The 56572-nt window shown below is 72.5% G+C and carries 49 protein-coding genes (1 of these 49 only partly in view); 24 read left to right on the forward strand and 25 right to left on the reverse strand.

The annotated features are described in order from the left end of the window. Window positions 1-749: 749 nt before the first annotated feature. The gene (locus ABZS51_RS09005; protein ID WP_355437944.1) at window positions 750-2033 is read right to left on the reverse strand and encodes a Glu/Leu/Phe/Val dehydrogenase; all 1284 of its coding nucleotides are present in this window, start codon (window positions 2031-2033) and stop codon (window positions 750-752) included. A gap of 264 nt (window positions 2034-2297) precedes the next feature. Here ABZS51_RS09005 and ABZS51_RS09010 point away from each other — a divergent pair, with 264 nt between their 5' ends. Further along, window positions 2298-3851, forward strand: coding sequence for an alkaline phosphatase D family protein (locus ABZS51_RS09010; RefSeq protein ID WP_355437946.1), 1554 nt, complete (start codon window positions 2298-2300; stop codon window positions 3849-3851). On the opposite strand, the gene ABZS51_RS09015 is transcribed toward ABZS51_RS09010, so the two are convergent. The 5 genes from ABZS51_RS09015 to ABZS51_RS09035 all read right to left on the reverse strand — a co-directional run bounded on the left by ABZS51_RS09015 (window position 3852) and on the right by ABZS51_RS09035 (window position 7947). Next, window positions 3852-4673, reverse strand: a complete 822-nt coding sequence (locus tag ABZS51_RS09015) for a hypothetical protein (RefSeq protein WP_355437948.1) — start codon at window positions 4671-4673, stop codon at window positions 3852-3854. Between the two features lie 26 nt (window positions 4674-4699). Further along, window positions 4700-5068, reverse strand: coding sequence for a hypothetical protein (locus tag ABZS51_RS09020; protein WP_355437949.1), 369 nt, complete (start codon window positions 5066-5068; stop codon window positions 4700-4702). 202 nt (window positions 5069-5270) lie between these two features. Next, a complete protein-coding gene (gene rocD / locus ABZS51_RS09025; RefSeq protein ID WP_355437950.1) occupies window positions 5271-6479 on the reverse strand; it encodes an ornithine--oxo-acid transaminase in 1209 nt (402 codons plus the stop codon). Between the two features lies 1 nt (window position 6480). Then, a complete protein-coding gene (ddaH, locus tag ABZS51_RS09030) occupies window positions 6481-7278 on the reverse strand; it encodes a dimethylargininase (protein WP_355437952.1) in 798 nt (265 codons plus the stop codon). A 159-nt stretch (window positions 7279-7437) separates the two neighbouring features. Beyond that, a complete protein-coding gene (locus ABZS51_RS09035; RefSeq protein ID WP_310710356.1) occupies window positions 7438-7947 on the reverse strand; it encodes an Lrp/AsnC family transcriptional regulator in 510 nt (169 codons plus the stop codon). Window positions 7948-8089: 142 nt separating this feature from the next. On the opposite strand from ABZS51_RS09035, the gene ABZS51_RS09040 reads away from it, so the two are divergent. After that, window positions 8090-10444, forward strand: coding sequence for a GH1 family beta-glucosidase (locus ABZS51_RS09040; protein WP_355437954.1), 2355 nt, complete (start codon window positions 8090-8092; stop codon window positions 10442-10444). Between the two features lie 21 nt (window positions 10445-10465). On the opposite strand, the gene ABZS51_RS09045 is transcribed toward ABZS51_RS09040, so the two are convergent. The 3 genes from ABZS51_RS09045 to ABZS51_RS09055 all read right to left on the reverse strand — a co-directional run bounded on the left by ABZS51_RS09045 (window position 10466) and on the right by ABZS51_RS09055 (window position 14307). Then, complete coding sequence (locus ABZS51_RS09045; RefSeq protein WP_355437956.1) at window positions 10466-11875, reverse strand: glycoside hydrolase family 16 protein; 1410 nt, start codon at window positions 11873-11875, stop codon at window positions 10466-10468. A 207-nt stretch (window positions 11876-12082) separates the two neighbouring features. Next, window positions 12083-12802 (reverse strand): DUF5941 domain-containing protein, encoded by a 720-nt coding sequence (locus ABZS51_RS09050; protein ID WP_310710350.1) that lies wholly within the window; start codon window positions 12800-12802, stop codon window positions 12083-12085. Continuing rightward, window positions 12799-14307, reverse strand: a complete 1509-nt coding sequence (locus ABZS51_RS09055; RefSeq protein ID WP_355437959.1) for a CDP-alcohol phosphatidyltransferase family protein — start codon at window positions 14305-14307, stop codon at window positions 12799-12801. The genes ABZS51_RS09050 and ABZS51_RS09055 overlap by 4 nt, the downstream gene beginning before the upstream one ends. 142 nt (window positions 14308-14449) lie before the next feature. Here ABZS51_RS09055 and recO point away from each other — a divergent pair, with 142 nt between their 5' ends. The 3 genes from recO to tsaA all read left to right on the forward strand — a co-directional run bounded on the left by recO (window position 14450) and on the right by tsaA (window position 16433). Then, window positions 14450-15184, forward strand: a complete 735-nt coding sequence (recO, locus tag ABZS51_RS09060) for a DNA repair protein RecO (protein WP_355437961.1) — start codon at window positions 14450-14452, stop codon at window positions 15182-15184. Beyond that, window positions 15181-15954 carry an isoprenyl transferase gene (locus ABZS51_RS09065; RefSeq protein WP_310710344.1) on the forward strand — a complete coding sequence of 258 codons (774 nt, stop codon included), beginning with the start codon at window positions 15181-15183 and terminating at the stop codon, window positions 15952-15954. Before recO ends, ABZS51_RS09065 begins: the two co-directional genes overlap by 4 nt. A gap of 62 nt (window positions 15955-16016) precedes the next feature. Beyond that, on the forward strand, window positions 16017-16433 hold the full coding sequence (gene tsaA / locus ABZS51_RS09070) for a tRNA (N6-threonylcarbamoyladenosine(37)-N6)-methyltransferase TrmO (RefSeq protein ID WP_355437963.1): 417 nt from the start codon (window positions 16017-16019) through the stop codon (window positions 16431-16433). Window positions 16434-16495: 62 nt separating this feature from the next. Here the strand turns inward: tsaA and ABZS51_RS09075 are convergent, their stop codons facing one another. Further along, a complete protein-coding gene (locus ABZS51_RS09075; protein ID WP_355437965.1) occupies window positions 16496-17044 on the reverse strand; it encodes a CGNR zinc finger domain-containing protein in 549 nt (182 codons plus the stop codon). A 72-nt stretch (window positions 17045-17116) separates the two neighbouring features. Between ABZS51_RS09075 and ABZS51_RS09080 the strand changes: the two genes are divergently transcribed. Further along, a complete protein-coding gene (locus ABZS51_RS09080) occupies window positions 17117-18034 on the forward strand; it encodes a DMT family transporter (RefSeq protein WP_355437967.1) in 918 nt (305 codons plus the stop codon). On the opposite strand, the gene ABZS51_RS09085 is transcribed toward ABZS51_RS09080, so the two are convergent. The 9 genes from ABZS51_RS09085 to ABZS51_RS09125 form a co-directional block, all read right to left on the reverse strand. Then, complete coding sequence (locus ABZS51_RS09085; protein ID WP_310710335.1) at window positions 17974-18363, reverse strand: transcriptional repressor; 390 nt, start codon at window positions 18361-18363, stop codon at window positions 17974-17976. The genes ABZS51_RS09080 and ABZS51_RS09085 overlap by 61 nt on opposite strands. After that, window positions 18360-19229, reverse strand: a complete 870-nt coding sequence (locus tag ABZS51_RS09090; protein ID WP_355437969.1) for a metal ABC transporter permease — start codon at window positions 19227-19229, stop codon at window positions 18360-18362. The genes ABZS51_RS09085 and ABZS51_RS09090 overlap by 4 nt, the downstream gene beginning before the upstream one ends. Next, window positions 19226-20014: a metal ABC transporter ATP-binding protein gene (locus ABZS51_RS09095; protein ID WP_355438032.1), complete on the reverse strand. Its 789-nt coding sequence runs from the start codon at window positions 20012-20014 to the stop codon at window positions 19226-19228. The genes ABZS51_RS09090 and ABZS51_RS09095 overlap by 4 nt, the downstream gene beginning before the upstream one ends. A gap of 62 nt (window positions 20015-20076) precedes the next feature. After that, a complete protein-coding gene (locus tag ABZS51_RS09100; protein ID WP_355437971.1) occupies window positions 20077-21006 on the reverse strand; it encodes a metal ABC transporter substrate-binding protein in 930 nt (309 codons plus the stop codon). Window positions 21007-21292: 286 nt separating this feature from the next. Then, window positions 21293-22111, reverse strand: a complete 819-nt coding sequence (fdhD, locus tag ABZS51_RS09105) for a formate dehydrogenase accessory sulfurtransferase FdhD (protein WP_355437973.1) — start codon at window positions 22109-22111, stop codon at window positions 21293-21295. Beyond that, complete coding sequence (locus ABZS51_RS09110; protein WP_355437976.1) at window positions 22104-22946, reverse strand: 2Fe-2S iron-sulfur cluster-binding protein; 843 nt, start codon at window positions 22944-22946, stop codon at window positions 22104-22106. Before ABZS51_RS09110 ends, fdhD begins: the two co-directional genes overlap by 8 nt. After that, a complete protein-coding gene (locus tag ABZS51_RS09115) occupies window positions 22943-24733 on the reverse strand; it encodes an NAD(P)H-dependent oxidoreductase subunit E (RefSeq protein WP_355437978.1) in 1791 nt (596 codons plus the stop codon). The genes ABZS51_RS09110 and ABZS51_RS09115 overlap by 4 nt, the downstream gene beginning before the upstream one ends. A gap of 4 nt (window positions 24734-24737) precedes the next feature. Further along, window positions 24738-26639, reverse strand: a complete 1902-nt coding sequence (locus ABZS51_RS09120) for a molybdopterin-dependent oxidoreductase (RefSeq protein ID WP_355437980.1) — start codon at window positions 26637-26639, stop codon at window positions 24738-24740. A 38-nt stretch (window positions 26640-26677) separates the two neighbouring features. Beyond that, complete coding sequence (locus ABZS51_RS09125; protein WP_355437982.1) at window positions 26678-27655, reverse strand: 2-dehydropantoate 2-reductase; 978 nt, start codon at window positions 27653-27655, stop codon at window positions 26678-26680. Window positions 27656-27735: 80 nt separating this feature from the next. Here ABZS51_RS09125 and ABZS51_RS09130 point away from each other — a divergent pair, with 80 nt between their 5' ends. The 7 genes from ABZS51_RS09130 to ABZS51_RS09160 all read left to right on the forward strand — a co-directional run bounded on the left by ABZS51_RS09130 (window position 27736) and on the right by ABZS51_RS09160 (window position 37182). Continuing rightward, window positions 27736-28911: a molybdopterin molybdotransferase MoeA gene (locus tag ABZS51_RS09130; RefSeq protein WP_355438034.1), complete on the forward strand. Its 1176-nt coding sequence runs from the start codon at window positions 27736-27738 to the stop codon at window positions 28909-28911. A 102-nt stretch (window positions 28912-29013) separates the two neighbouring features. Beyond that, window positions 29014-30684, forward strand: a complete 1671-nt coding sequence (locus ABZS51_RS09135; protein ID WP_355437984.1) for a thiamine pyrophosphate-binding protein — start codon at window positions 29014-29016, stop codon at window positions 30682-30684. 11 nt (window positions 30685-30695) lie between these two features. Beyond that, window positions 30696-31919 carry a formyl-CoA transferase gene (gene frc / locus ABZS51_RS09140; protein ID WP_355437986.1) on the forward strand — a complete coding sequence of 408 codons (1224 nt, stop codon included), beginning with the start codon at window positions 30696-30698 and terminating at the stop codon, window positions 31917-31919. 86 nt (window positions 31920-32005) lie between these two features. Next, window positions 32006-34105, forward strand: coding sequence for an acetate--CoA ligase family protein (locus ABZS51_RS09145; protein WP_355437988.1), 2100 nt, complete (start codon window positions 32006-32008; stop codon window positions 34103-34105). A gap of 76 nt (window positions 34106-34181) precedes the next feature. After that, a complete protein-coding gene (locus tag ABZS51_RS09150) occupies window positions 34182-35672 on the forward strand; it encodes an Nramp family divalent metal transporter (RefSeq protein ID WP_355437990.1) in 1491 nt (496 codons plus the stop codon). Continuing rightward, window positions 35672-36160, forward strand: a complete 489-nt coding sequence (locus tag ABZS51_RS09155; protein WP_355437992.1) for a hypothetical protein — start codon at window positions 35672-35674, stop codon at window positions 36158-36160. Before ABZS51_RS09150 ends, ABZS51_RS09155 begins: the two co-directional genes overlap by 1 nt. Next, window positions 36157-37182 (forward strand): TerC family protein, encoded by a 1026-nt coding sequence (locus tag ABZS51_RS09160; RefSeq protein ID WP_355437994.1) that lies wholly within the window; start codon window positions 36157-36159, stop codon window positions 37180-37182. Before ABZS51_RS09155 ends, ABZS51_RS09160 begins: the two co-directional genes overlap by 4 nt. A gap of 55 nt (window positions 37183-37237) precedes the next feature. Here ABZS51_RS09160 and ABZS51_RS09165 read toward each other — a convergent pair whose 3' ends face one another. From ABZS51_RS09165 to ABZS51_RS09175, 3 genes are all read right to left on the reverse strand, one after another. Further along, window positions 37238-37417 carry a hypothetical protein gene (locus ABZS51_RS09165; RefSeq protein ID WP_355437996.1) on the reverse strand — a complete coding sequence of 60 codons (180 nt, stop codon included), beginning with the start codon at window positions 37415-37417 and terminating at the stop codon, window positions 37238-37240. A gap of 78 nt (window positions 37418-37495) precedes the next feature. Beyond that, window positions 37496-38227 carry a GntR family transcriptional regulator gene (locus ABZS51_RS09170; RefSeq protein ID WP_355438036.1) on the reverse strand — a complete coding sequence of 244 codons (732 nt, stop codon included), beginning with the start codon at window positions 38225-38227 and terminating at the stop codon, window positions 37496-37498. A 78-nt stretch (window positions 38228-38305) separates the two neighbouring features. Continuing rightward, the gene (locus tag ABZS51_RS09175; RefSeq protein WP_355437998.1) at window positions 38306-39553 is read right to left on the reverse strand and encodes an MFS transporter; all 1248 of its coding nucleotides are present in this window, start codon (window positions 39551-39553) and stop codon (window positions 38306-38308) included. Window positions 39554-39642: 89 nt separating this feature from the next. Here ABZS51_RS09175 and sucC point away from each other — a divergent pair, with 89 nt between their 5' ends. From sucC to ABZS51_RS09205, 6 genes are read left to right on the forward strand one after another with little or no spacing between them, the layout of a single operon-like run. Next, on the forward strand, window positions 39643-40773 hold the full coding sequence (sucC, locus tag ABZS51_RS09180) for an ADP-forming succinate--CoA ligase subunit beta (protein ID WP_355438000.1): 1131 nt from the start codon (window positions 39643-39645) through the stop codon (window positions 40771-40773). Beyond that, window positions 40773-41648, forward strand: coding sequence for a succinate--CoA ligase subunit alpha (sucD, locus tag ABZS51_RS09185; protein WP_355438002.1), 876 nt, complete (start codon window positions 40773-40775; stop codon window positions 41646-41648). The genes sucC and sucD overlap by 1 nt, the downstream gene beginning before the upstream one ends. Then, window positions 41645-42409, forward strand: coding sequence for a TIM barrel protein (locus tag ABZS51_RS09190; RefSeq protein WP_355438004.1), 765 nt, complete (start codon window positions 41645-41647; stop codon window positions 42407-42409). The genes sucD and ABZS51_RS09190 overlap by 4 nt, the downstream gene beginning before the upstream one ends. Next, the gene (locus ABZS51_RS09195; RefSeq protein WP_355438006.1) at window positions 42406-43266 is read left to right on the forward strand and encodes an NAD(P)-binding domain-containing protein; all 861 of its coding nucleotides are present in this window, start codon (window positions 42406-42408) and stop codon (window positions 43264-43266) included. Before ABZS51_RS09190 ends, ABZS51_RS09195 begins: the two co-directional genes overlap by 4 nt. Then, a complete protein-coding gene (gene gcl, locus ABZS51_RS09200; protein WP_355438008.1) occupies window positions 43263-44984 on the forward strand; it encodes a glyoxylate carboligase in 1722 nt (573 codons plus the stop codon). The genes ABZS51_RS09195 and gcl overlap by 4 nt, the downstream gene beginning before the upstream one ends. A gap of 11 nt (window positions 44985-44995) precedes the next feature. Then, window positions 44996-46525 (forward strand): aldehyde dehydrogenase family protein, encoded by a 1530-nt coding sequence (locus ABZS51_RS09205; RefSeq protein ID WP_355438010.1) that lies wholly within the window; start codon window positions 44996-44998, stop codon window positions 46523-46525. Window positions 46526-46571: 46 nt separating this feature from the next. Here ABZS51_RS09205 and ABZS51_RS09210 read toward each other — a convergent pair whose 3' ends face one another. Beyond that, window positions 46572-46988, reverse strand: coding sequence for a DUF6703 family protein (locus tag ABZS51_RS09210; RefSeq protein ID WP_355438012.1), 417 nt, complete (start codon window positions 46986-46988; stop codon window positions 46572-46574). 62 nt (window positions 46989-47050) lie between these two features. Here ABZS51_RS09210 and ABZS51_RS09215 point away from each other — a divergent pair, with 62 nt between their 5' ends. The 3 genes from ABZS51_RS09215 (at window position 47051) to ppdK (ending at window position 52014) form a co-directional block, all read left to right on the forward strand. Continuing rightward, window positions 47051-47338 (forward strand): antibiotic biosynthesis monooxygenase, encoded by a 288-nt coding sequence (locus ABZS51_RS09215; RefSeq protein WP_355438014.1) that lies wholly within the window; start codon window positions 47051-47053, stop codon window positions 47336-47338. 93 nt (window positions 47339-47431) lie between these two features. Further along, window positions 47432-48817, forward strand: coding sequence for a glycine--tRNA ligase (locus tag ABZS51_RS09220; RefSeq protein WP_355438016.1), 1386 nt, complete (start codon window positions 47432-47434; stop codon window positions 48815-48817). Window positions 48818-49356: 539 nt separating this feature from the next. After that, on the forward strand, window positions 49357-52014 hold the full coding sequence (gene ppdK / locus ABZS51_RS09225) for a pyruvate, phosphate dikinase (RefSeq protein WP_355438018.1): 2658 nt from the start codon (window positions 49357-49359) through the stop codon (window positions 52012-52014). Window positions 52015-52050: 36 nt separating this feature from the next. Here the strand turns inward: ppdK and ABZS51_RS09230 are convergent, their stop codons facing one another. Next, window positions 52051-53565 carry a M48 family metallopeptidase gene (locus tag ABZS51_RS09230; protein ID WP_355438020.1) on the reverse strand — a complete coding sequence of 505 codons (1515 nt, stop codon included), beginning with the start codon at window positions 53563-53565 and terminating at the stop codon, window positions 52051-52053. Window positions 53566-53646: 81 nt separating this feature from the next. Here ABZS51_RS09230 and ABZS51_RS09235 point away from each other — a divergent pair, with 81 nt between their 5' ends. Then, window positions 53647-54867, forward strand: a complete 1221-nt coding sequence (locus ABZS51_RS09235) for a deoxyguanosinetriphosphate triphosphohydrolase (protein WP_355438022.1) — start codon at window positions 53647-53649, stop codon at window positions 54865-54867. 47 nt (window positions 54868-54914) lie between these two features. Further along, window positions 54915-56084 carry an FAD-dependent oxidoreductase gene (locus ABZS51_RS09240; RefSeq protein WP_355438024.1) on the forward strand — a complete coding sequence of 390 codons (1170 nt, stop codon included), beginning with the start codon at window positions 54915-54917 and terminating at the stop codon, window positions 56082-56084. A 55-nt stretch (window positions 56085-56139) separates the two neighbouring features. Here the strand turns inward: ABZS51_RS09240 and ABZS51_RS09245 are convergent, their stop codons facing one another. Further along, a protein-coding gene (locus ABZS51_RS09245; RefSeq protein WP_355438038.1) for a peptidoglycan DD-metalloendopeptidase family protein crosses the window boundary here: on the reverse strand, window positions 56140-56572 show its 3' portion. Its footprint extends 431 nt past the window's final position; only the last 433 of its 864 coding nucleotides appear in the window; the start codon falls outside the window, past its right edge; the stop codon is at window positions 56140-56142.

A 56572-nucleotide genomic window follows, 5' to 3' on the forward strand; every position in this document is an offset into this window, starting at 1 on the left:
CCGGGGCGTGGCAGTTGCGGGTGACCAGCACCCCCGGCCCCCGGGCGATGCCCTCGGAGGCGTCGCCCAGGCAGTGGTACAGCTCCATGCCCGGGTACCTCCTGCCCGCCGGGTAGCCGAGCAGCTCCAGGCCGCGCAGCGAGGTGCCGGGTCGCGTGCGCAGCGTCCTCAGCCCCGGCCCCGTGACGTCCTCCAGGGAGCGTCCGTGCCGGGCGACCCCGACCAGGCCCACGTCGTACGGGAGCTGGGCCTCGGTGTCCGGCCCGTCGCGCCACCGGTCCGGCACCCACGTCCGCACGGCCCGCCACACCCCGAGCGGCGGCCGGCCGTCCGCGAATCCCGGCAGGAACGACACCTCCCGCATCCTCCTGCCCCGGTCGTACAGGCAGTGGGCGGCCGTGAGCACCAGGCTCCGGCTGCGCGACCTGATCACCGCGCCCCCGCACAGCACGGTCCGGCCCGTGACCGGGTCACGGGCCAGCACCACGCCGGCCAGCCTCCGCTCCCCGGTGAAGGGCGCGGGGACGGGCGCGTACCCCAGCCGGTCGCCGCCCGGTGTCATGACGTCGTGGTGCGGCACGGACCGCGACGCCGACATCTGGGGCGCCGACGGATGGAGGAGGGCGAGGGGCAGGGTGAGGGACAGCACCGACCTGAGCACGTACCCCACCCTAGATCCCCGATGATCAGTGCCCTGACCTGCGACACCACGGTTTACCCAACCTAGGGGCGGCCCCGGGCGCGGTCGCTCAGGGGTACAGGCCGCGCATCCGGTGCGCCTCGGCGACCCGGCCGACGCCGATGACGTGCGCCGCCTGCCTGAGGGTCAGGCCGCGCTCGCCGGCCAGCGACCGGACCTCGCCGAACGCGCTCTCCATGAGGTCGCGCAGCTTCACGTCGACCTCCCCGGCGCTCCAGGAGTACGCCTGCATGTTCTGCACCCACTCCAGGTACGACACGATCACCCCGCCCGCGTTGGCCAGGATGTCGGGGACGACCGTGGTGCCGCCGGCGGCGAGGATCTCGTCGGCCTCGGGCGTGGTGGGGCCGTTGGCGCCCTCCACGACCAGGCGGGCGCGGATCCGGGGCGCGTTGGCGGCGGTGATGACGTTCTCCAGCGCGGCGGGCACGAGCACGTCGACGTCCAGCTCCAGCAGGTCGTCATGGCCGAGCGCGTCGGCGTGGGGGTAGCCGAGCACCCCGCCCGCCTCGGCGGCGTGGGCGCGCAGCGCGGCCACGTCGAGCCCGCCGGGCGCGTGGACGGCGCCCGAGGCGTCGGACACGGCGACGACCACGCAGCCCGCGTCGGCCAGGTACTGCGCCGCCAGGGCGCCCACCTTGCCGAAGCCCTGCACGGCGACGGTGACGCCTTCGGGCGAGCGGCCGAGCGCGGCCAGGGCCGCGATCTGCACGCCGCGCGAGGTGGCGCCGGCCCGGCCGAGCGAGCCGCCCAGCGTCGTCGGCTTGCCGGTGACGACCCCCGGCACCGAGTAGCCGGTGTTGACGCTGTAGGTGTCCATGATCCAGGCCATGGTCTGCTCGTCGGTGCCGACGTCGGGGGCCGGGATGTCCTTCTCCGGGCCGATCATCGGCAGGATCTCGTTGACGTAGCGGCGGGTCAGCCGCTCCAGCTCGCGCGGCGTGAGGGCCTTGGGGTCCACGGAGACGCCGCCCTTGGCGCCGCCGTACGGGATGCCCACGAGGGCGCACTTCCACGTCATCCACATCGCCAGGGCGGTCACCTCGTGGATGTCGGTGGCCGGGTGGAAGCGGATGCCGCCCTTGGCGGGGCCGCGCGAGATGTTGTGCTGCACCCGGAAGCCCTGGACGACGTCCATGCGGCCGTCCTCACGCCGCAGGGGGACGGAGACGGTCAGGGAGCGGCGGGGCGTGGCGAGCATCGTGCGCAGGCCGTGGTCGAGCCCGAGGTGCTCGGCCGCCTGGTGCAGCTGCTGGAGAGCGGAGTCGAGGGCCTGGCGGCCCGGGGTGGTGAGGTCGGCGCTGAGGGCCGGGTTCGTGAGCGCCGGCGTCATTGACGGCACCATGACGGTCATGGAAGGAGTGCCTCCTGGTGAGTACCCCCGAGTCTGAGGTAAGCGCCGTTGCCTGCCTCTTTGGGGGTAGGTGTCGCGATCATCCTAAGGCTGCGCGTTTCGTCACGACTGGGTTTTTTTGATAGTCGTGGAGAAACGGTGCTGCTTTCATCGATCCAACCCGTTGATCAACACGCCGGCCAGGTGCCACTCTGGCAGGCTTGGGTACGGGAGTGTGCCGAACTGTCGAATCGGGGGGTTGCGATGCCCGCACTGGTGATCGGGCCGATGCTGCGCTACGTCGATGCGTCGAGCGCCTCCATCTGGGTGGAGACCGGAGAGCCGTGCACGGTCGCCGTGATCGCGGCCGGCCGCTCGTACGAGTCGCGGACGTTCACGGTGCACGGCCACCATTACGCGATCGTGGACCTGACCGACTTAGCGGCGGACGTCGACGGGTACGCGGTGGAGCTGGACGGCGAGCGGGTGTGGCCCCTGGAGGGCCGGCCGCCGAGCCGCATCCGGCTGCTGCCGCCCGAGGGGCCGCGCCGGATGACGTTCGGCTCCTGCCGGACGAGCGTGCCGCACGACACCGCCCACGTGCTGACCCACGGCGAGGACGTGCTGCGCGCCTACGGCGGCCGCCTCATGGAGGCGGGCGACGAGGAGTGGCCCGACCTGCTGCTGCTGATCGGCGACCAGGTCTACGCCGACAGCCCGTCGCCCGGCATGCTGGAGTTCATCCACGCCCGCAGGGACACCGAGCCCAAGAACGAGATCGCCGACTTCGAGGAGTACGCCGAGCTCTACCGCCGCGCGTGGACCGACCCCGAGATCGCCTGGCTGTTCTCGACCGTGCCGACCGCGATGATCTTCGACGACCACGACCTGCGCGACGACTGGAACACCTCGCAGCCCTGGCGCGAGCAGATGGCCGCGACGAGCTGGTGGCGGCGCCGGGTGATCTCCGGGCTCGGCGCCTACTGGATCTACCAGCACCTCGGCAACCTGTCGCCGGCCGAGCGCGAGGCCGATCCGCTGCTGCGCTCCCTGCGGGAGGGCGGAACGGACGGGGGCGGCCTTCTCGACGACTTCGCCGAGAAGGCGGACGCCGACCCGGCGAGCACCCGCTGGAGCTACGCCCGCGACCTCGGCCACACCCGCCTGATCATGATCGACACCAGGTGCGCCCGCCAGCTCACCCCCGGCGACCGCAGGATGCTCGACCCGGGGGAGTGGCAGTGGCTGGTCGATGAGGTCTCCCAGCCCGCCCAGCGGCTGGTCATCGGCTCCTCGATCCCGTTCCTGCTGCCCGAGGGCGTCCACTCGGTGCAGAACTGGAACGAGGCCCTGTGCGACGGCGCGTGGGGCTCGTGGGTGCGGAAGCTGTCGGAGAAGTTCCGGCAGGCCGTGGACCTGGAGCACTGGGCCGCGTTCCGCCGCTCGTTCGACGACCTGGCCCGGCTGCTGGTCCGCGTGGGCAAGCCGGTGCTCATCCTGTCGGGCGACGTCCACTACTCCTACGTGGCCAAGGCGAGCGCCGGCGACATCCACCAGGTCGTCTGCTCGCCGATCCGCAACCCGCTCAGCCCGCTGCTGCGCTGGGCCAACGTGTTCACCCAGTTCGGCATCGCGACGCTGGTCGGCGGGCTGCTCGCCCGGTCGGCGCGCATCCCGCGCCCGCCGTTCCGCTGGCGGGTGACCGAGGGGCCGTGGTTCCAGAACGCCCTGGCCACCCTCACCTTCCCCGACCAGGCCACCTGGTACGAGTCCTCCGGCAACACGATCAAGGAGATCGCCTCTGTGGAGCTGAGGTGATCAGGCGCCGCCCTGGACGACGCGGGCGGCCTCGGCCCGTTCCTTCTCAAGTGCCTGGCGGACCTGGCCGAAGTCCGCGGAGTGCATGGTCAGGGCGGCGGTCTGGAGCTTCTCCTCCGCGCGGCGCCAGATCTCGACGAGGTCCGTCTCCCTCTTGCACGTGACGTCGGCGACCGCGGCGGCCGTCTCGGCCTTCTCCGCGTCCCGGTCCGCCCACCGGTCGTCGGCGGCGGCGGCCAGGGGATCGGCGTACTCCTTCTGGCCGCGGGCGCGCATGCAGGACCGCCATCTGCCGAGAGCCGCCCGGACGTCGAGGTCCGTGGTCCTGGTCTGCTCGAAGATCTCCCGCTCCAGGCGCGCCAGGAGGGGCGAGTCGGCGCCGTGGACGTAGACGCGGCCCGTGCCGTCCTGGAGGCACGTGTGCGCCGCTGCTCTCTCCGCCGCGTTGCGGTAGCCGCCGCGTGCCCGGTCCGCCCGGTCTCGTTCCCCCTCGGCGGCGGTGATGGGGGCGCGATAGCCGGCCCGCTGGGCGACCAGGGGCTCTATGACCCCGTAACGGCGGCGGTTGGGCGCGTCGATCATGGCGACGGCGGGCAGGGCCGGCCGGTCGTAGCCCTTCTGCTGGAGGCATCGGCCGGCGAGGACGTCCGCTGCCCGCTCCACGCGCTCGATGTCCGTCTCGGATCGCTTGTAGGCGTCGAACGGCAGGCGCAGCGCGCGTGCCTCGGCGGACGGGTCGATGACGGGCGGCCGGCTCGCGGCCGGGGCGGTCGCGGGAGCGGAGGCGGCGCACGCGGCGCTGGACGCCAGTGCCAGCGTCACGCAGCCCCACGCCCACCGGCCGGCGATCACCCTACGTCGCAGGGAACTTTCCTGAACCGCAGGGACTCGACGGTGTTGTCGAAGCCGTTGTTGGTGAAGTCGCTGTCGTTGCTGCGCGGCGCCGCGTAGTACCTGACACCGGTCAGATTGTCGCCGCTGTAGAGGTCGATGCCCGAGTACGACGCGTTCGCCATGGAGCTCGCCTGGTTCTCCAGCGCGCCCAGGTCGTCCCGCTGCTGGGTGACGCAGGTGATGTCCTTGCGCGCGCCCTGGTAGTCGTCGTGTTCCCAGAACGTGATGAGGTTTCTCGAGGCCGACGCCGCCTCGGCCGGGCTGACGGTCAGCACGGAGATCGACGTGACGAGTGCCATCCCCGCGACCGCGAGTTTCTTCATGTGCCCTCTTCCCGTGGAAAGGCGGGAGCCGGCCCGCCACGAGAAGCTGATCTTGGCAACGAGTGATCACGTTTGTCAAGATCGTGGGCGTTCGTCCCCCATGACAGACGTGCGGCCCCGCCGCAGGCGAGGGTTCGCGGCGGCGCCGCACGTCCGGTCCCGATGCGCTCCGCGCACGGAGGCGCTCCGCGCAAGGACGCGCTCAGCGGAAGGAGGAGATGGCGTCGACGAGCTGGTCGACCGCCCAGAGGAGGTCCTCCTCCGAGATGACGATCGGCGGCGCGAGCCGGATCGTCGAGCCGTGCGTGTCCTTGGCCAGCACGCCGCGCGCCATCAGCGCCTCCGACACCTGCCGGCCGGTCGCCAGCGACGGGTCGATGTCGATGCCCGCCCACAGGCCGCGTCCGCGTACGGTCACCACGCCGTCACCGACGAGCTCGCCCAGCCGCGCGTGCAGCACCTCGCCGAGCCGGGCGGCCCGGTCCTGGAACTCCCCGGTGCGCAGGATCTCGATCACGGCGCTGCCCACGGCGCAGGCCAGCGGGTTGCCGCCGAACGTGGACCCGTGCTGTCCCGGCTTGATGACGCCGAGCACGTCCTCGTTCGCGGCGATGGCCGACACCGGGACGACGCCGCCGCCGAGCGCCTTGCCCAGCACGTACATGTCCGGCACGACGCCCTCGTGGTCGCAGGCGAACGTGCGGCCGGTGCGCCCGAGCCCCGACTGGATCTCGTCGGCGATCATCAGGACGTTCTCGGCCGTGCACAGCTCGCGCAGCTGCGTCAGGTAGCCGTCCGGCGGCACCAGCACCCCGGCCTCGCCCTGGATCGGCTCGACCAGCACGGCGACCGTGTCGGCGTCGATCGCCTCACGGACGGCCTCGACCGAGCCGTACTTGACGATCTTGAAGCCGGGCGTGTACGGGCCGAAGCCGTCGCGCGCGTCGGGATCGGTGGAGAAGCTGACGATCGTGGTGGTGCGGCCGTGGAAGTTGTCCTCCATCACGATGATGGTGGCCTGGTCCGGCTGCACGCCCTTGACCTCGTAGCCCCACTTGCGGGCCACCTTGATCGCGGTCTCGACGGCCTCGGCGCCGGTGTTCATCGGCAGGATCATGTCCTTGCCGGTGAGGTCGCCGAGCCCGGCGCAGAACTCCGCGAACTGGTCGTGGTAGAATGCCCGGCTGGTCAGCGTGAGGCGCGCGAGCTGCCGCTGCGCCGCCGCGACGATCTTCTCGTTGCCGTGGCCGAAGTTCAGCGACGAGTAGCCGGACAGGCAGTCGAGGTAGCGCCTGCCGTCGACGTCGGTGACCCAGGCCCCGTGGGCCTCGCGGATCACCACGGGCAGCGGGTGGTAGTTGTGCGCGCTCCGGCGCTCGATCACGCCGATCAGCTCTGAGCTGGTCGTCATCTTAGTCGTTCCCCCTGATCTCCAGTGTGCAGCACTTCGGGCCCCCGCCCGCCTTGCGCAGCTCCGACAGGTCGACGGGGATCGGCTCGTATCCCCGCCGCTTCAGCTCCAGCTGAAGGTCGGAAGCCTCGTAGTTGATCACCACGTGGGTGCCGTCGCTGACCGCGTTGAGCCCGAGCACCTCGGCGTCGGCCGCGTTCGCGAGCACCGCGTCCGGGAACAGCCGGGCCAGCACCCGCCTGCTGCCCTCGGAGAAGGCGTCCGGGTAGTAGCAGACGTTGTGGCCGTCGAGCGGGAACAGCGCCGTGTCGAGGTGGTAGAAGCGGGGGTCCACCAGCGTGAGCGACACCACCGGCCGGCCCAGGAACTCCTGCGCCTCCAGGTGCGCGGCGACGTTCGTGCGGAAGCCGGTGCCGGCCAGCACGACCTCGTCCAGGGTCAGGAAGTCGCCCTCACCCTCGTTGACGTGCTCCGGCTCCAGTACAGGATACCCGCGCTCGGCGAACCAGCGCAGGTACGCCGGTCCCTCCGGGCCGCGCTGGGGGAAGGCGAAGCGGGCGCCGTACGCCCGGCCGTCCACGACGAGGGCGCCGTTGGCCGCGAACACCATGTCCGGCAGGCCCTCGACCGGGTCGATGAGGCTGACCTGGTGCCCGAGGCTCTCGTACACGGACTTGAGTCCCTCCCACTGCCGGATCGCGACGTCGCGGTCGGCGCCGGCCTCGGGATGCATCCACGGGTTGATGGCGTACTCCACCGTGAAGTGCTCGGGGCGGCACATGAGGAAGTGCTTGGGCATGCAGGTCTCCGTAGAGGTCGGGCAAGGCTGCGGGATTCCGCGTGAGGGGGACGAAGACACTCTAAGAATGTATGTTTATGCAGGCCAAGCAATGTGAATGGCGTGTTCGCGCGGGTCTGTTGCGAGTATGGGCCGACGGCACGCGATCCGTTGCGCGGGCTACCGGACGGCCGCTTCGGGGGGCGTCGGGAGCGCCGCCGCACCCCCCGGGACGTCGGGCAGTGCGGCCCCCGGAGGCACGTCCACCAGCCGCGACAGCACGATCGAGCTCTTGGTCCGCACCACGAACGCCTCCGCCGCGATGCGCTCGATCACCCGCTCCACATGACGCACGTCCGTGGCGCGGATGTGCAGCAGCGCGTCGGCCTCTCCGGTGATCGTCGCCGCCGCGACCACCTCGGGGAACTTCGCGACCGCGAGCGCGATGTCGGACGGCTTGGTCTTGCCCTGGCAGAACAGCTCGACGTACGCCTCGGTGGTCCAGCCGAGCGCGCGCGGCGCCACCCTGGCGCTGAACCCGGTGATCACGCCGGTCTCGCGCAGCCGGTCCACCCGGCGCTTGACGGCCGACGCGCTCAGCCCGACGAGGTGCCCGATCTCCGCGTAGGTCTGGCGGGCGTCCTCCACGAGGGCCGCGACGATGGCACGATCCAGCCGGTCCAGTTCCACGCGCCCTGTATACCGCCTCGCCCCGCCGCGGCGCGACGCGACCGTTCCCGGCGCGCCGCACGACATGACCGACATGCGGCAGACTAGGCGCCGCGCGCCGCCACGCGACGGCGCCCGTACGTCGCCGGAGGGTTGTCCATCGATGAGCACAGCGCGCTTCCCCGAGGGGTTCGTGTGGGGAGTGTCCACGTCCGCCTACCAGATCGAGGGGGCGACCGGCGAGGACGGGCGCGGCCCGTCGATCTGGGACGTCTTCCCCGGCGGGCGCAACGGCGATCCGGCCTGCGACCACTACCGGCGCTACGCCGACGACGTACGGCTGATGAAGGACCTCGGCATGGCCGCCTACCGGTTCTCGGTGAGCTGGCCGCGGGTCATGCCCGACGGCAAGGGCCGCCTCAACGAACCCGGCCTGGACTTCTACGACCGGCTGGTGGACGAGCTGCTGGCCGCGGGCATCGCGCCGTACGCCACCCTCTACCACTGGGACCTGCCGCAGGCCCTGGAGGACGAGGGCGGCTGGACCTCCCGCGACACCGCCCATCGCTTCGCCGACTACACGCGGGCCGTCCACGACCGTCTCGGCGACCGGGTCGGCACGTGGTTCACGCTCAACGAGCCGTGGGTGGCGGCGTTCCTCGGCTACGGCTCGGGCGTCCACGCGCCCGGCAGGCGCTCGGCAGCCGAGGCGTTCGTCGGCGCGCACCACATGCTGCTCGCCCACGGGCTGGCCCTGGAGGCGCTGCGCTCGGCGGGCGCGCAGCGGGCCGGCATCGTGCTCAACCTCTCGCCCGTGCTCACCCCCGGCCAGCTCGGCGACCTGTCGTCGCAGCCGTCCGAGGAGGACGCGGAGGCGGTGAAGCGGATCGACGCGCTGCACAACCGGCAGTTCCTGGACCCCGTGCTGCGCGGGAGCTACCCCGCCGACCTGCTGCCGGTCGTCGAGCGGATCGCCGGGCTCGGGCACATCCGCGACGGCGACCTCGACCTGATCGGCCGGCCGATCGACCTGCTGGGAGTCAACTACTACACGCCGACCGCCGTGCAGGCCCAGCCCGGCGCGGCCGGCGACGCCTCCTTCCCGGGCAGCGAGGGCGTCCTGTTCTGCAGCGTGCCCACCGCCGTGACCGCCATGGGCTGGCCCATCGTGCCGAGCGGGCTGACGCTGCTGCTGAGCCGCCTCTCGCGGGAGTACCCCGGGACCGAGCTGATGATCACCGAGAACGGCGCCGACTTCGTCGACGTGCTGACCCCCGAGGGCATCCACGACATCGAGCGGACGAGCTTCATCGAGGAGCACCTGCGCGCCCTGCGCGTCTCCCTGGACGAGGGGGCCAGGGTGAGCGGCTACCTCGTGTGGTCGCTGCTCGACTGCGTCGAGTGGGCCGACGGCTACCGCCGCAAGTTCGGCCTCGTCCACGTCGACCTGGAGACCCAGCGGCGGCGGCTGAAGGACAGCGCCCTGTGGTACCGCGACGTCATCGCCCGCAACGGTCTGCCGGACGGCCGGCCGCGGCGGCCCACGCTGGAGACCGTCGCCGCCCGCGCCGGCGTCTCCCGTGCCACGGTCTCTCGGGTGGTCAACGGCGAGGCGTCGGTCAGCGCCGAGGCGCGCGACGCGGTGCTGCGCGCCGTCCGCGAGCTCGGGTACGTCCCCAACGCCGCCGCGCGCAGTCTCGTGACCCGCAGGACCGACGCGGTGGCGCTGGTCCTGTCCGAGCCGCGGCAGGGCGGCGACGCGCTCATCGCCGCGATCGTCAGGTACGTCACGAGCATGCTCGAAGGGGCCGGCAAGCAGATCACGCTCATGCTGGCCGACACGGCCGAGAGCCGGCGCCGCGTGCTCCAGCACGTGGAGGCGCGGCAGGCCGACGGGGTCGTGCTGCTGCCGCCGGACGACCACGGCCCGCTGGCCGAGCAACTGGCTCGCACCGGCGTGCCGGTCGTGCTGCTCGGCAGGCCCGCCGTCGCCTCGCTCGTGCCGCACGTGGACGTGGACAACGCGGGCGGCGCCGGCGCGGCCACCGCCCACCTGCTGGAGCGGGGCCGCCGCCGCATCGCCATGATCTGCGGGCCGACGGATCTCGTGGCCGTGCAGGACCGGCTGGCCGGGCACCGCGACGTGCTGCACGAGGCGGGGCTGCGGCCCCTGCTCGCCCTGGCCGGGCCCGACCGCGAGTCCGGCGCGGAGTCGGCCCGGCGGCTCCTGGCCGACCACCCGGAGCTGGACGCCGTCCTCGCCACCTCCGACGACCTGGCGATCGGCGCGCTGCGGGCGGCCCGGGAGGCGGGCCGGCGGGTGCCGGACGACCTGGCGGTCGTGGGCTTCGGCGACATCGACGCCGCCTCCTGCACGACCCCGGCCCTGACCACGGTCCGCGTGCCGGCCAGGGACCAGGCGCTGGCGCTGGCACGGCTCTTGCTGTCCCGCCTGGACGGGCGGCACGCGGGGCCCGTGGTGCTGCCGGCCCGTCTGGTCGTTCGTGACTCGACCTGACGGGCCGTCGGGTCATGGCGGTCAGGAGGTCGAGAACGTCAGCCAGTTGAGGTTGACGAAGTCGGCCGGCTGGCCGCTGGCGAAGGTCAGGTAGACCGTGTGCCTGCCCGTCACCGGCGAGATGTTGGCCGGAACCGTGCGCCAGCTCTGCCAGCCCCCGGTGGAGGCCACCGCGAAGTCGCCCACCGGGGTGGCCGTCAGGCTGTCCAGGCGCACCTGCACGAGCCCGCTCACCCCAGCGGCCGCCCCCGAGGCGACGCGCACCCTGACCTGCCGGGCCGCCTCGGAGCCGAAGTCGACGTCGTCGAAGCGCAGCCAGTCGCCGTTGGAGACGCCGCCGACGTTCTGGCCGCCGCCGGTGTCGGTCGTGGACTCGACCATGGTGCCCGACTGGGCCTGGTAGCGCTCGGCCTGGATCGTGGAGCGGGCGTCCACGCCGCCGGGCGGCACGGTCGGGGTGCCCGTCGGTGTGGGGCCGGAGCCGCCGCTCTGCCACACGGCCACGTAGTCGACCAGCATGGACCGGCCGGGCACGGTCGCGGCGGTCGGCGTCGGGCCGGCCAGCGCGTCGGGGAAGGCGCCGCCCATGGCCACGTTGAGCAGCAGGAAGTAGCCGGCGTGCCCGGTCATCGAGCTCCAGGTGCCGGCGTCGAGCCGGGCCTGGCTCACGCTGTGGAACTGCTGCCCGTCCACGTACCAGCGGAGCTCGTTGGGGCTGGCGGAGCGGTCCCACTCGAAGCGGTAGGTGTGGAAGGCCGACTGGCAGGTCGAGCCGGGGCAGGCCCGGCTCGCGCCGAGGCCCGTCGTCTCGTTGCACGGCCCGCCCGGGTTGACGCCGCAGTGCAGGACGCCCCAGACGGAGTTGACGCCGTTGACGTTCTCCATGATGTCGAACTCGCCTGTGCCCGGCCAGTTCCAGTAGTTCCCCCGGTACGGCGAGCCGAGCGCCCAGAACGCCGGCCAGTAGCCGAGGGCCGCGTCGCCGGTGACGTTCGGCATCTGGATGCGGCCCTCGATGCGCAGCACGCGGCCGTCCGCGGGCTTGAAGTCGGCGCGCCTGGTCTCGATGCGGGCGGAGGTCCACTCGCCGGAGGAGCTGCGCTGCGGGGTGATCCGCAGATTGCCCGAGCCGTCGAGGCTCAGGTTGGCCGCGTTGCCGGTGTAGTTCTGGATCTCGCCGGTGCCCCAGTTGCCGGGGCCGCCCGGGTAGGCGTGGCCGGTGTCGACGATCCAGTCGGACGAGGACGGGGCCGACCCGGCGGCGCCGCCGAAGTCGTCCGACCAGACGAGCGACCAGCCGGAGGGGGTGGGCGGGACGGCGGCGGAGGCGACGGCGGCGTGGACGAGCAGGCCGGCGAGCGTGACGAGGACCGCGGACGCGGCGGCCAGGCGACGCCGGTGGCGCCGGTCGGACAGGAGGCGCGTTGTCATGGTTGCTCCTGGGGATGCGGGGGGCGCGGAGCGAGTACCGAGCTGAGAGAGCGCTCTCTTAGGAGGAGGGAAACACGCCATGAGTCTCGTGTCAACAATCCCTGGATAGAGGGAGAGCGCTCTCGCCCCTGACGGGGAGGCCCGGAACGCGAACGAGCCGGGGCGCGGCTTCCGCACGCGCCCCGGCTCGCCGGGAGTGGGTCGGGGCTAGGCCTTCTCGGCCTCGCCGGTGGCCGCCTCCAGGGCGTCCTCGGGCGACGCCTCCAGGTCCTGCTCGGCCTCGGCGCCCGCCTGGGCGGACGCCTTGTCCAGGCGCACCCAGCTCGTCACGCTCTCCACCGCGAACAGCACGAACAGGTAGGCCGTCAGGAGGGCCAGCACCAGCGTCGCCCAGCCGAGCGCCGCGCCGACGCCGATGAGGAGCAGCCGCACCTCCCAGCCGAGGCCCGCGTAGAACACCCAGGCGGGCGGCCAGATGCTCTGCCGCGTGCGGTAGACGGTGTCGTAGGTGTGGTAGCCGACCACGTACACCAGCACGAACAGCAGCCACTTGGGCGCGTCGGCCGCCAGGCCCACCGCGATGATGGTGAGGAACTCGGCGCCGCGCAGCAGCGGCGGCGTGAGCCAGTCGAGGCGGCCCAGGTGGTTGCGCGGCGCGGTCGGCAGCACGAGCACCACGACGACCAGCACGGGCAGCAGCAGGATCGGCCCGGATGTCAGCAGGCCGGTCGCGGCGATGACGGCGACCGCCACCAGCGCCGCCAGCGTGGCGGGGACCGGGGGCAGGCCCTTGCCGAGGCGGCCGGACAGGGCGTGGACGAGGGGCCCGTCGTCGCGGTAGGCGAGCAGGCGGGCGGTCTGGATGCGGCGGCGTTCCTCGTCGGGGTCCGGCGTGGGGGTGGCGGCGGCCTGCGGATAGGTGATCATGCGAGCGACCTCATGAGGCGTCCGGTGAGGGTGTAGACGGCGGCGACGGTGCCCCAGATCACCAGCGTGAGGAAGGTGATGCGGGCGTCGAAGAGGGCGGCGGTGATCGCGATGGCCGCGAACCGCTCGCCGATGGGGAAGACGATCATCTTACGCGCCCAGTGGACGGCGCGGTACCGCCCGGCCTTGGACCACATCTTCAGCACGCCCCGGATGCCCGTGCTGCGCTCGACCCGGCGGCGCTCCAGCGCCTTGCGCAGGTCGCGGTCGTCGGGCGCGGTCAGCGGCAGCGTGGGCAGCTGGGCCGGCGGCTTGCGGCGGTTGGCGACGCCGTAGGAGAAGTCGAGCAGGTGGCGCACCGACTGCAGGCCGAGCGCCGCCAGGGCGAGGATCCAGATCTCCTCGCCGTTGCCCGACACGACCCAGCCCACCGCCAGGCCGGCGAAGACGACGTACTCCTTGAACCGGTCGAACGTCGCGTCGAGCCACGCGCCGAGCACGCCGAACTTGCGGGCGTAGCGGGCGACCTGCCCGTCGACGCAGTCGAAGACGAACGCGAAGTAGATGAGCACGCCGCCCAGCACCATCCACGGCCGGTCGCCGGTGGCGAAGCAGGCCGCCGCGAGCACGCCCAGCGTGATGGAGATGAGCGTCACCTGGTTGGGCGTCAGCCCGCGCCGGGCCGCCCAGCGGGCGATGAAGCGGGAGTAGGTGGAGACGAAGTACGTGGTGAAGAAGCCGTCGGCGCCCTTGACCGCGTTGTTGAGCCGCGCCCGGTCCTCGTCGAAGCCGGACATGTCGGCGACGGCCTCGGCCGCCTCCTCCTGGGTGGTCACGCGGCGGTAGAACAGGTCGCGCCGGCCGCGGACGCCGACCGACACGCCCTTGCGCACCAGGCCGAAGACCAGGAGCTGCACCAGGTCGTCGTCCTCGCCGAACAGGTGGGCCATGCCGGCCATCTCGCGGCACGCCTCGGCCAGGACGGGCGCGTTGCGGGTGCTCACGTGCAGCGGGCCGAGCATCACCGTGTTGGGCCGGGTCACCGCGTGGTGGGCGGTGCCGACGGAGACCACCCTCGACTTGCCGACGCGGGAGCGCACGGGCAGCCCCTCGAAGCGGCGCAGGCTGATCTCCGGCTCCGCCTCGTCGATCGGGACGGTCTCCTCCGCCGCCTCGTCGGTCGTCTCCGGCCGGGGCTCCTTGGCGATGAGGGCCAGCGCGCCGCGCTTGGTCTTGGTGATCTGGTAGATGAGCTCGTCGTGGATCAACGAGTCGGCGGGGAGGATGAGGAGGCTCTCCGTCGCGGACTCCGCGACGTCGGCCAGCGCGCGCAGGGCGGCGGCGACGTCGCCGGACTCGATGGTCGCCGGCCGCGGATCCAGGGACAGGATCTGGCTGCGCAGTCGCTCTGCCACGGTCGGGGCGCCGGGCAGGGCCGCGAGCCTCGGGCCGGTAGGAGCGGTGTCGGGGCCGGGCGAAGAGCCCAGCAGGACCACGCGGGTCATGACTCCCTTTCGAGGCAAGTTGCGGGGGGATGAACGTGAGATATTGCGGGGGACAGGCGTCTGAGTCTAATGAGAGTCGCGCAGAGTCGCGTCATCGACGCGGTCCCGTAACAGATAGAGCGTGCGGCCATAAGATGGGCGAGTGACCCTCTACCGTGACGAAGGCGTGGTTCTGCGTACGCAGAAGCTCGGCGAGGCCGACCGCATCGTCACCATCCTGGCCAAGCGCACGGGCAAGGTGCGCGCCGTAGCCAAGGGCGTGCGGCGCACCACCTCGCGCTTCGGCGCCCGGCTGGAGCCGTTCACGCACGTCGACCTGCAGCTCCACACGGGCCGCACGCTCGACGTCGTCACGCAGGCCGAGACGATCAGGCCGTACGGCGAGCCGCTGGCCGCCGACTACCCGCGCTACACCGCGGGCACGGCGATGCTGGAGACCGCCGACCGGCTGACCCACGGCGAGAAGGAGCCGGCGTTGCGCCAGTTCCTGCTGCTGGTGGGCGGGCTGCGCACGCTGGCGGAGGGCGGCCACGAGCCGCGCCTCGTGCTCGACGCCTACTTCCTGCGCTCCCTGGCCGTGGCCGGCTACGCGCCCGCGCTGGACGCGTGCGCCAAGTGCCAGGCCCCCGCGGTCAGGGCGTTCGCCATCGTGTCCGGCGGCGTGGTGTGCGGCGCCTGCCGGCCCGCGGGCGCGGCCGTCCCGGCGGGTGAGACGATCGGGCTCATGACGGCGCTGCTGCGCGGCGACTGGACGAAGGCGGACGCCTCGGAGCAGCGCCACCGCAGCGAGTGCAGCGGCCTGGTCGCCGCGTACCTGCAATGGCACCTCGAACACGGAATACGCTCTCTGCGACACGTCGAAAGGGAGCCAGTGTGAACGTCCGACCCCCGTCCCCGCACCCGTCCGGTGCCACGCCGCCGCCCATCCCCCGCGACCTGGTGCCGAGACACGTGGCCATCGTCATGGACGGCAACGGACGCTGGGCCAAGGCGCGCGGGCTGCCCCGCACCGAGGGCCACAAGGCCGGGGAGGCGTCGCTGTTCGACGTCATCGAGGGGGCGCTGGAGCTGGGCGTGCCCTACCTGAGCGCGTACGCCTTCTCCACCGAGAACTGGAAGCGCTCGCCCGACGAGGTGCGCTTCCTCATGGGCTTCAACCGCGACGTGATCCGCCGCCGCCGCGACGAGCTGCACGCCATGGGCGTGCGGGTGCGCTGGGCGGGCCGGCCGGGGCGGCTGTGGAAGAGCGTGATCTCCGAGCTCCAGACGGCCGAGGAGATGACCGAGCGCAACAGGAAGCTGACGCTGCAGTTCTGCGTCAACTACGGCGGGCAGGCCGAGATCGTGCAGGCGGCCGTCAAGCTGGCCGGCGACATCGCGGCGGGCCGGGTCAAGCCGTCCAAGGTGGACGAGAAGGTCTTCGCCCGCTACCTCGACGAGCCGGAGATCCCGGCGGTGGACCTGTTCGTCCGCTCGTCGGGGGAGCAGCGCTTCTCCAACTTCCTGCTGTGGCAGTCGGCCTACGCCGAGATGGTGTTCCTCGACCGGCTCTGGCCCGACTTCGACCGCCGCGACCTGTGGGAGGCGTGCGAGGTCTACGCCAAGCGCGACAGGCGCTACGGCGGGGCCGTCCCGAACCAGGTCTGAGCGAGCCAGGCGAGGGAAGGCGGCGGGAGTTGAGCGACCGGGCCGCCTCACGGAGTGAGGCCATGAGCATGGACACGTACGTGGTGGAGCCGATCGGCTGGGTCGAGTCGCCTCTGACCGACCGGGACCAGGCGCCGAAGCAGGGGGACGAGGGCTCACCCGAGGCGTGGCTGGTGTTCGAGGAGCGGGTGCGCGAGGGGCTGGGCGATCTGCGCCCGGGCGACGAGGTCATCGTGCTGACCTGGCTGGACCGGGCCCGCCGCGACGTCCTGTCCGTCCATCCGCGCGGTGACGCGGGCAGGCCGCGGCAGGGCGTCTTCAGCACCCGCTCGCCGGACCGGCCGAACCCCGTGGGGCTGCACCGGGTGGGCGTCCTCGCCGTCGAGGGGACGCGGCTGCGGGTGCGCGACCTGGAGGCGCTGGACGGCACGCCCGTCCTGGACGTCAAGCCGGTGCTCGACCGCGACACCGAGCGCTAGCCGCTCTGCCCACCCCGGCGCCGGACCGGTCACAGGCCGGATCGGTCAGGCGCCCGGATCGGTCAGGCGCGGCGGCGGGCGCGGTAGGCGGCGACGTGCATGCGGTTGCCGCAGGTGCGGCTGTCGCAGTAGACGCGCGAGCGGTTGCGCGACTCGTCGACGAAGACCCGGTCGCAGTCGGGCGCCGAGCAGGTGCGCAGCCGCTCCCACTCGCCCTCGACGAGCAGGTGGGCCAGCGCCACCCCGCAGTCGGCGGCCAGGTGCTCCGACAGCGTCGCGTCGGGCGCGAAGTAGTGGACGTGCAGCGCGTGGCCGTCGTGCTCGGTCAGCCGGGGCGTGATCCGCGTCCCGGACAGCAGCGCGTTGAGCTGGCGCACGGCGGAGGGCTGGTCGGGCGCCGTGAACACCCGGTGGAACGCCTCCCGCACCAGCCGCACCTGCCCGAGGTCGCGCGCCGTGAGCGTGGTGATGCCGCTGACCTGCCGTGCCTCGACGAACGCCTGGAGCGTGGGCAGGTCGGCCAGCCGGTCATCGCCGCCGGTCGAGGGCGAGGTGTTGACCAGCTCGACGACCGTGGCCAGCGAGTAGACCATGTCATGGCCAAACGGCATGTTGACTCCTGTCTGGCGCCCATTCTAGCGTGGACGCAGCGTATCTCCAGTGAACGCGATCGGGGGCATCACGTGGGGTCACATCGCCGGATCGTGCTGGTCGCGATCGCCGGAGCGCTGATCATCTCCACCTCCGCCCCCCTCGTCCGGCTGGCCGACGTCGTCCCCGCCACCTCGGCGTTCTTCCGGTGCGCGTACGCCGTCCCGCCCATGGTGGTCCTGGCCTGGCTGGAACGCCGCAGGCTCGGCCCGCTCCCGCGCAGGGCGGTCGCCGTCGCGTGGGCCGCCGGCCTGCTGTTCGCCCTGGACCTGCTGTTCTGGCACCACGCCATCGCCTACGTGGGCGCCGGGCTGGCCACCGTGCTCGGCAACCTCCAGGTGTTCATCGTCGCGTTCGCCGCCTGGGCGCTCTTCCGCGAGCGGCCCTCGGGGCGGCTGATGGTCGCCTGCCCCGTGGTGTTCGCCGGGGTGGCGCTCATCTCGGGCGTCTTCGACAGCGCCGCCTACGGCTCCGACCCGGTGATGGGCGTGCTCGCCGGCGCGGCCACCTCGGTCTCGTACGCCGGGTTCCTGCTGCTGATGAAGGGCGCTTCCCAGCGGGCCGCCGGGCCGCTCGCGCACGCCACCGCCGTGGCCGCGGTCGTGGTCGCAGCCCTGAGCCCCGTCTTCGGCGGCGCCGACCTCACCCCGTCCTGGCCCGCGCACGGCTGGCTGTTGGCGCTCGCGCTCGGGCCCCAGGTGCTCGGCTGGTCGCTCATCACGTACACGCTGCCGAAGCAGCCGGCGGCGCTCACGGCGCTGCTGCTGCTCGTGCAGCCCCTGACCACCGTGGGGCTGTCGGCGGCCACGCTCGGCGAGCGGCCGTCGCCCCTCCAACTCGCCGGCTGCGCGGTGATCGTCCTCGGCGTCCTGTACGGCTCGCGCGGCGCTCAGCCGGCCCGGACGGAGGACGAGCAGGACGCGCAGGTGCCGAAGACCTCGACCGTGTGAGTGATCTCGGTGAAGCCGTGCTCGCTGCCGACCGTCTCGGCCCAGCGCTCCACGGCCGGGCCCGCGACCTCGACGGTGTGGCCGCACCGGCGGCAGACCAGGTGGTGGTGATGGTCGCCGCTGGCGCACGCGCGGTAGACCGACTCGCCGTCGTCGGTGCGCAGCACGTCGACGTCGCCGCCGTCGGCCAGCGCCTGGAGGGCGCGGTAGACCGTGGTCAGACCGATTTTGGCGCCGTGCTGGCGCATCTCGGCGTAGACGTCCTGCGCGCTGCGGAACCCCTCGCTCCGGCGAAGGGTGTCGCGCACGGCATCGCGTCTCGTGCTCATGCAGCCTCCCTGACAGGCGTGGGATCCTCTTGTACGCCCGGCTCCCGGACACGGCCCCGGCGTACGAATCTACCGACACCGAGGGCCAGGACGAAGCCGCCGAGCGCGAGAAGGACGATCGCGGCGCCGGGCGGCACCCGGCTCGACAGCGAGGAGGCCAGCAGGCCGCCCACCGCGGCCACCACGCCGATCACCATGGCCAGCGCCATCGTCGAGCGGAAGCCCCTGGTGAGCTGCTGGCTGGTGGCCACCGGGATCACCATCAGCGCGCTGACGAGCAGCAGGCCCACCACGCGCATGGCGATGACCACCGTGAGCGCGGCCGTGACCGCGATCAGCAGGCTGAGGAAGCGCACCGGCAGGCCGTTCGCCCGGGCCATCTCCTCGTCCTGGCACAGCACGAACAGCTCCCTGCCGAAGATCGCCACCACCGCGATCACCGCCACGGCCAGCGCGCCGATGATCCAGATGTCCTGGGGCGTGACGCTGGCGATGGCGCCGAACAGGTAGGAGGTGAGCTTGGCGTTGCTGCCGCCCGGAGCGATGCCCATGAGCATGACGCCGCCCGCGATGCCGCCGTAGAACAGCAGCGCCAGCGCGACGTCGCCGCTCGTCCGGCCGCGCGCCCGCACCAGCTCGATCGCCACGGCGCCCGCGACGGACACGACGACGGCGGTCAGCACCGGCTCGGCGCCGGTCAGGAACCCGAGCGCCACGCCGGTCAGCGCCACGTGCCCGATGCCGTCGCCGAGCAGCGACAGGCGCCGCTGCACGATGAACGTGCCGACGGCGGGCGCGCACAGCCCCACCAGCAGCGCCGCGATCAGCGCCAGCCGGAAGAAGTCCGTCTGCAGCAGCTCGATCATGCCTCTCCCTGCCAGCTCGTCAGCGGTCCGGCGCACGCGTCGCGCCCGAGGACCTCGGCCGCGGCGCGCTCGTCCGGCGCGTGCGGATGGACGTGCTCGTGGCCGGGCCGGGCGCACTCGCCCTCCGGCCGGGGCGGCGCGCCGTCGTGGACGACGAGGCCGTCGCGCACCACGACGCCCCGGGTGATCAGCGGCTCCAGCGGGCCCAGCTCGTGCGCGACCAGCACGATCGTCCGGCCCTGCAGTGCCAGCGAGGCGAGCGTGTCGGCCAGCAGGCGCTGCGTCTCGGCGTCGACTCCGGCCGTGGGCTCGTCCATGACGTACGTGTCCGGTTCGCCCGCCAGCGCGCGGGCGATCAGCACCCGCTGCTGCTGGCCGCCGGACAGCTCCTGCACCGGGTCGCCGGCCCGCGACGACAGGCCCACGGCCTCCATTGCGTCCGTCACCGCGGCCCGGTCCGCCGGGCTCGTACGGCGCAGCCGGCGCTGCCGCGCGATCCGGCCCGAGGCCACCACCTCGCGGACCGTGGCGGGCACGCCGCCGCCCACCTGGAGCCGCTGGGGCACGTAGCCGATGCGCCACCAGTCGCGGAACCGCGCGGGCTGCCGGCCGTACAGGAGGGTCTGGCCGCCGGAGAGCGGGATCAGGCCGAGCAGGGCCCGCACCAGCGTCGACTTGCCGGAGCCGTTGGTGCCCATGACCGCGACCACCTCGCCGGGGCGGACCGTGAGGTCGACGCCGCGCAGGATGGGCCGCCGGTCGAGGGTGACCCGCCCGCCGGTCATCGAGAAGGCCGTCTCGTCCGCGGCGTCCGAGGTACGGGCGGTCTGCGTGATCTGGCTCATGGTCATGCTCCACATCCCAGTGCCGTGCGCAGGGTGGTGAGGTTGCCCCGCATCGCGGACAGGTAGTCGCCTGACGGCTTGCTCTCCAGCGGGTCGAGCACGGCGGTCCTCGCGCCCACCTCGTCGGCCAGCACCTGCGCGACCTTGGGGTTGGCCAGCGACTCGGTGAAGATCGTGGTCACCTTCTCGTCCTTGGCCAGCTTGGCGACCTCGGCCAGGCGGGCGGGGGAGGGCTCGGCGTCGGGGTCGAGCGTGATGCCGACCTGCTTGAGGTGGTAGCGGTCGGAGAGGTAGCCGAACGCCTCGTGGGCGGTCACCAGGCTACGGGTTCGGCAGGTCGTCAGGCCCTGGGCGAACTCCTTGTCCAGCGTTCCGAGCGAGGCGGCCGTCGCGGCGGCGCGGTCCTTGTAGCCCTGGGCGTGCGCCGGGTCGGCCGCCGCGAGCCGCTCGCCGAGCTTCACGGCGACCGTGGCCAGGCGCGAGGGGTCGAGCCAGAGGTGCGGGTCGTAGGAGACCTCGTGGTCGTGTCCCTCCTCGCCGGCCTCCGCGCCGTGGTCCCCGGCGGGGAGCGTGGTGACCGCGGTGGCCGCGTCGAACGCGCGCTCCGGGTCCACGGCGTCGTCCACGGCGGGCTGCACACCCTTGATGTAGACGGTCAGCGTGGCCTCGCCCAGCTCCGCCATCTGGTGGGCGCCCAGCTCCAGGTCGTGCGGCTCGACGCCGGGGGCGGTCAGCACGCTCACGGCGGCGTCGGGGCCGCCCACCTGCTGGCTGAGCCACTGGAGGGGATAGAAGGCCGCGACCACGGCGGGCTTGCCGCCGCCCGCCGCGGAGCCGGTCTCCGCCGAGCCGGCTCCGCACGCGGTGGCGGTGAGGAGGGCGGCTCCGGCCAGCAGACCGACAGCGTACGACCGGGACAATCCTGACATCATGCGAGCCAGTATGCGGCAAAATGAAAATGGTTGTCAAAATCCCCGAGGGTCCTGCGAAGTGCCGGCTCCCATCGGAGCCGGGGCGATGAGCAGGGATTCCGGACGGCGACCGGGGGCAAGGGGCGCCGTCCGGTGGGCCGCGGGGGCGGCCCGCCGCAGGTAGCGGGTCGTTACCTGGGCATCCCGTCATCGCCCCGGTGGGCGCGCCGGCAGAGCCGTTGCCGGCGCCCGGGGCGACGTGTTGGGGGCCTCCCTTCGCGGAGGTGCGGGGATCGCGGGGCGGGGGTTATGGAGTCGTCAGGCGATGCTCGCCCGTGTAGACGTTCATCGAGGTGCCGCGCAGGAACCCGACGAGCGTCAGCCCCTCCTCGGCGGCCAGCTCGGCGGCGAGCGACGACGGCGCCGAGACCGCGGCGAGCACGGGGACCCCGCCCATGACCGCCTTCTGCACCAGCTCGAACGAGGCCCGCCCCGACACCATCAGCACGGTCTCGCGCAGCGGGAGCCTGCCGTCGCGCAGCGCCCAGCCGAGCAGCTTGTCCACCGCGTTGTGCCGGCCCACGTCCTCGCGCACGCACAGCGGCTCGCCGCCAGCCGTGAACAGGCCGGCCGCGTGCAGGCCCCCGGTCCGGTCGAAGACCCGCTGGGCCGCGCGCAGCCGGTCCGGCAGGGCGGCGACGACGGCCTGCGTCAGCTCGACGGGATCGTCCCCGGCGCTCCAGCGGGCGACCGTGCGCACCGCCTCCAGCGACGCCTTGCCGCAGGCTCCGCAGGAGGACGTGGTGAAGAAGTTGCGCGGTTCGGGCGCCTCGACGCCGGGCGCGAGCCGCACGTCCAGCACGTTGTACGTGTTCCCGCCGTCCACCGTCGCGCCCGCGCAGTAGCGGATCGTGGCGATGTCGTCCGCCGAGCCCACGGCCCCCTCGCCGACCAGGAACCCGGCGGCCAGGTCGAAGTCGTGGCCGGGCGTGCGCATGGTGACCGTCAGCGGCGTCCCGTCGAGGCGGATCTCCAGCGGCTCCTCGGCGGCCAGCGAGTCGATCCTGCGGGTGCGGGCCGTGCCGTCGACCCGCAGGATCCGTCTCCTGACGGCGACCCTAGACATAGCCGTACCCGAAGCGGCCCTTGACGCAGAGGTTGCCCTTGGTCACCGGGTTGTCGTGCGGCGAGGTCACCTTGACGATGCTGTTGTCCTGCACGTGCAGGGTCAGGTTGCAGCCGACCCCGCAGTAGCTGCAGATCGTGGTGGTCTCCGTCTGACGCGCCTCGTCCCACGTGCCCTCGGCCCGCATGTCGAACTCCGTCTTGAACGACAGCGCGCCCGTGGGGCACACCTCCACGCAGTTGCCGCAGTAGACGCAGGCCGAGTCGGTGAGCGGCGCGTCGAACTCCGTGGAGATCGTCGCGTCGAAGCCCCGGCCCGCCACGGCGATGGCGAAGGTGTTCTGCCACTGGTCGCCGCAGGCGTCCACGCACTTGTAGCACAGGATGCACTTGGCGTAGTCGCGTACGTAGAGGTCGTTGTCCACCTTGGCCGGCTGCTCGACCGTGGCCGCGTCGTCGCCGAACCGGGAGGGGTCGGCGCCGTACTCCTCGGTCCACTCGGCGGCGCGCGGCGTGGTCGACAGGTCCACGGAGGAGCCGAGCAGCTCCAGCACCACCTTGCGGCTCTGCCGGGCCCGCTCGGTGCCCGTGCCGACGCTCATGCCCGCCTCGGCCTTCCGGGAGCAGGCCGGGGCCAGCGTCCTCGCCCCCTCCACCTCCACGACGCAGACGCGGCAGGCGTTCTTCGGGGTCAGCGTGTCGCCGTGGCAGAGGGTCGGGACGTCCTTGCCCGCCGCGCGGCAGGCGTCGAGGATCGTCGAGCCCTCCGGGACCCGTACCTCCTCGCCGTCGATCCGCACGTCGATGAGCCGCCGGGGCGGCTGGAGCGGGATCATCCGAACACCCCCAGGCGGTCGATGGCCGATTCGACGGCGTTCCAGGCGGTCTGCCCGAGACCGCAGATCGAGGCGTCCCGCATGGTCCGGCCGACCTCGCGCAGCAGCACCAGGTCTTCGTCGGAGACCCGGCGCGACAGGCGGTGCAGGGCCTCCTCCTGCCGTACGGTGCCCACCCGGCAGGGCACGCACTGCCCGCAGGACTCGTCGCGGAAGAACGCCGCGATGCGCAGCAGCAGCCGCCTCATGTCCACGGTGTCGTCGAGGACGAGCACCACGCCGGAGCCGAGCGTGGCCCCCGCGTTCCTGGTGCCCTCGAAGGTGAGCGGGACGTCCAGGTCGGTGACGAACGCCCCGGCGGCGCCGCCGAGCAGGACGGCCCTGGTCGTGCCGGTGGTCCCGGCCAGCTCCAGCAGCTCCCGCAGGGTGGCGCCGAAGGTGAGCTCGTACACGCCGGGCCGCTCCACGGCGCCGGAGACGCAGAACAGCTTGGGCTCGGCCGCCGCGTACGCCTGGGCGCCGCGCTCCAGGATCGGCAGCACGTTGACCAGCGTCTCGACGTTGTTGACCACGGTCGGCTTGCCGAACAGGCCCTTCTCCACGGGGAACGGCGGCTTGCTGCGCGGCTCGCCCCGCATCCCCTCGATGGAGTTGAAGATCGCGGTCTCCTCGCCGCAGATGTACGCGCCCGCGCCCCGGCGCAGCTCGATGTCGAACGACAGGCCCTTGCCGAGGATGTCGTCGCCGAGCAGGCCGCGCGCGCGGGCGGTCGCGATGGCGTGCCGGAGCCGCGCGGTCGCCCTCGGGTACTCGCCTCTGACGTAGAGGTAGCCCTTGGCGCAGCCGGTGGCGTAGGCGGCGACGGTCATCGCCTCCACCAGCGCGTACGGGTCGCCCTCCATGATCACGCGGTCCTTGAACGTGCCCGGCTCGCTCTCGTCGGCGTTGCACACCAGGTAGTGCGGGTGGTCGGGTTGCCGCGCGGCGGCGTCCCACTTGCGGCCGGTGGGGAACGCGGCGCCGCCCCTGCCGACCAGGCCCGACTCCAGCACCTCGCGGATCACCCCGGCCGGTCCCAGCTCGAACGCCCTCCGGAGCGCGGTGTAGCCGCCGGCCGCCCGGTAGTCGTCCAGGCTCGCCGGATCGCTCGTGCCGACCCGCCGGAGCAGGATCAGCCCGTCCTGCCCGGCCTGCGGCACGGCAGCCGCCACCGGGGCGTCGCCGGTGACGTCCGGGCCGGGGGTGCCGCCGTCGGGTGCCGGCTCGTCCAGGGACAGGGTGTTCGCGGGAGCGTACACCTGGGCCCGCGGGGGTGTGCCCGCCTCCAGGGCGAGCGCGGCGGGCGCGCGCTCGCACAGGCCCAGGCAGGGGCTCTCGTGCCACGACCGGCCCTGCGGGCCCAGCGCCCCCTCGACCCGCCTGCGCACCTCCTCCCCGCCCTTCGCCTGGCAGGCCAGGTCGGTGCAGACGTGCAGCACCCGTCCGGGCCGCGGCTCCATGGAGAACAGCGAGTAGAACGTCGCCACCCCGTACGCCTCGGCGGGCGGCACGGTCAGGCGGCGGCAGATGTAGTCGAGCGCGCCCTCGCTGATCCACCCGACCCGGTCGTTGACCGCGTGCAGCGCGGGCAGCAGCAGGTCGCGCCGCGACTCGGCGCGGACGGCCACCCGCAGGTCGGCCTCGGCCCTGGAGCCGCCGTCCCAGGCGGTGGCGGGCGGCCCGAGCAGATCGTCGACGGTCGCGCGCTCCTCCTCGGACGGCTCGGCCCCGCGGAATCTCAGATCCATCTGGTCACCCGGCCTTCACGAGCTTCTCGACGCGGACGGCCGCCGCCTTGAACTCCGCGGTGCCGGCGATCGGGCAGGTGGCCTCGATGGTGAGGGAGTTGGTGTCCACCTCGTCCGGGAAGTGCATGGTCATGAACACCAGGCCCGGCCGGAGGGCGGGGTCGACGAACACCGGCGCGACCACCGATCCGCGCCGCGAGGTGATCCGCACCTCCTCGCCCGCGACCACGCCGAGCCGCTCGGCGTCCTCGGGGCAGAGCTCCACCGTCTCGCCCCGGCGCAGGGGGGAGGCGAACCCGGACGACTGCACGCCCGTGTTGTACGAGTCGAGCCGCCGCCCGGTCGTCAGCCGCAGCGGGTACTCCTCGTCGAGCAGGTCCACCGGCGGCGAGTGGCGCGGCACCGCGAACGGCGCCGGCATCCCCCGCCTGGCCGGGTCGCTCTCCCACAGCCTGCCGTGCAGGTAGGGCGGCTCCAGCGCGTCCTCCGACGGGCAGGGCCACTGGATGCCCTGCAGGTCGGCCAGCCGCTGGTAGGTCATGCCCCGGTGCTGGGGCGACAGGGCGCGCAGCTCGTCCCACACCTCCTCGGCGCCGGCGTAGTGCCAGTCGTGGCCCAGCCTGCGGGCCAGCTCGCACATGATCCAGATGTCGTCGCGCGCCTCGCCCGGCGGGTCCACGGCCTTGCGCACCCGCTGCACCCGCCGCTCGCTGTTGGTGAACGTGCCGTCCGCCTCGCACCAGGCGGCGCTGGCGGGCAGCACGACGTCGGCCATCTGGGCGGTCCTGGTGAGGAAGATGTCCTGCACGACGAGGTGGTCGAGCATCGACAGGCGCTTGACGCAGGCCGGCGAGTCGGCCTCCGACTGCACCGGGTTCTCGCCGATGAGGTAGCAGGTGGTCACCTCGCCTTCGGCCATCGCCTCCAGCATCTGGGTGAGGTTGAGGCCGTACCGGGGCTGGATCTCCTTGCCCCACGCGCTCGCGAAGCGCGTCCTGGTGGCCGGGTCGAGGATGTCCTGGAATCCCGGCAGGCGGTTGGGGATGGCGCCCATGTCGCCGCCGCCCTGCACGTTGTTCTGGCCGCGCAGCGGTGACAGGCCGGAGCCGTAGCGGCCGACATGGCCGGTGAGCAGGGCCAGGTTGATGAGGGCCCGTACGTTGTCCGTCGCGTTGTGGTGCTCGGTGATGCCGAGCGTCCAGCACAGCTGGGCGCGGTCGGCGCGGGCGTAGGCGTGGGCCAGCTCGCGGACGGCGCCCGCGGGCACGCCGGTGACCTGCTCGGCGGCGGCCAGTGTCCACGGCTCGACCGCCTTCCTGAACTCCTCGAAGCCGACCGTGGCGCGCTCGATGAACGCCTCGTTGTGCAGCCCGGCGTGGATGATCTCCCTGGCCACCGCGTGGGCGAGCGGGATGTCCGTGCCCACGTTCAGCCCGAGCCACAGGTCGGCCCACTGGGCGGTGCCGGTGCGGCGCGGGTCCACCGCGAACATCCGGGCGCCGTTACGGATGCCCTTCAGCACGTGCTGGAAGAAGATGGGGTGGGCGTTGCGCGCCGCCGAGCCCCACATCACGATCACGTCGGTGTCCTCGACCTCGTGGTAGGAGGACGTGCCACCGCCGCTGCCGAACACCGCCGACAACCCCGCCACGCTCGGCGCGTGACAGGTGCGGTTGCAGGAGTCCACGTTGTTCGTGCCGATCACCACGCGGGTGAACTTCTGCCCGACGTAGTTCATCTCGTTGGTGGAGCGGGCGCACGACAGCATGGCGAAGCAGTCGGGTCCGTGCTGGGCGACGTTGCGGCGGAATCCCTCCGCCGCCCGCTCCAGCGCCTCGTCCCAGGTGGCCCTGCGCAGCACGCCGTTCTCGCGCACCAGTGGATGGGTCAGGCGGTCATAGCCCATAATTCCCTCCATTCTGTATACCGGCTACGGTATGCCGACTAGACCGCGCGAACAAGGTTCGTGTTGAGCAGGTCGCTCACCGCGTGGATCGCGCGCAGCGTCGGCACCGGGGCGCCGGTGAGGTCGGCCAGCTCGACCACCGCCGCGAGCAGCACGTCGAGCTCCAGGGGCTTGCCCTTCTCCAGGTCCTGGAGCGTGGAGGTCTTGTGCTCGCCCGCCCTCTCGGCGCCTTTCAGACGGCGCTCGATGGAGACGCCCGGATCGCAGCCGACCCGTCCGGCCACCTCCACGGTCTCCCGCATCATGGTCCTGACCAGCTCCCTGGCGCCGTCGTGCCGGCAGATCCCGGCCATCGTCGCCCTGGCCAGCGCGCTGATCGGGTTGAAGGCGATGTTGCCCATGAGCTTGATCCACACGTCCTTGCGCAGGTCGCGCTCCACCGGGCACTTCAGCCCGCCTGCGATCGCGGCCGCGCTGAAGGCGGCGCACCGCTCGGTCGGCTCGCCGGTGGGCTCGCCGATGGAGAAGCGGGTGCCTTCCAGGTGGCGGATCACGCCCGGGCGTTCGATCTCGGTGGCGGCGTAGACGACGCAACCCACCGCGCGGTGCAGGGGCGGCGCGGCGGTCACCGCGCCGCCGGGGTCGACGCTCTCGATGCGGTAGCCCTCGTACGGGCCCTTGAGACCGTGGAAGTACCACCACGGGATGCCGTTCTGCGCGGCGATGATGCTCGTGGTCCCGTGCAGGAGCGGCTCGACCATGGGGCCGGCCGCGGCGTAGCCGTTGGCCTTGAGGCCCAGGAAGACGTGGTCCACCGGGCCCACCTCGGCGGGGTCGTCGGTGGCATGGGGGTGGGCGGTGAAGTCGCCCCTGGGGGTGAGCACCCGCACACCGGAGCGGCGTATGGCCCGCAGGTGCTCCCCTCTGGCGATGAGGTGCACCTCGACTCCCGCCCGGTGGAGGGCGGCCCCCACGTATGCGCCGATGGCGCCGGCGCCAAGAACCGCGACCTTCATGCGCGCTCCGTCCTCGCGTCGGTATTGCATTCGGTATACGGTATGGAAAACTCTCGGTCAAGGAGGTACCCGTGACCGTTCTGCGGCATGATCAGCAGGTGGAGTCGACGCCCTGGACCGCTGCGCGCGCTCTCGCGGCGGGCTCGGCGGTCGCCCTGGAGCCCGTTCCGGTCCCCCTCGCCGAGGCTCTCGGGTGCCGCCTCACCGCACCGCTGACGGCGCTGGTGGCGGTGCCGGGCGTGGACGTGGCGGCGATGGACGGCTACGCGGTGGCGGGCCCCCGGGGGCCGTGGCGCGTGGTCGGGCGGGTCCTGGCCGGTGGCGCCTGTCACGGGGAAGAGCTGGGCCCGGGGCAGGCGGTGGAGATCGCCACCGGCGCTCCGGTGCCCGCGGGCGCGGGGGCGGTGCTGCCGTACGAGCGCGCGAAGGCGGCCGGGCCGTGGGTCGATGGGCAGGTGGAGCCCGGGCGGCACATCCGGCGGCGGGGTGAGGACATCGCCGAGGGCGCGGTCGTGCTGGGGCCGGGCTCGGTGGTGACCCCCGTGGCGCTCGGGCTGGCCGCCGCGCTCGGCCACGACGAGCTGCCGGTACGGCCGCGCCCCCGCGTGGCGGTGCTGGTGACGGGCGACGAGGTCGTGGGCGAGGGGCTCCCGGCGCCCGGCCGGGTCCGCGACGCCATCGGCCCTTTCCTGCCGGGTCTGGTGGCGTGGGCCGGAGGCCGGGTGACGGGCACGGACCCGCTGCCCGACGGTCCGGACGCGCTGCGCGCCGCACTGGCCGCACTGGTGCAGGCCGACGTGGTGGTTGTGTGTGGTGCCTCGTCCAAGGGGCCGGCCGACCACCTCAGGGCCGTGCTCGCGGACCTGGGCGCCGGTGTGCTCGTCGACGGCGTCGCCGTTCGGCCGGGGCATCCGCAGCTCCTGGCGCGGTTGGCGGACGGGCCGCTGGTCGTGGGGCTGCCGGGCAACCCGTTCGCGGCGCTCGGCGCCGCCGTCACGCTGCTCGTGCCCATCCTGCGCGAGCTGGCCGGCGCCCCGGCCGGAACGGAGACGTCGGCGCTGGCCGGAGCCGTACGGGCACACCCGCACGACACCCGGCTCGTGCCGGTCCGGAGGTCGGGCCGGGGCGCGGTGCCGGTGGGGCACGACCGGCCGGGTTCGCTGTGGGGCGCGGCACTGGCCGACGCGCTGGCCGTCGTCCCGCCGCGGTGGACCGGCGGGCCGGTGGAGCTGATCGGGTTGCCTTCCGGGGGCTAGACAGGCCGATCGGGAGAGAGTAACCATTGCGGTCATACGGTATGCAGTATGCGGAATCCAGAGACCTTCGCGCGCCTCGTCGCCGGGGGGAAGGGTGGCACGATGCCGGAAACGATCTCGGGCGGTCATCTCGTGGCCAAGGCACTCAAGGCCGAGGGCGTGGACGTGATCTACACGCTCTGCGGCGGCCACATCATCGACATCTACGACGGTTGCGTCGATGAGGGCATCGAGGTCATCGACGTCCGCCACGAGCAGGTGGCCGCGCACGCGGCGGACGGGTACGCCCGCGTCACCGGCAGGCCCGGCTGCGCGGTGGTCACCGCGGGACCCGGCACGACCGACGCGGTCACCGGCGTGGCCAACGCCTTCCGCGCGGAGAGTCCCATGCTGCTCATCGGCGGCCAGGGCGCGCTGAGCCAGCACAAGATGGGCTCGCTGCAGGACCTGCCGCACGTGGACATGATGACCCCGATCACCAAGTTCGCCGCCACGGTGCCCAGCACGGAGCGCGTGGCCGACATCGTGTCGATGGCCTTCCGCGAGTGCTACCACGGCGCGCCGGGCCCGTCGTTCCTGGAGATCCCGCGGGACGTCCTCGACGCGAAGGTGCCGCTGGACAAGGCGCGCGTCCCCGAGCCGGGGCGCTACCGGGCCTCCACCCGCCAGCAGGGCGACCCCGAGGCGATCGAGCGGCTGGCCGACCTGCTGGCGCACGCGGAGAAGCCGTGCGTCCTGCTCGGGAGCCAGGTGTGGACGTGCCGGGCGACCGACGCCGCGATCGACTTCGTCCGCGCCCTGAACGTCCCCGCGTACATGAACGGCTCGGGCCGCGGCACGCTCCCCCCGGGCGACCCGCACCACTTCCAGCTCAGCCGCAGGTACGCCTTCACCAACGCCGACCTGATCATCATCGTCGGCACCCCGTTCGACTTCCGGATGGGCTACGGCAGGCGCCTGTCGCCGGCCGCCGCCGTGGTCCAGATCGACCTCGACTACCGCACCGTCGGGAAGAACCGGGACATCGACCTCGGGATCGTGGGCGACGCCGGCCTGATCCTCTCGGCGGCGGCCCAGGCCGCCAGCGGGCGCGTCGAGAACGGGGCCGCCCGGCGCAAGGAGTGGATGGACGAGCTGCGCGCCGTCGAGATCGAGGCGTCCGAGAAGCGCCTGCCCCGCCGGCTCTCCGACGCCCGGCCCATCGACCCCTACCGCCTGGTCCACGAGATCAACGAGTTCCTCACCGAGGACACCATCTACATCGGCGACGGCGGCGACATCGTCACCTTCTCCGGCCAGGTCGTGCAGCCCAGGTCGCCGGGCCACTGGATGGACCCGGGGCCGCTCGGCACGCTCGGCGTCGGCATGGCCTTCGCGATGGCCGCCAAGCAGGCGCGGCGCGACAAGGAGGTGCTGTGCCTGTTCGGCGACGGCGCCTTCAGCCTGACCGGCTGGGACTTCGAGACCATGGTCCGCTTCGACCTGCCGTTCATCGGGATCATCGGCAACAACTCGTCGATGAACCAGATCAGGTACGGCCAGGCCGCCAAGTACGGCGAGGACCGCGCCCGCGTCGGCAACACCCTCGGCGACATCCGCTACGGCGACTTCGCCAAGCTCCTCGGCGGTCACGGCGAGGAGGTGCGCGACCCGGCCGAGATCCGCCCCGCGCTGGAGCGGGCGAGGGAGTCGGGCAGGCCCTCGCTGATCAACGTGTGGATCGATCCGGAGGTCTACGCCCCCGGCACCATGAACCAGACGATGTACAAGTAGGGAGCGGCGGGATGAAGGCTCTCGAAGGTGTCCGCGTCCTCGACATGACCCATGTCCAGTCGGGCCCGTCCTGCACCCAGCTGCTCGCCTGGCTGGGCGCGGACGTGGTCAAGCTGGAGGCCCCGACCGGCGACATCACCCGGCAGCAGCTGCGCGACCTGCCGGGCGTCGACAGCCTCTACTTCACCATGCTCAACTGCAACAAGCGCAGCATCACCCTCAACATGAAGAGCGAGCGCGGCAAGGAGATCTTCACCGAGCTGGTGCGGAGCGCCGACATCCTGGTGGAGAACTTCGGCCCGGGCGCGGTCGACCGCATGGGGTTCACCTGGGAGCGCCTCCAGGAGCTCAACCCGCGCCTGGTCTACGCCTCGATCAAGGGCTTCGGCACCGGCCGGTACGCGAAGTTCAAGGCGTACGAGGTGATCGCCCAGGCCATGGGCGGCTCGATGAGCACCACCGGCTTCGAGGAGGGCCCGCCGCTGGCCACCGGCGCCCAGATCGGCGACTCGGGCACCGGGATCCACGCGGTCGCCGGCATCCTGGCCGCCCTCTACCAGCGCCAGCGGTCGGGGCGCGGGCAGCGCGTCCAGGTGGCCATGCAGCACGCCGTGCTGAACCTGTGCCGCGTCAAGCTCCGCGACCAGCAGCGCCTGGCGCACGGCCCGCTGCGCGAGTACCCGAACAGGATGTTCGGCGACGAGGTGCCCCGCTCCGGCAACGCCAGCGGCGGCGGCCAGCCCGGCTGGGCGGTCCGCTGCGCGCCCGGCGGCCCGAACGACTACATCTACGTCATCGTGCAGCCGGTCGGCTGGAAGCCCCTCTCGTCCGTCATCGGCCGTCCCGAGCTGGCCGACGACCCCGAGTGGGCGACGCCGGAGGCGCGGCTGCCGAAGCTGGACAAGATGTTCCAGCTCATCGAGGAGTGGACGATCCGCCACGACAAGTGGACGGTCCTCGACCGGCTCAACGCCGAGAACATCCCGTGCGGGCCGATCCTGTCCACCAAGGAGCTGGTCGCGGACGAGAGCCTGCGCGAGGAGGGCATCGTCGTCACGGTCGACCACCCGGAGCGCGGCGCGTTCGTGACCGTCGGCAGCCCGCTGCAGCTCTCGGACTCGCCGGTGGAGGTCGTCACCCCGCCTCTGCTCGGCGAGCACAACCAGGAGGTCTACGGCGAGCTCGGCGTCAGCGCGGACGAGCTGGCGCGGCTCAAGGCGAACGGAGTCATCTAGTGGAGCGGCGAGCAGGGACCGACAGCGGCAGCCCGCGTGACCAGCGAGGACCCGTGGGGAGCGCGACCACGGGCACAGTCCGCGAAGTGATCGAGAAGGCGCTCGCCGAGGGCCGCACGGCCCTGACGGCTCCCGAGGGGCGCAGGCTGTGCGAGGAGTACGGCATCGCCACTCCCGGCGAGGGCTTGGCCGCCTCCGCCGACGAGGCCGCCGAGCTGGCCAGGAGCATCGGCCTCCCCGTGGTGCTGAAGATCGTCTCGCCGGACATCCTGCACAAGAGCGACGCCGGCGGCGTGCTCGTCGGGCTGCGGACCGCCGAGGAGGTCCGCGAGGGCTACGACACGATCCTCGCCAACGCCCGCGCCCACGACCCCGACGCCAGGATCGACGGCGTCCAGGTGCAGCAGCTCGTCGGCGGCGGCCACGAGGTCATCGTCGGCGCCGTCACCGATCCCACGTTCGGCAAGATCGTCGCCTTCGGACTGGGCGGCGTCCTGGTCGAGGTGCTGAAGGACGTGACCTTCCGGCTCGCCCCCGTCTCGGGCGAGGAGGCCCTGGGGATGCTGGACGACATCAGGGCCGCCGAGGTGCTGCGGGGCGTCCGTGGCGCCGAGCCCGCGAACCGGCGGGCGCTCGCGGACCTCATCGAGCGCGTCGGCAGGCTGGTGACAGACGTCCCCGAGATCGTCGAGGTGGACCTCAACCCCGTCTTCGCCGACGCGAACGGCGCCGTCGCGGCCGACGTGCGCGTCCTCGTCGGGGACAGGCCGGTGGAGGTGGTCCGGCGGACGCGCGAGGAGATCCTCGGGCAGATGACGCGGATCTTCAAGCCCCGCGCGGTGGCCGTGATCGGCGCCTCCGCCGAGAACGGCAAGATCGGCAACTCCGTCATGCGCAACCTCATCGACGGCGGCTACAGGGGCCGGATCCTCCCGATCAACCCCAAGGCCGACGAGATCATGGGGCTGACCGCGTACCAGAGCATCTCCGACGTCCCGGGCGACGTGGACGTGGCCGTCTTCGCGATCCCCGCCGCGTTCGTCGCGGCCGCGCTGGAGGAGGCGGGGAGGAAGGGCGTGGCGGGCGCGATCATGATCCCGTCGGGCTTCGCCGAGACGGGGAACGTCGAGGGCCAGAAGGAGATCGTCGAGATCGCGCGCCGGCACGGCGTACGCATCCTCGGCCCCAACATCTACGGCTACTACTACACGCCGGAGAGCCTCTGCGCGACGTTCTGCACCCCGTACGACGTCAAGGGCAGCGTGGCGCTGACCTCGCAGAGCGGCGGCATCGGCATGGCCATCCTGGGCTTCAGCCGGACCACCGGGATGGGCGTCTCGGCCATCGTCGGCGTCGGCAACAAGGCCGACGTGGACGAGGACGACCTGCTGACCTTCTTCGAGCAGGACGACAACACCAAGGCCGTGGCCATGCACCTGGAGGACCTCAAGGACGGTCGCGGCTTCGTCGAGGCGGCGCGCAGGGTCGTCAGGCACAAGCCGGTCATCGTCCTCAAGGCCGGCCGCACCGCGATGGGCGCGCGGGCGGCGGGCTCGCACACGGGCGCGCTGGCCGGCGACGACAAGGTGTACGACGACATCCTGCGGCAGGCCGGGGTCGTGCGCGCGCCGGGGCTCAACGACATGCTGGAGTACGCCCGCGCGTTGCCGGTCCTGCCCGCGCCCCGGGGCGAGAACGTCGTCATCATCACCGGGGCGGGCGGCTCCGGCGTGCTGCTGTCGGACGCCGTCGTGGACGCCGGGCTGAGGCTCATGGACATCCCGCCCGACCTGGACGCGGCGTTCCGCGCCCACATCCCGCCGTTCGGCGCGGCGGGCAACCCCATCGACATCACCGGCGGCGAACCCCCGTCCACGTACGAGAACACGGTCCGCCTCGGCCTGGCCGACGAGCGCATCCACGCGTTGGTCCTGGGCTACTGGCACACGATCGTGACGCCGCCGATGGTCTTCGCCGAGCTCGTCGCCCGCGTGGTGGCGGAGGAGCGGGCGAAGGGCAACGTCAAGCCGGTCGTGGCGTCGCTCGCCGGCGACACCGAGGTTGAGGAGGCCAGCGAGTACCTGTTCGAGCACGGCGTGGTCGCGTACCCGTACACGACGGAGAAGCCCGTGGCGGTCCTCGGAGCCAAGTATCGGTGGGCCAGGGCCGCGGGGCTGCTGCGCTGAACGAGCCAGGCGCAGTCGAGCGGGTGAGGGGCTTCGGGGCGCTCTAGGAAGGGACAAACCTCCAGGAGGTCCGTAGGTGGACACATCGCACACCCCTCCGGCGACGGCCACGCCGCCGGTCGAGGACGAACGAGTATGGAAAGCGGGCCGGCTTGAGCCGATGCCCATCAGGAAGCTGCCCGACGCGCCTCCGTCGGTGCACATTCTCGGGCCGACGGTCTTCCTCGTCGCGCTGGGCGTGGGCATGGGCGAGTCGTACATGTGGCCCAGACTGGTGCTGCTGTTCGGGCCCGAGATCAGGTGGCTGTTCCTGATCGGCGTCACGCTCCAGGCCGTGGTGATGCTGGAGATGGCGCGCTACGCCATGGCGACGGGGGAGAGCATCTTCTCCGGCGCCGCGAGGGTGTTCAAGCCGCTGATGTGGTTCTTCTTCGTCGCGGCCATCGCCGTCTACATCTGGCCGGGACACCTGTCGGCCGGGGCGGCGGCGTTCGAGGAGATCACCGGCATCCCGTGGATGGTGACCGCCGTCGTCGGGCTCGTCCTGGTCGGCGTGGTCTTCAGCCTGGCCAAGGTGATCTACAACGTGCTGGAGAACGTGCTGTCGCTGCTCATCGGCGCGCTCGTGATCGGCACAGCCGTGATCGCGGCCATGGTCGGCTCCTGGAGCGACGTGGCCTCCACGCTCACCGGCATGTTCTCCTTCGGTTACCTGCCGCAGCAGGCCATGTCGGCGACCTGGTTCCCCGTCATCGTGGGGGCGTGCGCCTTCGCCGGGCCCTCCGGCATGCAGCAGATGTGGTACACCCTGCACCTGCGCGACTCCGGGGCCGGCATGGGCGCGCACATCCCGCAGATCCGCGGGCTGCGGCACGCGGGCAAGGAAGAGGAGATGCCCGCGCGCGGGTTCATGTTCGACACCGAGGACTCGGCCGAGATGGCCAAGTGGAAGGGCTGGCGGCGCTGGGTGACGTTCGACGCCCTGCTGCTGTTCTGGGGCATCACCATGCTGGTGACGATCTCGTTCACGGTGATCGCCCAGTCGGCGGTGCGGCTCGACCCGGGCGTGCGCGCCGTCATCCAGGGCGACGACCGCGAGGTCGCGCTCACCGCGATGGCCAACGCCGTCTCCTCGGCGGGCAGCTCGGCGCTCGGGGCGGTCTTCCTCGGGTTCATCGCGCTCATCGGCCTGAACGCGACCCTGGGGCTGTTCGACTCCTTCTCCCGGGGGCAGGCGGACATGACCTACAACTTCGTGCCCGGGGCCAAGCGGCTCGGCATGTCGCGCCTGTACGGGGTGTTCCTGTGGGGCGTGATCATCTTCGGCATCCTGATCCTGCTGTTCGGGCCCGCCGACGGCCCGAGCGGGATCCTGGACACGCTGGCGTTCCTGTCCACGTTCGCGATGGGCGCGTACTGCGTGACCCTGCTCCTGGTGAACAACCGCATGCTGCCCAAGCCGATCAGGCCGAGATGGTGGACGAACCTGATCATCGGGTTCGGGGCGCTGTTCTACCTCGGGATGCTCTTCTACAGCCTGTTCGCCTACGGCGTGGTCGTGGGCTGATGGGCGGACGGCACAGCCTCGAACTCGCCCTGCCGGGCGCGTCGATCGGAGCCGTCGCCGGAGCCATGGCCGGCGGGCTGACCCTCTTCGCGAGGCAGCCCGCCGGACTGGCCGCGCTGTCGGCCCTGGCGCTCGCCGTGCCGCTCGCCCTCTTCGGCGGCCTGTACGGCGTGCTGCTCGGCCACGGCGTGTTCCGGCCGGGGACCTTCGGGCCCGTGGGCCTGTACTGGGTGGCGGCCTTCCCGGTGTCCCGGCTCGCGCAGGAGATCCTCGCGGGGGCCGGCCCGGCCGACGGCGTCCTGCCGTTCCTGGCGTACCAGGCCATGGTGAGCCTGGGCTTCGCGATCGGCTTCGTCTGGCTGCACGAGCGGATCATGCCGTACTGGCTGATGCGCCGCGCGGCCGTCAACCCGCCGGCCGAGGCGCTGCTCGGCCGCTACGTACGGCACGCCGGCATGCTGCGCGCGCGGAAGGGGGCGCGCCGGTGAACCTGCCCGCCTGGATCTGGCTCACCACGATCGGCGGCTTCGCCGCCGTGCTCGCGGTGGACTTCTGGCTCGTCGCCAGGAAACCGCACGAGCCCTCCTTCAAGGAGTGCGTGGCCTGGGTCTCGTTCTACGTCGGCCTGGCCGCGGCGTTCGGCGCCGGCCTCCTGCTGCTGTCGGGCCCCGCGCACGGCGGCGAGTTCTTCGCCGGCTGGATCACCGAGTACTCGCTGAGCGTCGACAACCTGTTCGTCTTCCTGCTGATCATGAGCCGTTTCCGGGTCCCCCGGGAGTACCGGCAGAAGGTGCTGCTCATCGGCATCATCCTGGCGCTGGTCATGCGCGGGGCGTTCATCGCGGCCGGGGCGGAGGCGGTGGCCAGGTTCGACTGGCTGTTCTACGTGTTCGGCGCCTTCCTCGTCTACACCGCGTGGAAGCTGGTCGGGCACGAGGACGGGGAGGCGGAGTTCTCCGAGAACGTCGCCCTGCGCGCGGTGCGCCGGGTGCTCCCGGCCACGGACACCTATCACGGCGCCCGGCTCACCGTGCACCTCGGGCGCAGGATGGTCACCCCGATGCTGATCGTCATGGTCGCCATCGGGACCACCGACCTGCTCTTCGCGCTCGACTCGATCCCGGCCATCTTCGGACTCACCAAGGAGCCCTACCTGGTCTTCACCGCCAACGCCTTCGCCCTCATGGGGCTGCGGCAGCTCTTCTTCCTCGTCGGCGGCCTGCTCGACCGGCTGGTCTATCTGAGCAAGGGGCTGTCGGTGGTGCTGGCCTTCATCGGCGTGAAGCTGATCCTGGAGGCCCTGCACCACGACGGCGTGCCATGGGCGCCGAAGATCCCGATCCTGGTGTCCCTCGGCGTGATCGTCGGCACTCTGGCCGTCACCACGGTGCTGAGTCTCGTCAAGTCGGCCCGCGACGCCAGGGCGTCGGCCCCGGCGTCGGAGCGGGCCTCACAGGGAGCCTCGCAGGGGGCCTCGGAGGGGGTGGAACCCGAGCCCGTGGAGCCGTGACCCCGTGAGCCCTGACCATGCCGCGGCCGGGAGGCGGTCCGGCTCCCGCCGCGGCTCAGCGCCGTGGGCAGTCGTGGACGCCGTGCTCCGCGGCTGCCCACGCGCGCAGGTAGCGGTCCGCGTCGTCGGCGGAGCGGTGCTTCCTGAGCGCCGTGCTCAGGCCGAGGCCGATGGCCCGGCCGTCCGCCGCCTGGCCGGGGGGATCACCGAGGAGAAAGCGGATGAGCGGCTTCATGTCATGACCCTCCGATCCGTACGGCTCCATCCTCTGCCCGAGGTGTTCCGGAGCATGTGGGCTTGGGTGAACCTCTGGTCAACCGAGCCGGCGGCGTCGCCGTACCGGCTTGGGCGCGGGCTCGGCCGGCTCGTCCTCCCGCTGCGCCATGTACGAGGCGCGCGTGTGCTCGGTGTGCTCGCGCATGATCTGCGCCGCGCGGGCCTCGTCGCCCGCCTCGATGGCGTCGATCAGCGCGGTGTGCTCCTCCCACGAGGTCATGCCGCGCCGGCGGGCCACCGGGGTGTGGTACCATCGCACTCGCCTGGCCACCTGGCCGGCCAGCTCGGACAGGACCTTGTTGCCCGACAGGGCGGTCACCAGGGCGTGCAGCTCGGAGTTGGTCGCCACGGCGGAGTCGACGTCGTCGGCCTGGACCGCCGCGATGCCCCGCGCGCACAGGGCGCGCAGGCGCCTGACGCCGTCGTCGCCCGCGTTCTTGGCGGCCAGCCGGGCGGACTCGGTCTCCAGCAGCGCCCGTACGGCCAGCAGCTGGTCGGCCTCCTCCACCGTCGGGACGTGCACGAACGCGCCCTGGCCCGGGAACAGGTCGACCCAGCCCTCGCCGCTGAGCTGCTGCAGCGCCTCCCGGACCGGCTGCCTGGACACGCCGAGCAGCTCGGCCAGCTCGCTCTCGACCAGGTGCTGACCCGGTTTGAGCTGCCCGGAGACGATGAGCTCCTGGATGGCCTCGATGACGCTCTCCCGGAGCGTGGCAGGGCGGGAGATCTTGGCGTGCGCCACTTGACCGGCCTCATCCGACAGCAACATGGTCACGTCTCCAGTGAATGTTTTTGGTCGACTGCCTACAGCATACTGTCTATGCTTCCTTCCTCGCCGTGACCCTGATCACAGCGGCAGGGTGGCGGGAAGACCCGGGACGCGCAGGCGGGGCACCGCCAGTGCGGGGACGCAGGCGAGGGCGGCGGCCAGGCCGAGCGCCGCCACGGGGGAGCCCAGGGCGAGCAGGGCCAGGGCGACGGCGGCCACTCCGGCCAGGGCCTTGGCGCTGTAGACGACGGCGTGGATCTCGCCTGCCCGCTCGACGCCGAAGAACTCCCTCACCAGGCCGGCGAGCAGCGGGTAGAACGCCCCGCCGCCGAGCCCGGCGGCCACGGCGCCGAGCCACAGCAGCGGGCCGCCGCCGGGCGTGGTGCCGTCGTGCAGGGCCGCCGCCAGGAGGACCTGTCCGGCGGCCAGGGCGGTCAGGACGGTGGCGAGCACGCGACGGCGGCCGAACAGCTCGGAGCAGCGCACGGCCGCCGACCGGCCGGCCCCGTTGAGCGCCACCAGGACGGCCGCCGCGCCCCACGAGCCGGTCCCGGCGACGACGATCACGTCGAAGACGGACACCGCGCCCGCGCAGACGAGGACCAGGGCCAGCGCCGCCAGCGCGGGCGTGCGCAGCGCCTGGCCGAGCCGGAACTGCCTGGAAGCCTCGGGGATCGCGCGCAGCCGGGCGGCGTCCAGCGCGTGCGTGCGCGGGTCCACGTCCCCCGGCCACCACAGGGACGGGGGCAGGCGCAGATTCCGGGCCGCGGCCCCGATGACCGCCGCCGCCACGACGGCGGCCACGAGGAACGCGGCGCCCGTCGCGCCGGGAGCGATCCCCGCCCAGACCAGCAGGGGCACCGCGCCGTACCCGAACGCTCCGGTGATCAGGGCGACCCTGGCGGCGGGGCGCTCCGGGTACCAGGCGGACACCACCTCGCCGCAGACCCCGTAGACCAGGCCCGCGCCGAGCCCGCCGAGCAGCGCGTAACCCACGAGCGCCCCGGGGCCGCCCACCGGCAGGGCGGCCGTGGCGAGGCCGGCGCAGCTCAGGACGGCTCCCGCGGCCAGGCAGGGGCGGACACCGAGGCTGCCCCGCCGTACCAGGTGGAGCGCGGGGAGCGCGCCCATGGCCTGGCAGGCGATCCAGGCGGCCACGAGGGCGAGCCCGGGCGCCTCCCCGGCGAGGAGGGCGGCGTAGCCGTACTGGAGCGGGCTGATCGCCGCCATGGCGCCCCAGGCCAGCCCGAACATGCGTGCGCGGTCGGCGGGGACGGGGCCGGGGAGGTAGGCGCGGCCGCGCCAGTCCTTGATTGCATTCTCCATACTGTATGGAATATCCAGCGAACCGCCGCCTGTCGAGCCCCTAGACGGAGCATATTCCATACGGTATACCGTCTACAAAGGAGGCTCGAATGGACCTGTACGAATACCAGGCGAAGGAGCTCTTCCGGAGTCACGGGATCCCGGTCCCCGCGGGCAAGGTCGTGGCCACCCCCGGCGAGGCCCGCGCGGTGGCGGCCGAGCTGGGCGCGCCCGTTGTCGTCAAGGCCCAGGTGAGGACCGGCGGACGTGGCAAGGCGGGCGGGATCGGGACCGCCCGTGACCCGGTCGCCGCCGAGGCGGAGGCCGGGCGCATCCTCGGGATGGACGTCAAAGGACACATCGCCCGCAGCGTGCTGGTCGAGGCCGCGACCGTGCCGGCGGCGGAGTACTACGCGGCCTTCCTCGTCGACCGGGCCGAGGCCGGCTTCCTGGCGATGGTGTCCGCCCGGGGCGGCATGGAGATCGAGGAACTGGCGGTCGCCGACCCCGGCGCCCTGGTGAAGCTGCCGATCGACCCGGTGACGGGCGTCGACGCGGACACCGCGCGGTCGCTGGCCGCCCGGGCCGGCCTGCCCGGTCAGGCGGCCGAGGTGCTGGAGAGGCTGTGGCGGGTCCTGGTCGCGGAGGACGCCCTGCTGGTCGAGGTCAACCCGCTGGTCCAAACCGCCGACCAGCGCGTCGTGGCCCTCGACGGCAAGGTCACCCTGGACGGCAACTCCGCCTTCCGGCATTCCTGGGATTACGACGAGGGGACGGACGACCTGGAGTCCCGCGCCAGGGCCAAGGGACTCAACTACGTGAAACTGGACGGGCGGGTCGGCGTCATCGGCAACGGCGCGGGCCTGGTCATGAGCACCCTCGACGTGGTCGCCGGGGCCGGCGCCGCCCCCGCGAACTTCCTGGACATCGGCGGCGGCGCGTCCGCCGGGATCATGGCCGACGGGCTGGAGATCGTCCTGGCCGACCCGGACGTGCGCTCGGTGCTGGTCAACGTCTTCGGCGGCATCACGGCCTGCGACGCGGTGGCCGACGGCATCGTCACCGCACTCGGGCTCCTCGGCGACCGCGGGCTGTCCAGACCCGTCGTCGTACGGCTGGACGGCAACAACGCCGAGGTGGGCCGGCGGATCCTCAGCGACGCCAGGCACCCGGCGATCCGGCAGGCCGCCACCATGGACGGCGCCGCCGAGACGGCGGCCAGACTCGCGGCAGGTGCGTGATGGCGATCTTCCTCACCAAGGACAGCCGGGTGCTCGTGCAGGGCATGACCGGCGCGGAGGGCAGCAGGCACACGAGCCGCATGCTGGCCGCGGGCACCGACGTGGTGGCCGGGGTGACGCCCGGCAAGGGCGGGCGGTCGGTGGACTTCGGCGAGCGCCTGGTTCCCGTGTTCGGCTCGGTGGCGGAGGCGGTGGCGGAGACCGGGGCCGACGTGTCGGTGGTGTTCGTGCCGCCGCGGTTCGCCGGCTCGGCCGTGGAGGAGGCCGTGGCGGCGGGCGTGCCGCTGTGCGTGGTCATCACCGAGGGCGTCCCCGTGCACGACGCCGTGCGTTTCCGCGCCCTCGCGCGCGGCCGGACCAGGATCATCGGGCCCAACTGCCCCGGCCTGATCAGCCCGGGCCAGTCGTCGGCCGGCATCATCCCCGCCGACATCACCACGGCCGGGCGCATCGGGCTGGTGTCGAAGTCGGGCACGCTGACCTACCAGCTCATGTACGAGCTGCGCGACCTCGGCTTCTCCACCGCCGTCGGCATCGGCGGCGACCCGGTCGTCGGGACCACGCACATCGACTGTCTCCAGGCGTTCCAAAACGATCCCGGCACGGACGCCATCGTCATGATCGGCGAGATCGGCGGCGACGCCGAGGAGCGGGCCGCCGCCCATGTCGCGGCGAACGTCACCAAGCCCGTGGTCGCCTACGTGGCCGGCTTCACCGCGCCGGAGGGCAGGACGATGGGGCACGCGGGCGCGATCGTGTCCGGGTCGTCCGGCACCGCCCAGGCCAAGAAGGAGGCCCTGGAGGCGGCCGGCGTCCGCGTCGGCCGCACCCCGTCCGAGACGGCCCGCCTCCTGCGTGCGGCGATGCCGGCATGAACGTCGACGTCAATCTCTCCCTCCTGTTCACTCATCTGCCGCTGCTGGAGCGGCCCGCCGCGGCGGCCGCGGCCGGGTTCGACGCCGTCGAGCTGTGGTGGCCGTTCGACGGGCCGGAGCCTTCGGGCGGGGAGCTGGGGGACCTGCGGAGCGCGATCGAGGACGCCGGCGTCCGCCTCGTGGGGCTGAACCTCGACGCGGGCGACATGGCGGCCGGCGAGCGCGGCCTGCTGGCCAGGCCGGACGGCTCCGCCCGGTTCCGGGCCAACATCGACGTGGCCGTGCGGCTGGCGGGCGAGCTGGGCTGCGGGGTGCTCAACGCCCTGTACGGCAACGACCCGGGCACCGACAGGGCCCTGGCCGTGGCGAACCTGCGCAGGGCGGCCGACGCGGCGGCGGGCATCGGCGCGACCGTGGTGGTCGAAGCCCTCAACTCCCATGAGAACCCGAGATATCCGATCACGTCGTCGAAGGCGGCGTTCGAGCTGATCGACGAGGTCGGCAGGGAGAACGTCGCCTTCCTGGCCGACCTCTACCACCTGCACCGGATGGGCGAGGACGTGCTGGAGCTCATCGACCGGCACTGCGCCAGGTTCGGTCACGTGCAGATCGCCGACGACCCCGGCAGGGGCCGGCCGGGCAGCGGGCGCATGCCGTACGACGAGATCTTCGCCCGGCTGGAGGCGGCGGGCTATCGCGGCCGCGTCGGCCTGGAGTACCGGCACGAGGGACCAGGCGCGTTCGACTGGAGGCGGGCATGAACATCGGGTTCATCGGCTTGGGGATCATGGGCAGCCCGATGGCCGCCAACCTCCTCAAGGCCGGACATGTTGTGACCGGGTATGACCTGAGTGCCGAGCGGGTCGAGCAGCTCGTCGCCCTGGGCGGCAAGGGCGCGTCCGGCGTGGTCGAGGCGGTGGGCGGCGCCGAGGCGGTGATCACGATGCTGCCCGACTCGCCGCAGGTCGAGGAGGTCGCGCCGCTGGTCGTCGAGTACGGCCGGCCGAACCTCCTCTTCGTCGACATGAGCACCGTCAGGCCCGGCACCTCCCGCCGGGTCGCGAGCCAGGCCGCGGCCGCCGGCGTGCGGGCGCTGGACGCCCCCGTCAGCGGCGGCGAGCGCGGCGCCGTCGACGGCACTCTGTCGATCATGGTGGGCGGAGCGGCCGAGGACGTCGAGGCGGCCAGGCCGATCCTCCGGACCCTGGGCACCACCGTGGTGCACGTCGGCCCGGCCGGCGCGGGACAGACCGTGAAGGCGGCCAACCAGCTCGTCGTCGGTGGCATCTACGGGCTCGTCTCGGAGGCCATCGTGCTGCTGGAGGCGTCCGGCGTGGACCCCGTGGCGGGGCTCGACGTGCTCGCGGGCGGCCTGGCGGGCTCCAGGATCCTGGAGCTCAAGCGGCACACCATGGTCAGGCGGGAGTTCTCCCCGGGCTTCCGGATCGACCTGCACCACAAGGACATGGGCATCGCCGTCGCCGCCGCCCGCGAGGCCGGCGTCAGCCTGCCGCTCACCGGCCAGGTCGCCTGGCTGGTGGCCGCCGCCAGGGCCCAGGGCCACGGCTCGCTCGACCACTCCGCCCTGCTCAAGGTGATCGAAAGGCTCAACGGGTGAAGAGAATTCCGTGCATGGAGGCCGTGGTCGCGGTCCTCGAGTCGGAGGGCGTGGACACCGTCTTCGGCATCCCGGGCGCGGCCATCCTGCCCTTCTACGCCGCGCTGCAGCACAGCTCGATCAGGCACGTCACCGTACGCCACGAGGAGGGCGGCACCCACGCGGCCGACGGCTGGGCCCGGGTGACCGGGAACGTCGGCGTCTGCGTCGGCACCTCCGGCCCCGCCGGCACCAACATGATCACCGGCCTCTACACCGCCCTCGCCGACTCGATCCCGATGATCTGCGTCACCGGGCAGGCGGTCTCCTCCAGGCTGCACCAGGAGGCGTTCCAGGCGGTCGACATCGTCGAGGTGGCGCGCCCGGTGACCAAGTGGGCGGTGCAGCTCAAGGAGCCCGCGCAGGCGCCGTGGGTGTTCAGGGAGGCGTTCCGCGTCGCCCGCTCGGGACGCCCCGGCCCGGTGCTCGTCGACCTGCCGCTCGACGTCCAGCGCGGGACCTGCCGGTACGACCGGGAGCTGGACGCGCCGCTGCCCGTCGAGCGGCCCCTGCCGCTGCCCCGGGCCGTGCGCGAGGCCGTGGACCTGGTCACGCGGGCCAGGCGGCCGATCATCCTGGCCGGCGGCGGCGTGATCGTCGCCGACGCCGCGGAGGAGCTGCTCGCGCTGGCCGAGTACCTCCAGGTGCCCGTGCAGGTCACCCTCATGGGCAAGGGCGCCTTCCCCGAGGACCACCCGCTGTTCGCCGGCATGGCGGGCGTCCAGACCCAGACGCGCTGGGGCAACGCCGCGTTCCTGGCCAGTGACCTGGTCCTGGCCGTGGGCGCCCGCTTCGGCGACCGGCACACCGGCGACCTGGACGTCTACCGCAGGGGGCGCACGTTCGTCCACGTCGACATCGAGCCCACGCAGATCGGCCGGGTCTTCGAGCCCGACCTCGGCATCGTCGGCCACGCCAGGCCGGTGCTGGCGCAGCTGCTGGAGGAGGCGCGCCGCCGCGGCGGGCCGAGGGAGCCCGGCAGGTGGACCCGGAAGATCGCCGGGCTGCGCGCGACGATGGCGCGCCGCGACGACTTCGACGACGTGCCCATCAAGCCGCCGCGGGTGTTCAAGGAGATCAACGAGTACTTCGGCAGGGACACCACGTTCGTCACCGCCATCGGGCTCTACCAGATCTGGTCCGGCCAGTTCCAGACGACCTACCTGCCGCGCCGCTACCTGGTCTGCGGCCAGGCCGGGCCCCTGGGCTGGGAGGTGCCCGCGGCCATGGGCGTGAAGTGCGCGCATCCCGGGCGGCAGGTCGTGGCGGTGGTCGGCGACTACTCCTTCCAGTTCCTCATGGAGGAGGTCGCGGTGGCCGCGCAGCACCGGATCCCCTTCGTCATCGTCATGATCAACAACGAGTACCTGGGCCTGATCCGGCAGGCCGAGATCCCGTACGGCATGAACTACGCCGTGGACCTGCACTACGGGGAGGGCGGCATCGACCATGTCAAGGCCATGGAGGCGTTCGGCTGCCCGGCGCGCAGGGTGGAGCTGCCGGGCGACATCCGGGACGCCCTGGCCTGGGCGTCGGCCGAGTCGGCGCGGGAGCGGCTGCCGGTTCTGGTCGAGGTGATGGTGGAGCGCGAGGCCAACGCCGCCATGGGCCCGGCGCTGGACGCGATCAAGGAGTTCGAGCCGTTGCCCGAACTCATCACGGCGGACTGGTCCGACTGAGGGGAGCGCTCATGCAGCTCAAGCCGGGTACGGCCTGGCCCGACGCCTACAGCGGATGCCGCGCGGCGGCGCCCGAGGCGTTCCACGACGACCGGGTGCTCAACCATTGGGGTGGAGCCTGGCACCGCGACGGGCGCCCCGCGCCCGGCTTCTCGCCGCTGGACGGGACCGCCGTCGCGGGCCCGCCCAGGCTCGACCGCGCGGGCGCGGCACGCGCGGTGGCGGGCGCGGTGGAGGAGCACCAGAGGTGGCGGCGCACGCCGCTCGCCGACCGCAGGGCCATGGTGTCCGCCGCCGTCGCGTCCATGGCCGCCCACCGCGACCTGCTGGCCCTGCTGCTGGTCTGGGAGATCGGCAAGCCGTGGAAGACCGCCCGCGCGGACGTGGACCGCTGCCTGGACGGCGTGCGCTGGTACGTCGACGAGATCGACCGCATGATCGCCGGGCGGCGGGCGCTGCCCGGCCCCGTCAGCAACATCGCGAGCTGGAACTACCCGATGAGCGTGCTCATGCACGCCATGCTCGTCCAGGCGCTGGCCGGCAACGCGGTGATCGCCAAAACGCCCACGGACGGCGGGCTGTGCTGCCTCACGCTCGCCTGCGCGCTGGCCGTGCGCGAGGGGCTGCCGTTCACGCTGGTGAGCGGCGGGGGCGCGGAGCTGTCGCCGGTGCTCGCCGGCGGACGGTCGCTGGGCAGCGTGTCGTTCGTGGGCGGCAGGGACGCGGGCGCCAAGGTGGCGACCTCGCTGGCCGACGTCGGGCGCAGGCACGTGCTGGAGCAGGAGGGGTTGAACTGCTGGGGCGTCTGGGAGTACGGCGACTGGGACCTGCTCACCCGGCAGATCCGGGCGTCGTTCGACTACGGCAAGCAGCGGTGCACCGCCTATCCGCGGTTCGTGGTGCAGCGGTCGCTGTTCCACGAGTTCCTGCGGGCGTACCTGACGGCGGTGGAGTCGCTCCGCTTCGGCCATCCGCTCGCCGTGGCCGCACCCGGCGACCCGCTGCCCGAGCTGGACTTCGGGCCGCTGATCAACGCCTCCAAGGCCAAGGAGCTGGCCGACCAGGTGGACGAGGCGGTGGCCAGGGGCGGGATCCCCGTGCACAGAGCATCACTCGAAGCCGGCCATTTCCTGCCGGGGCAGGATATTTCGGCGTATTTCGCGCCGACGGCGCTCCTCAACCCGCCCCGCTCCTCGTCCCTCTTCCACGCCGAGCCGTTCGGCCCGGTGGACACCATCGTGCTGGTCGACACGGAGGCCGAGCTGCTGGCCGCCATGAACGCCAGCAACGGCGCGCTGGTGGCCACGCTGTCGTGCGACGAGGAGGAGACCTTCCACCGCCTGGCGCCGGAGGTGCGGGCGTTCAAGGTGGGGCACAACCGGCCGCGCTCGCGGGGCGACAGGGAGGAGCTGTTCGGCGGGCTCGGGGCGTCGTGGCGCGGCGCGTTCGTCGGCGGCGAGCTGCTGGTGCGGACCGCCACCATCGGCGCGGACGGCGAACGCCTGCCGGGCAACTTCCCGCACTGCACGCTGCTGCCGTAGAGACGCGACACCTGCCGCCGCCCTGGAATTCGTTCCCGGGAACTCGTCAGAACGCGCCGAAGCGGGTCGCCGCCAGGAGCACGAGGAAGGTCAGCGTGGCGACCCGCAGCAGCTTCCCGCCCACCCCCAGCGACGGCCACGACAGGTACGCCAGCCAGCCGACGAAGGCGATCACCGGCACGACGGCCACGCCGCCCAGCGGATTGGCCACCGCGAACCCGGCCAGCAGCAGGATCACCAGCGCGGCGGGCGCCACCCATCGGGGCACCTGCGTGAACAGGTACGTCATCGGGACCGCGCTGCGCGCCTCGACCGCCTGGCGCAGGCCGGTCGCGCCCGGCGTGAAGAACCGCTCGCCCGGCGGCAACGGCCGTCTCGCCTTGCCCGTCATGCCGCCCGCCCCCTTGCCCGCGCCTGCGCCCTTGCCGTGCCCTCTGCCGTGCCCTCTGCCGTTGGTGGCCACGGGCCGAGCCTAGCGCCGCGGGAACGGCACGGGCCCGGGAGATCCTCTGACATCCTGGGTGCGTGCTCGCCGTCATCCGTTACACCGTTCCCGAGTCCCAGTCCCAGGACTTCATCAAGCAGGGCCACGCCATCCTCGACACCCTCGCCGGCCAGCCCGGCTACGTGCGGGGCAGGCTGGCCCGCTCCGTCGACGAGCCCAACCTGTGGGCCCTGGTCAGCGAGTGGGAGGGGGCCGGTTTCTACCGCCGTGCCCTGTCGGCCGCCAGAATGGCGATGTATCCACTGATGATCCTCATGGTCCACGAACCGAGCGCGTTCGAGGACGTTTACCTACAAGACCGGGCGTAGCAACTACTCCCGCGCGAGGGGCCCGCCACGTCCCCTAAGCTGGGAGCTCATCCATCCCCTCGCCGACCTCCAGCCGGAAAGAGACCCAACCACATGGCACGCCGTACAGACGTCATGGACACCATCGTCAGCCTCGCCAAGCGCCGCGGGCTCGTCTACCCGTCGAGCGAGATCTACGGCGGTCTGCGTGCGTCGTGGGACTACGGACCCCTGGGCGTCGAGCTCAAGAACAACGTCAAGCGCCAGTGGTGGCAGTCGATGGTCCAGGCGCGCGACGACGTGGTCGGCCTCGACTCCTGCGTCATCCTGGCCCGCGAGGTCTGGCAGGCCAGCGGTCACGTCGAGACCTTCACCGACCCGCTCACCGAGTGCCAGTCCTGCCACAAGCGCTTCCGCGCCGACCACCTCCTCGAGGCGTACGAGGAGAAGAACGGCCGCGCCCCCGAGCACGGCCTGGCCGACATCACCTGCCCCAACTGCGGCAACAAGGGCGCCTTCACCGACCCGCGGCAGTTCAGCGGTCTGCTGAAGACCTACCTCGGCCCGGTCGAGGACGAGTCGGGCCTGGCCTACCTGCGCCCCGAGACCGCGCAGGGCATCTTCATCAACTACCTCAACGTGCAGCAGTCGGCGCGCAGGAAGATCCCGTTCGGCATCGGCCAGATCGGCAAGTCGTTCCGCAACGAGATCACCCCGGGCAACTTCATCTTCCGCACCCGCGAGTTCGAGCAGATGGAGATGGAGTTCTTCGTCAAGCCCGGCACCGACGAGGAGTGGCACCAGTACTGGATCGACGAGCGCTTCCGCTGGTACTCCGACCTGGGCATCAACAAGGACAACCTCCGGCTTTTCGAGCACCCGAAGGAGAAGCTGTCCCACTACGCCAAGCGCACCGTCGACGTCGAGTACCGCTTCAACTTCGCCGGCTCGGAGTGGGGCGAGCTGGAGGGCATCGCCAACCGCACCGACTTCGACCTGACCGCCCACTCCAAGGCGTCCGGCGTCGACCTCAGCTTCTTCGAGCAGGACACCGGTGAGCGCTACGTCCCGTACGTGATCGAGCCGGCCGCCGGCGTCGACCGGGCGACCCTCACCTTCCTGCTCGACGCCTACACCGAGGACGAGGCGCCCAACGCCAAGGGCGTCATGGAGAAGCGCACGGTCATGCGCCTCGACCACCGGCTCGCCCCGGTCAAGGTCGCGGTGCTGCCGCTGTCGCGCAACGCCGACCTGTCGCCCAAGGCCCGTGACCTGGCCACCCAGCTCCGCCGCCGGTGGAACGTCGAGTTCGACGACGCGGGCGCGATCGGCCGCCGCTACCGCCGCCAGGACGAGATCGGCACGCCGTTCTGCATCACCGTCGACTTCGACACCCTGGAGGACCAGGCGGTGACGATCCGGGAGCGCGACACCATGGCCCAGGAGCGCATCAGCCTCGACCAGGTCCAGTCCTACCTGCGCCAGCACCTCAACGACTGACGCGCACGGCAGCGCGACGACACGACAGCACGACCGTACGACGACACACCGTACGACGACACGACACGACACGACGGCCGGGCGGCTCCCCACGAGCCCCCGGCCGTCGCCGTCCCGGGCCACGGCAGGAGCCCGCGCCCGGCCCGCCGAGGGGCCCGTGCCCGGCCCGCCGAGGGGCCGATGTTCACTGACGGGCCCGTGACGTTCATCCGTGCGCTCGGCGGCCGCGGCGCCACGACACGGTGAGCGCGCGCGCCGGCGCGTGGACCCTCCCGGCGGCCCGCTCGTGGAACAGCGTGAGGAGCGCGGCCATGAGCCCCTCCCGCAGCGGATCATCTGATTCTGCACAGGCCCCCGGTCTTTCCCAAGAATTGGTGTAAACCACTGGTATAAACCAATTTCCCGATCAACGGAATATTAATTGGATTAGACCGGTGACACCCCTCCCATCAGGGGAAACGATGACTTAACCGATGAGTGCGGTTTCTTCATCATTCTCGCCGGTAGAGTCCCCGGCAGAGGCGTTGATTGGAGCTGTGGTGGCCAAGTACGTTTACGACTTCACCGAGGGCAACAGAAATCTCAAGGACCTTCTCGGCGGCAAGGGAGCGAACCTCGCCGAGATGACGAATCTGGGGCTGCCCGTGCCTCCCGGATTCACGATCACCACGGAGGCATGCCGGTACTACCTCGCCGAGGGCAGGGTGCCCGACGGCCTCCAGGAGGAGGTCGAGCGGCACCTGGACGAGCTGGAGCAGGCCATGGGCAGGAAGCTCGGCCAGACCGACGACCCGCTGCTCGTCAGCGTCCGCTCCGGCGCCAAGTTCTCCATGCCCGGCATGATGGAGACCGTCCTCAACATCGGCCTCAACGACGAGTCCGTCCACGGCCTGGCCAAGCAGGCCGGCGGCAACGAACGCTTCGCCTGGGACTCCTACCGGCGGCTCATCCAGATGTTCGGCAAGACCGTGCTCGGCATCGACGGCGCGCACTTCGAGGGGGCTCTCGACCGGCTCAAGGGCGACCGGGAGGACACCGACCTCGACGCGGGCGAGTTGCAGGGCCTCGTCGAGACGTTCAAGGGCATCGTCCACGAGCAGGCGGGCCGCGAGTTCCCCGCCGACCCCCGCGAGCAGATGCGCCTGGCCGTCATGGCCGTCTTCGACTCCTGGAACGCCCCCCGCGCCATCCTGTACCGCCGGCAGGAGCGCATCCCCGCCGACCTCGGCACCGCGGTCAACATCGTGGCCATGGTCTTCGGCAACTGCGGCAACGACTCCGGCACCGGCGTCGCCTTCACCCGCGACCCCGGCTCCGGCCAGCAGGGCGTCTACGGCGACTACCTGCAGAACGCGCAGGGCGAGGACGTCGTCGCCGGCATCCGCAACACGATCCCGCTGCAGGACCTGGAGCGCCTGGACAAGCGCTGCTACGACGAGCTGCTGGAGATCATGGCCACGCTCGAGAACCACTACCGGGACCTGTGCGACATCGAGTTCACCATCGAGCGCGGCAAGCTGTGGATGCTGCAGACCCGGGTCGGCAAGCGCACCGCCGCCGCCGCGTTCTGCATCGCCACCCAGCTCGTGGACCAGGGCCTGATCTCGATCGACGAGGCCGTCACCCGCGTCACCGGTGACCAGCTCGCCAAGCTCATGTTCCCGCGCTTCGACGCCGACGCCGCCAAGTCGCGCATCGCCAAGGGCATGAACGCCTCGCCCGGCGCGGCCGTCGGCAAGGCCGTCTTCTCCTCCGAGCGCGCCGTCGAGCTGGCCGGGCAGGGCGAGGACGTCATCCTCGTACGCCGCGAGACCAACCCCGACGACCTGTCCGGCATGATCGCCGCCCGGGGCATCCTCACCAGCCGGGGCGGCAAGACCTCGCACGCGGCCGTCGTCGCCCGCGGCATGGGCAAGACCTGCGTCTGCGGGGCCGAGGAGCTGGAGGTGTCGATCGAGGAGCGGCGGTTCGCCGCGCCCGGCGGCGTAACCGTCTCGGAGGGCGACGTCATCTCCATCGACGGCACGACCGGCGAGGTGTTCGTCGGGGAGGTGCCGGTGGTGGACTCGCCGGTGGTCGAGTACTTCGAGGGCAAGGAGGCCGTACGCGAGGACGACTCCCTGGTGCGGGCCGTGGACCGGATCATGCGGCACGCCGACGAGAAGCGCCGCCTCGGCGTGCGGGCCAACGCCGACACCCCCGAGGACGCGGCCAGGGCCCGCCGGTTCGGCGCCCAGGGCATCGGCCTGTGCCGCACCGAGCACATGTTCCTCGGCGAGCGGCGCCGGCTGGTCGAGGACCTCGTGCTCGCCTCCGGCGAGGAGGAGCGGCAGGCGGCGCTCGACGCGCTGGAGCCGTTGCAGCGCGCCGACTTCGCCGGCATCTTCCGGGCCATGGACGGCCTGCCGGTCACGATCCGCCTCATCGACCCGCCGCTGCACGAGTTCCTGCCCGACCTCACCGACCTGTCGGTCCGCGTGGCGCTCGCCGACGCGGGCGCGGGCGAGGCGTCGGACAAGGACCGCGCGCTGCTGACCGCGGTCAAGCGGCTGCACGAGCAGAACCCCATGCTGGGCCTGCGCGGCGTACGGCTCGGCCTGGTGATCCCCGGCCTGTTCGCCATGCAGGTACGCGCCATCGCCCAGGCCGCCAAGGAGGTGCCCGGAGCCCGGCCGGAGATCATGATCCCGCTCGTGGCCGCCGTGCAGGAGCTGGAGGCGGTCCGCGAGGAGGCGGCCGGCATCCTGGCCGAGGCCGGGGTGGACGCCCTCATCGGCACGATGATCGAGACGCCGCGGGCGGCGCTGACGGCCGGCCAGGTGGCCGAGGCCGCGCAGTTCTTCTCCTTCGGCACCAACGACCTGACGCAGATGACGTGGGGCTTCTCCCGCGACGACGTGGAGGCGGCGTTCTTCTCGCGCTACCTGGAGCTCGGCATGTTCGGCGTCTCCCCGTTCGAGACGCTCGACCGCGACGGGGTCGGCCGCCTGGTGCGGCTCGCCGCCGACGAGGGCCGCGCGGCCCGGCCGGGGCTCAAGCTCGGCATCTGCGGCGAGCACGGCGGCGACCCCGACTCGGTGCACTTCTGCCACGAGGCCGGGCTCGACTACGTGTCCTGCTCGCCGTTCCGCATCCCGGTCGCCCGCCTGGAGGCCGGGCGGGCCGCGCTCAGCCAGAACGACTCCGACACCCGCTGACGCGAGGCGGCCCGGGCAGAACCACGCCCGGGCCGGTCAGGCGGGCAGGCCCGGCGCCGGCGCGGGCCGGTCCTCGTCGGGGACCGGCACGTAGTCGTGGCGCACCCCGTGGTCGCCCAGCCACTTGCGCAGCCCGGCCACGGCCGGCGGGTTGGCGGCCACCTGGGCCGCGTACTCGGCCAGCGCCACCTCCTCGCCGTCGTCGTACAGCAGCCGCGCCGGGCCCGACCAGGACAGCGTCCACCGGGCCTGGCCGTGCTCGATGAGCACGCCTTCCAGCGCCTGCCCGAGCACCCCGGCGAGCATCGTGGGGGAGGGGCTCCAGCCCAGCTCCGCCAGCCGCACCGCCAGCTCCTCCTGCCGGCCCTGGGCGATGGCCTCGAAGGCCGCGTCCAGGTACGGCCGGCCCGCCCCCACCACGCGCTGGCCCGCCACGGCCAGGTCGTGCAGCGCCTCGGCGTTGCGGGCGGCGAACATGCCGCGCTCCACGACCTCCTCCCACGAGGCCGGCCGCAGCGTCGTCAGCGCCTCCGGGGTCCACATCGACTGCTCCACCGCGTGCGCCGCCACGCCCGCGTCGCGCAGCAGCGTGAGCGCCGACCGGGGGTCGGGCACGTGCGGCGGCTCGGGCAGCCGCTCGATCGCGGCCAGCCGATCCGCCAGGCTCGGGTGCGAGTCGTACGGCGAGGTCTCCTCCGGCCGCCCGGCGAGCCCGGCGACCTCCGCCTGCCGCGCCGGGTCGTTCATGAGCGCGTGGAAGCCGTTGAAGACGGACGCCGGGCGCATGCCGCCCGCGCCCGTCAGCGACAGGTAGGTCTGCGCGTAGACGTCCCAGGCGGCGGCCGTGCCGTGGATCTTACGCAGCGCCTCGGACATGGCCGGCCGGCCGCCGATCGCCACGGCCATCTCGTCGGCCTCCAGCTCCTGCCGCCGGGAGACGCCCTGGGAGATCCTCAGGTAGAGCTTCGCGTACGCGGTGAACAGCCGCTGGATCAGCGGGTGGCCGTTCAACCCCTGCACGGTGGCGATGAGCGACACCCTGCCGCGGTAGATCGGCGCGCCGAGGCGGGTGTGGGCGCCGCTGTAGTGGCCCAGCTCGTGCCCGAGCACGGCCCGCATCTCGTCGACGGTCAGCGTCTGCAGCAGCGGCAGGCCGATGAACATGCGCCGCCTGACCGCCCTCAGGCCGAGGAAGCGGGTGTCCTCGGACACGGCCGCGTTCACCTCGGGCACCAGGCGGATCTCGGCGGGCGGGGCCGTGCGCACCCGCTGGGCCAGGTCCTCGACCGTCTGCCAGAGCACCGGCTCCTGCTCGCGGGTCACCGAGACGCCCGGCTCCTCGCCGCCCTTCAGCCGGCTGACCATGATGAGGGCGCGGACGAGCGCCCCCGCGGCCAGGGTCAGGACGATCGCCGCCTTCAACGTGTTGACGTGGAAGTCGACGATGAGCATCACGTCGAGGAGCACGGCAGCCCCGACGATCAGGCCGACCAGCACGTAGAACCCTGCGAGCAGGGTGAAGGCCAGCACGGCACGGAACGCAGTGGTCATGGGGGAGGGCTCCCGGGGAAGGGGGTTCTCGCGAAACTTGACACTAGCGGAGTCCGGAAAGTGGATAAAATCACTGCACTTATGACCCGCTACGACGACCACGACCAGGCACGCTGGGTGCCCGAGCCGCCCGGCAACCCCGAGCGTGGCTCGTTCGAGCGCGACCGGGCCAGGGTCCTGCACAGCTCCGCGCTGCGCCGCCTGGCCGCGAAGACCCAGGTGGTGGGGCCGTTCGAGGTCGTCGGTGCCGGTCAGCACATCCCGCGCACCCGCCTGACCCACTCGCTGGAGTGCGGGCAGGTCGGCAGGGAGATGGGCGCCGTCCTCGGCGTCGACCCCGACCTGGTCGAGACCGCCTGCCTGGCCCACGACCTCGGGCACCCGCCGTTCGGCCACAACGGCGAGGTGGCGCTCAACGAGCTGGCCGCCGGCTGCGGCGGCTTCGAGGGCAACGCACAGAGCCTGCGGCTGCTCACCCGTCTCGAAGCCAAGGTCCTCACCGAGGACGGCCGCAGCGCCGGTCTCAACCTCACCAGGGCCGCCCTGGACGCCGCCACCAAGTACCCGTGGCCCCGTGAGGTGTCGCCGAAGTTCGGCGTCTACGACGACGACATGCCCGTGTTCGAGTGGATCAGGGACGGCGCGCCGCCCGGCCGGGTCAGCTTCGAGGCGCAGATCATGGACTGGGCCGACGACGTCGCCTACTCCGTCCACGACCTGGAGGACGCGCTGCACTCCGGTCACGTCACCCCCGAGGCGCTGCGCTCGCCCGAGGAGCGCCGGCAGGTGTGCGAGCTGGCCCGCGCCTGGTACGCCCCCGACGCCGACTGCGCCGAGCTGGAGGAGGCGTTCGGCCGCCTGATCGCCGACCCGCTCTGGCCGCGCGGCTTCGCCGCCACCTTCGCCGACCTGGCCGGGCTCAAGGCCCTCACGAGCGGCCTCATCGGCAGGTTCTGCCGCTCCGCGCAGACCGCCACCAAGGAGGCGTACGGCATGCGCCACCGGGTGGACCTCATCGTGCCCCGCTCCACCCAACTGGAGTGCGCCGTGCTCAAGGGCGTCACCGCCCACTACGTGATGACCACCGAGGACCACCACGCCAACCAGGCCAGGCAGCGCGAGCTCATCGCCGAGCTGGCCGCGCTCATCACGCTCGGCGCGCCGAACACCCTGGAGCCCGCCTTCCGGGCCTCCTTCCTCGCCGCGTCCGGCGACGCCGCCCGCACCCGCGTGGTGATCGACCAGATCGCCTCGCTCACCGACACCGCCGCCGTCGCCTGGCACCGGCGCCTGTCCGGCTGACCACGTTTCCCTTCCGGGATCACGGCCGGGGGGCGGATACTGCGGCCATGGCCACATATCTGATCGTCGGCGCCGGCCTCGCGGGGGCGAAGGCCGCGCAGACGTTGCGCGAGGAGGGCTTCGACGGCGACATCGTCCTCGTCGGAGCCGAGAACGAGCGCCCCTACGAGCGCCCGCCCCTGTCCAAGGACTACCTCCAGGGCAAGAGCGAGCGGGAGAAGATCTACGTCCATCCCCAGGACTGGTACGCCGACAACGGGGTCGAGCTCCTGCTCGGCACCCCGGTCACCCGGATCGAGCCCGCCGACCACGCCGTCACGCTCGCCGGCGGCTCCCGCAGGCCGTACGACAAGCTGCTGCTGGCCACCGGGGCGACGCCGAAGCGGCTGCCCGGCCCCGCCGTCTACCTGCGCACCGCCGGGGACAGCGACGCACTCAAGCGGCGCCTCGCCGAGATCGGCGGCCGCTCCGGCCGGGTCGTCGTCGTGGGCGCCGGCTGGATCGGCCTGGAGACCGCCGCCGCGGCCCGCCTGGCCGGCTGCGAGGTCACCGTGGTGGAGCCGGAGCCCACGCCGCTGCACCGCGTGCTCGGGCCGGAGCTGGGCGAGGTGTTCGCCGGGCTGCACCGCCGCAACGGCGTCGACCTGCGCCTCGGCACGGGCGCCGCGGAGATCGCCGAGGAGGGCGTGCGCCTCACCACCGGCGAGCGGCTGGCCGCCGATCTCGTGGTGGCGGGCATCGGCGTCGCCCCCGAGGTGGGGCTCGCCCGCGAGGCCGGGCTGGAGGTCGGCCGCGGCGTCCTCACCGACGCCTCGCTGCGCACCTCCCACCCCGACGTGTACGCCGCCGGGGACGTCGCGGAGCCGTTCAACCCCCTGTACGGCCGGCGGCTGCACGTGGAGCACTGGGCCAACGCGCTCAACGGCGGCCCCGCCGCCGCCCGCGCCATGCTCGGCCAGGAGGTCGTCTACGACCGCGTGCCGTACTTCTTCACCGACCAGTTCGACCTGGGCATGGAGTTCTCCGGCGACACCACGGGCTACGACGAGGTCGTCCACAGCGGGTCCGTGGACGACCTGGAGTTCGTCGCGTACTGGCTGCGCGAGGGGCGCGTGGTGGCCGGCATGAACGTCAACGTCTGGGACGTCGTGGGCGGCATCCAGGACCGCATCCGCTCCGGCGACGTCGTCGACCCCAAGGAGCTCACCTCGGACTGACAGCCGCCGCCGGAGAACGGCCCGAGCCGGATGACGGCTCGGGCCGGTGGACGGCTCAGGTCGGGTTGACCGTGATCGTGATCACCGGGTCCGGCGTCGCCCGCGGCTCCCGCTTCTTGCGCGGCTCCTTCTTGGAGGCGCACTGCACCTGGCAGCGGGGCGTCTCGCCGAGCCGGGCCCGCGTGGCGAGCGTCTCCTCGCGCGGCGACAGCGTCCTGTTGCCGGACAGCCACGCGTCGAGGTACCGCCACGGGTTCACCATGCCCCGGCGCACCCACCAATACGACGGGCCGGTCTTCCAGGAGATCGCGAAGTACAGGTTCGGCCCGGTGGCGCGGGCGTTGCCCGTCGTGCCGACCCGGCCCAGCGCCTGCCCGGCCGCCACCCGCACCCCGGGCCGGATCCCGGCGGTGACCGAGTCCAGGTGGCCGCCCAGGTAGCGGACGCCGTCGTCGCCGATGACCGTGACGAACCTGCCCTCGCGGTCC

This window comes from Nonomuraea sp. NPDC005501 (genome assembly GCF_040605905.1).
Taxonomy (GTDB): domain Bacteria; phylum Actinomycetota; class Actinomycetes; order Streptosporangiales; family Streptosporangiaceae; genus Nonomuraea.

What these genes read in the sequence shown, in the direction of transcription:
- sucD (WP_355438002.1), top strand. Translation starts at nt 40,773, where the DNA reads ATGGCGATCTTCCTCACCAAGGACAGCCGGGTGCTCGTGCAGGGCATG.
- ABZS51_RS09175 (WP_355437998.1), bottom strand. Translation starts at nt 39,553, where the DNA reads ATGGAGAATGCAATCAAGGACTGGCGCGGCCGCGCCTACCTCCCCGGC.
- ABZS51_RS09195 (WP_355438006.1), top strand. Translation starts at nt 42,406, where the DNA reads ATGAACATCGGGTTCATCGGCTTGGGGATCATGGGCAGCCCGATGGCC.
- ABZS51_RS09190 (WP_355438004.1), top strand. Translation starts at nt 41,645, where the DNA reads ATGAACGTCGACGTCAATCTCTCCCTCCTGTTCACTCATCTGCCGCTG.
- ABZS51_RS09135 (WP_355437984.1), top strand. Translation starts at nt 29,014, where the DNA reads ATGCCGGAAACGATCTCGGGCGGTCATCTCGTGGCCAAGGCACTCAAG.
- ABZS51_RS09100 (WP_355437971.1), bottom strand. Translation starts at nt 21,006, where the DNA reads ATGATGTCAGGATTGTCCCGGTCGTACGCTGTCGGTCTGCTGGCCGGA.
- ABZS51_RS09155 (WP_355437992.1), top strand. Translation starts at nt 35,672, where the DNA reads ATGGGCGGACGGCACAGCCTCGAACTCGCCCTGCCGGGCGCGTCGATC.
- ABZS51_RS09095 (WP_355438032.1), bottom strand. Translation starts at nt 20,014, where the DNA reads ATGACCGGCGGGCGGGTCACCCTCGACCGGCGGCCCATCCTGCGCGGC.
- ABZS51_RS09085 (WP_310710335.1), bottom strand. Translation starts at nt 18,363, where the DNA reads ATGAGCACGAGACGCGATGCCGTGCGCGACACCCTTCGCCGGAGCGAG.
- ABZS51_RS09170 (WP_355438036.1), bottom strand. Translation starts at nt 38,227, where the DNA reads ATGTTGCTGTCGGATGAGGCCGGTCAAGTGGCGCACGCCAAGATCTCC.
- ABZS51_RS09020 (WP_355437949.1), bottom strand. Translation starts at nt 5,068, where the DNA reads ATGAAGAAACTCGCGGTCGCGGGGATGGCACTCGTCACGTCGATCTCC.
- ABZS51_RS09050 (WP_310710350.1), bottom strand. Translation starts at nt 12,802, where the DNA reads ATGATCACCTATCCGCAGGCCGCCGCCACCCCCACGCCGGACCCCGAC.
- tsaA (WP_355437963.1), top strand. Translation starts at nt 16,017, where the DNA reads ATGAGCATGGACACGTACGTGGTGGAGCCGATCGGCTGGGTCGAGTCG.
- frc (WP_355437986.1), top strand. Translation starts at nt 30,696, where the DNA reads ATGAAGGCTCTCGAAGGTGTCCGCGTCCTCGACATGACCCATGTCCAG.
- ABZS51_RS09005 (WP_355437944.1), bottom strand. Translation starts at nt 2,033, where the DNA reads ATGACGCCGGCGCTCACGAACCCGGCCCTCAGCGCCGACCTCACCACC.
- ABZS51_RS09090 (WP_355437969.1), bottom strand. Translation starts at nt 19,229, where the DNA reads ATGATCGAGCTGCTGCAGACGGACTTCTTCCGGCTGGCGCTGATCGCG.
- ABZS51_RS09165 (WP_355437996.1), bottom strand. Translation starts at nt 37,417, where the DNA reads ATGAAGCCGCTCATCCGCTTTCTCCTCGGTGATCCCCCCGGCCAGGCG.
- fdhD (WP_355437973.1), bottom strand. Translation starts at nt 22,111, where the DNA reads ATGTCTAGGGTCGCCGTCAGGAGACGGATCCTGCGGGTCGACGGCACG.
- ABZS51_RS09220 (WP_355438016.1), top strand. Translation starts at nt 47,432, where the DNA reads ATGGCACGCCGTACAGACGTCATGGACACCATCGTCAGCCTCGCCAAG.
- ABZS51_RS09010 (WP_355437946.1), top strand. Translation starts at nt 2,298, where the DNA reads ATGCCCGCACTGGTGATCGGGCCGATGCTGCGCTACGTCGATGCGTCG.
- ABZS51_RS09055 (WP_355437959.1), bottom strand. Translation starts at nt 14,307, where the DNA reads ATGACCCGCGTGGTCCTGCTGGGCTCTTCGCCCGGCCCCGACACCGCT.
- ABZS51_RS09075 (WP_355437965.1), bottom strand. Translation starts at nt 17,044, where the DNA reads ATGCCGTTTGGCCATGACATGGTCTACTCGCTGGCCACGGTCGTCGAG.
- ABZS51_RS09110 (WP_355437976.1), bottom strand. Translation starts at nt 22,946, where the DNA reads ATGATCCCGCTCCAGCCGCCCCGGCGGCTCATCGACGTGCGGATCGAC.
- ABZS51_RS09115 (WP_355437978.1), bottom strand. Translation starts at nt 24,733, where the DNA reads ATGGATCTGAGATTCCGCGGGGCCGAGCCGTCCGAGGAGGAGCGCGCG.
- ABZS51_RS09240 (WP_355438024.1), top strand. Translation starts at nt 54,915, where the DNA reads ATGGCCACATATCTGATCGTCGGCGCCGGCCTCGCGGGGGCGAAGGCC.
- ABZS51_RS09235 (WP_355438022.1), top strand. Translation starts at nt 53,647, where the DNA reads ATGACCCGCTACGACGACCACGACCAGGCACGCTGGGTGCCCGAGCCG.
- ABZS51_RS09120 (WP_355437980.1), bottom strand. Translation starts at nt 26,639, where the DNA reads ATGGGCTATGACCGCCTGACCCATCCACTGGTGCGCGAGAACGGCGTG.
- ABZS51_RS09040 (WP_355437954.1), top strand. Translation starts at nt 8,090, where the DNA reads ATGAGCACAGCGCGCTTCCCCGAGGGGTTCGTGTGGGGAGTGTCCACG.
- sucC (WP_355438000.1), top strand. Translation starts at nt 39,643, where the DNA reads ATGGACCTGTACGAATACCAGGCGAAGGAGCTCTTCCGGAGTCACGGG.
- ABZS51_RS09125 (WP_355437982.1), bottom strand. Translation starts at nt 27,655, where the DNA reads ATGAAGGTCGCGGTTCTTGGCGCCGGCGCCATCGGCGCATACGTGGGG.
- rocD (WP_355437950.1), bottom strand. Translation starts at nt 6,479, where the DNA reads ATGACGACCAGCTCAGAGCTGATCGGCGTGATCGAGCGCCGGAGCGCG.
- ABZS51_RS09045 (WP_355437956.1), bottom strand. Translation starts at nt 11,875, where the DNA reads ATGACAACGCGCCTCCTGTCCGACCGGCGCCACCGGCGTCGCCTGGCC.
- ABZS51_RS09230 (WP_355438020.1), bottom strand. Translation starts at nt 53,565, where the DNA reads ATGACCACTGCGTTCCGTGCCGTGCTGGCCTTCACCCTGCTCGCAGGG.
- ddaH (WP_355437952.1), bottom strand. Translation starts at nt 7,278, where the DNA reads ATGCCCAAGCACTTCCTCATGTGCCGCCCCGAGCACTTCACGGTGGAG.
- ABZS51_RS09205 (WP_355438010.1), top strand. Translation starts at nt 44,996, where the DNA reads ATGCAGCTCAAGCCGGGTACGGCCTGGCCCGACGCCTACAGCGGATGC.